Genomic DNA, 55,345 nt, shown 5'->3' on the forward strand with positions numbered 1-55,345 from the left:
GGCGATAAAATCAGATCACAAACGAAGCCTTTTTTATATCTATTTCAATTGGTTGCCGCTAAAGATCCTGTACATGATTACAGTCTACCGATTAAAAAGGCCTCCAACAAGGGAGGCCTTAATAAATATATCTGACCAACAACAGCCGATATTACTCTATTTTTGCGAGCGCTTTACTGCATCGACAAACACGGTTTTTGCCTTGGTTGAACCGGCACGCTCGGCCTCGTTCACCAGCTTCATCGCCTTGTCGATATCCCCCGCCTTGACCGCTTTTTCGATCTGGCTCTGATAGAAGGCTTCGGTTTCACTCAACATGGCTGGAGCAGGTTTGGCTGCGGCGGTAGCGGTTGCCCCAGCCACTGCAGTTGCGGTTGCAGCGGTAGCAACTGGCACAACCAGCTTGTTCGGGGTCGCATCCACGATCGGTGTATTGGCATCAATCGCTTCCTGGTAAACCGGCTTGTAGAAGTTATCGCCCAGCACACTGGCACTCATATCTTCCACATCAATTTTGACGACCCCCCATGCAGAGTGCGGGATCAGCGGATCCTTGGCACCATAATCCTGCACGCTCAAGGACTTAGCCATCATTTTAGAAGGACTCATGGCTTGGGTAGTCTGGCTCAGGGTGGCCTGAGTGGTGTAAATCACCATATAGGTTTCATTGTTCGGATTGCCGACATAGGAGCGGTCGATGGTAAAGACCCCCTCAACCCTGTCCCCATCCAGCATACGCGCAGGTTTGTAGGTGATGATATCGGCACCTATGGTGCGGGTCGGCTTGAACTGGGAGTCCAGCAGCAACACGGTGGGGTTAAACAACGTCTTGTCGATCAGACCCGCAACCGTGATCTTGAGATCGCCTGAATTGGTCGGCAACTTGAAGGCTGCGTAGTAGCTTTTTCCTTCCGGGAAGTTGAACGCCGGAGATGTGCCATCAATGGCAACCACTCTTTTCTGCTCAGCCGCCAACGGCTGATACTGCAACTCACTGATACTAGTGCAACATACGGTGGCTGCGCCGAGCTGCTGCAATGCACTGGAGCGGCTATCGAGAATACTCTTGTACTCCTGAGTGGGAGCCACAGTAGCCTCAAGAGACGCACATGCCGTCATCAGAGTGGAACACAAAATCGTCAACGCTACCTTGCTATATTTCATCTGCATACCCTACACGCCATCTTGAAAAAAAGAGCCCCCGACAAGCGGGGGCGACTTGAAATCAGGTGATGGAGAGATTACCACCAAGCTTCAGCTTGTACACCGAAGTTCCAAGCATCATCTTGATTAACACCGTTACTGTTTTCACGGAAGTTGCCATCTTGCTGCATGTAAGAGGCGAATACACGGATTTCCGGACGAGCCCAGAAGCTGGAGCCAGCAGACCAAGCTTGAGCCAAGGTGTACTTGGTACCATCAGTGCTAGTTTTCACACCACTAACTTCTTTGTTGTCCTTGTAGTAGCCAACTTCTGCGATGGTCTTCATCACATCGTTCCACTTGTACATCGGACGAACAACTGCGGAGAAGGTGTCTTTATCGGTAGTATCTTTTTCCAAGCCATTGGCCTGTGCATAAAGGATCTGGTGACCGAACTCAACCTTATCGCCTACTGGCAGTACACCCCAGTTAATCAGACGGAAACCATCACCGCTAGCAGCTCCAGAGCTGAGGCCTGAGCCTGAGCCTGAGCCATAGTCAACACCTTGGGCAGCTAAACCATCAATGAAATACTGGACAACAGTCTTGTTGAAACCACCCAACATGGACTGGGTCAGTTCAGCGGTCAACATGTGACCATCTTTGATATCCGGATTGGCTTTATCCTGCATATCAGTCGGATTGGCCATCGCAAAGTCGTAACCAACTTCCAGAGAAGCATCGGTCCACAACGGGATACCAGCATAACGAATATCAAAAGTATTGGTATCCAGGCGCTCTTTAACCGGTTTGCCATCGCTGTCTAGCTTGCCATTTGCGTACTCTTCCCATGGGTCATTACGTACAACAGCAACAGAGAGCTTACCCGGACCCACTTCGATGTTTTCTACACCAGCACCAGCACCGGACACATCCCAGTAGTAGGTATCGGAGATATGGATGTCATGACGCTGATAGTAGCGCTTGCCCGCCCACAGGGTTTCGTTGCCGCCAAACAGGTTTTTGGCCTGAACGTTGAACTGGCGAAGAGCAAAATCAGCGCTATCACCGCTGGTGCTTTCCCAGTCACGACCTTGCTTGGCAGCAACCATTGCAAACATGGAGTCTACATAGAAAGTCTGGTTGTTCTTGTTGTAAACCTCTTGGCCCAACTGAACTTCAGAATAGGTTTCAGCTTCGTTGCCAAGACGACCAACCCGGTTTTTGTTCATGGTTTGCATGTCGCCGTTATCGGAAACACCGACACCGGAACGGAAGTAACCGTGGAAATCTACGGCAAAGGCGGCTTGGGAAGCCAGGGCGGCAGTAACAGCTGCTGCAATCGGGAGCCACTTCATTTTCATTGTCATATTCCTTATTTCCCGCAGTGAGGAGTGTGATCCTGAATATTCAACTTCTTATCACCATGTAATCCTATTGGTGATAACCGAGGTTGATTATAGGGAGCGTATTTCACGACAAATATGAAGCGTCTCACAAAATGGCGACAAATCGCTCGGCAAACGATCGCCACAACACCAGCAAGTAAAAAATAGCAAACCATGGCAATAACTACCCAACAACCACGCAAATAATGCAATCACAACAAACTTGAAAGCGTTACCAACAATTAATTCGCGATAGAACCAAAGTCGTTATTTTACGATTGGATGGCAAAAACATGACTGAGATCGCTTTCAAGATTGAACTTTTATTTAGATGTCGGGTCTGCAGCAAGGTTGCAACCATTTCAGCCATGGGATAGTGCGCGAGGGGAATATCCCTCTTTCAGTGAGGGAAATATGCCGGTGACAGGCTATTGAATTTGTACAAATAACAATCCCCTGCCGATTAGGGATCAGGGGATTGATATGGCTCTATTTCAGAGAATATTCAGGGCTGAATATCCCACTTTTTCAGCCAGCTGAGTGCCACCTGTTCGGGTTCATCGTGCACGGTGGCATCCAGCTCCAGCGTGGGAATCACTCGCGTGGCCCCCAGCTCTTGCAGCAATCCGTCCAGCCGACGGCCTGCGCCACAGAAATGCTCATAGCTGCTGTCACCCATAGCAATCAGGGCATAACGCAGCCCCTTGAGCCAGGGGGCCTTGTCAGCCAGTTCGCTGGCAAAGGGCTGCAGATTGGGTGGAATATCCCCCTGCCCAGTGGTGGCACTGACCAGCAATAAAAAACGGCCGGGGTCGATGTCCGCCAGCCGTGCTTCTTCGTGCAGGGAACAGTGATGCCCCTTGCGTTCCAACTCATCTGCCAGGGTCTCGGCCACCAGCATGGCTGCGCCGTAGACAGTTCCTACCACGATATCGATCTGCGCCATTCTCCTCTCCCTGCTTGAGTCACTCTTTTAGCAACTCTATCAGCAAGCTGGCGTCAGATACCACCCGTTCAGGGCCGAGGATCAGGCGCTTAGTAGTCGCTCTCGCTGGCGGGCCAGCCCAGCTCGGCAAACAGCCGCAACACATCCTGACCGAGCGGAGCCTGGATCCGCATCGGTACCTTGAGCACCGGATGGGTAAAGCTCAGGGTGCGGGCCACCAGCAGCAGCCGCTCACAGCCAAAGTGCTCGCGAAAGAAGCGGTTGTGACGGCCATCCCCGTGGGTGGTGTCCCCGACGATGGGGTGGAACAGGTGATCCATATGGCGGCGCAGCTGATGCTTGCGGCCGGTCTTCGGAAACAATCTGACCAGGCTGTAACGACTGGTGGGGTGCTTCTTGGAGACCGCGTGGGGCAGCTCGACCTGATACAGGCGACGGAAGGTGGTGACGGCATCCTGCGCCGGGCGATCCGGGTTGCTCATGGCATCGGCAATCTTGTCCAGCTGCTCCTTGAGGGGATAGTCGATCACCCCCTGCTCGGGCGCCCAGCCGCGCACCAGTGCCAGATACTCCTTGTGTACCTGACGTTGGGTAAAGGCTTCGGTCAGTGCGCGGGCAATCACCGGGTCGAGCGCAAACAGCAGCACGCCGGAGGTGGGACGGTCGAGGCGATGCACCGGATAGACATGGCGGCCGCCGATCAGATCCCGGGTCATCTGCATGGCAAAGCGGGTCTCGGCCTTGTCGAGCCAGCTGCGGTGCACCAGCAGGCCGGACGGCTTGTTGACCGCCACCAGCCACTCATCCTGATAGAGCAGGGTCAGCTTCAGGTCACTCTCTTCTCGCGTTTGCTCTGGCATCATTGTTCGATCACTTTACCGGAGAGCAGCAGATCGAAGCGGGCGATCAGGCGCAGCAGCGCTGCCACCTCGGCCAGCTGCTCTTTGTACACTTCGCTGGCCATGGGATAGAGGGAGACGCTGGTGGGCAACGGCGCCTGCAACATCACCAGCTGCTCCATGCGCGGGATCAGCACGAACTGCAGCCACTGATCAAAGCTCAGGGTATCGACACAAAAAGGCAGGGTGCTTGCCAGAGCTTCGTCACCGGGATGGTCAGCTTGCCAGCGCTCGAGGCGCTGCAACTCGGCGGTGAGTTCCCCCAACAGGCCAGCTACCAGCAAATATTGATTCATCTCGCTCTCTTCCTCATAACCACAGATTGATCCGCTGACCCGACAGGATCAGCCAGGATGCCGATACATTCAGTCGCGCAGCACCGGCGATTCAGCCGGGTCAACGACATACACGGCAGCCAGCGCGGCCTGCCGCCGTTAAAAAAGGGCGATACTATACACCTCCCCCCGCATGGCTGCCATGTTGATATCTGCCGCAGCGCACGTCTGCTGCCACTGGCTATCCTCGGCAAGGGCCTTATAATCGGGCCGCATCACCATTAGCCGGATCTCACCATGTCTGCGACGCCTACTGCCATCAATACCTTGACCGAATTTCTGACTCAGGCTGGCACCCAGTTCCAGCTGTTTGACATGGGCCGCCAGGTGCGGCCACTGGCAAGCGACACCTTTGTCCGCATCGAACAGCAGCAGGAGCCCTACCCCTGGCCGCTGCAACAGCACGCCTGGCTCGGTGTGCACTTCTTCCAGCCGAGCGAGTCTCGCCACTACCTCTGGTTCCTCAAATTTGCCCTCGATGAACGCGGCCTGCTGATGTCAAACGGCCCCAAGTTGTTCATGGATCAGGTGGTGGAGACCCTGGGCTACAAGCTGACCGGCGATCTGGATGAAGAGAAGGCCCAGCGCCTAGCCGACAATCCCTACACCTTCCGCCCGGCGGAGGCCAAGATGGCCAGCCTGCACGCCAAGCTGGCGCGCCAGCTGGAGCAGGCCCCTTCGGCCTATTACGATGCCCTCTGCCACTATCTGGCCGCCCCCAACGACACAGGTTGGCAGACGCTGGGGCTGCAGGGCTTTGCCGATCTGGCCGAGCGGCTGCATGATGAGCGCAATCTGGCGCTGATCTGCAAGGCGCTGCCCAAGCTGCCGCAGGAACCGCTCTACGCCCTCTGCCAGAGTCTGGAGAGCGCCCCCTTGCCACCGGCCGTGCAAGGCGCCTTGCTCGAGCGGATCGGCAAGGAGCAGGAGTGCGCCACTCCCAATTCTGAGACCCTGGCCTACCTCTGCCGCGCCATGGCCTCCTGCCCCTGCAGCGCACTGCGCAGCAACAAGCTGCTGACCCTGCTGCAAACCCAGCCGAGCCCGGCGCTGCTGCTCGCTATCGCTGGTCGGCTCTGGCCCGATCTGAAAGATGCCAATCTGCTCAGCCACTATCTGGAACAGCTGGCACTGCAACCGACCCAGTTCTTCAATCAGGTTTTTGCCGAGTTGGTCACTTTACCGGCCCTGCGCAATGATATGCTGGCCAGACTGCGCGACCCCGACCGCAGCGAGGCGCTGGGCAAGGCCATCGGCCGTCTGTTTGCCTCGGCCTGATCCCTCGCATCCCCCTCACGCCACGAGGTAGCACAGCGGGAAATAGAAAAGGAGACTGGGAGTGCCGAGCAGGACTCCCGGTTATCGACATCACGATAAGGAAGCCCGCCTATGGGAGAGATGCTCGGAATTTTGTTGCTGATTGCCGTTGCCGGCCTGTTCTGGCTGCAACGCCAACAGGCAGAAGTGGCCTGGCAATATATGCGCCGCTACTGCCAGCACCATGATCTGCAACTGCTGTCGCTGGCCCGTAATCGGCGGGAGCTGGCCCGCAATCCCCTGCGGCTGCTGACCCACTATCAGTTTGAATTCTCCAGCGATGGCGAGAGCCACTATCAGGGCACCCTCAAGATGCAGGGGCTGCACGTCGTCGGCGTTGATCTGCCACCTCACCGCATCCCCTCTGCCTGATCCCCAATCTCGTCTCTGCGCCCGGAGGCTATGCCTGTCTATAATCTCAGGGATTAAACAAAGGGAGAGACGAGATGGAACCCCTTGTCCACGATCTGCCAGCCCTGTTTGCCCAACTCGGGATGGCCAACGACGAGCTGAGCCTGCACCGCTTTGTGCACGACCATCACCTCGACAATGAAACCCTATTGCCGGAGGCCAGTTTCTGGAATGCCGCCCAGGCCAGCTTTCTGCGCGATGCCCTTTGGCACGACTCCGACTGGTGCGAAGCGATCGACCAGCTCGATGTGATGTTGCGCCAGCCACGCTAAGCCGCCCGCCCCTTTCCTCCCCTGCTGGCTTTGGTTAAGATCCCGCCCCGAAATCGATCCCTCCTTCTCACCCAGAGCATGCTTATGTCCGCCCACGAGATCATCCGAATTGCCAACGAGCTGGCCGCCAAGGGCCTGACGCCCACCACCGCCATGATCAAGGCCCGCCTCACCCAGCCCGTGCCGATGGCCGAGCTGTTGAAAGTGCTGAGCCAGTGGAAGCAGCAGCCCGTCGCGACCGCCGAGAGCGAGAGCCTGCCCGAAGCGGCGCCCCAGCCAGCACCGGCGCTCACCCTGCAGCAACTCGCCGAGCAGCTCGCGCGCATCGAACAGAAGGTGGATCGCCTGACCAACCTGCTCATCCAGCAGGGGCAAGGCTGAACCATGTATATCGTCGAACTCTGCTTTGAGTGTTACCGCGACACCTCCCTTGGCGACGCCGAGCGGGCCATCGTCAACTACCTCGACATGCTGCGTTATCAGGGTCAGATCCTCGGGCGGGAGTTCCCCACCAGCATGCACGAAGGCTATTTCGTCAGCCGGGTGGTCTGCCCGGAGCAGGATAGCCTGCACCCCGACAACCAGAGCGATCAGGTCAGACTGGCTGAACAGCAACTCAATCAGGCCGGGCTGCTGGCGCCTAAACTGCAGCTGCAGGGGGCGGATTTACTCTCTGACAGCACGGACCCTTGCGGCGAGCAGGGCGAGCGGCCGAGCTGGATGCTGCTCTATACCAGCTTTTTGCACAGCTGCTCGCCGCTACGCTGTGGCGACCACTTCGCCCCCATCCCACTCTATCGGCTGCCCGCCGTCGCCAACGGCGATCAGAAACAGATCATCAAGTGGCAGGAGGATTGGGAGGCGTGTGATCAGTTGCAGATGAACGGCTCCATCGCCGAACATGCGGCGCTGCACGAGATCGGCGACGTGGGCAGCCGCCTCTACCGGCGCGGCAGCGATCTCGCCAAACGGCTGGAAGTGCTGAGCGGCATCCCCACCTACTACTACCTCTACCGGGTGGGCGGGCTGAGCGCCGCCGACGAGAAGGCGCGCCCCTGCCCAAGCTGTGGCGGTGAGTGGGCGCTGGCAGCGCCGCTGCACGAGATCTTCGATTTCAAATGCGACAACTGCCGCCTGGTCTCCAACCTCTCCTGGGATTTCAAGGATTAGGCGCGTTCCCTGCACGCGACGCTATAAAAAAGAGCCGTGCCGCATGGCAAGACTCTTTTCGTTTCAATATCTGTTCCACCAAGCGATGGTGGCTCGAACAGGCGCTATTGCGGTAAAGTCTCCAACCGTTCCAGAAACGCGGGCAGGGAGGGGGCCAGCGGCAGACGGCGGCCAGAATCGAGCCACTCCAGCCACACCTGACCACTCTCGTTATCCAGTGAGATGAGCGTCATCTCGTTGCGGGTGGTGGCAATAAAGATGGAGGGGGTTCGTTTTAGCTTGCGCAGCATCAGCAGGTGGCCGATGAGGTTCTCCCTGAGCAGGTCGAGATCCGCGTCGTTCCACGGCAGGATCAATTCAAGGCGCAACCCCTTGAAGAGGCAGGGGATGGGGCGGCTGAACCAGTGCCCGAACAGAGCGATGGCGCTGGGGTGAATCATCAGCTCAAGGGCATCGGCCATGGCCGTAAAATCGGCAGGCTCGGAACGCTGGTGAGGGCGCCAGGCCACCCGACCATCGGCGGGCTCGCCAAGCTGGCAGGGGGAACGCCAGTCCGCCTCCCACTCGCACAGGGGCAGGCCTCGTCTGGCCTCGCCATCCCGTTGCCAGCGGGCAAAAAAGTGCTCCAGGGCAGACAAAACTTGATCCGACATCGAAAATCCCCACAATTGCTGGCAAAGTCCGCTATTGCACCACCAAACCCGGTAACAGACAAGGTTGCCAGCCGACCTTACGACCCGGGATACAGAACCTGGAATACCGAGAGGCCAACGCCCAAGCCAAACGGCTGCAACCATCCGGCCCTGCAATGGCCCGTTTTATTCCACTCATCATGAGCACATTACGTGAGCAACCCTGTGAGCAAACAAGATAGATACGCCGGGGCCAGCGCCCTGACCGGCCTGAGCCTGGGCCAGCAATCCGATTACATCAGCCAGTACACCCCCTCCCTGCTGCAACCGGTTCCCCGCAGCCTGAACCGGGATGACCTCCAGCTGGGCGATGATCTGCCCTTTACCGGTTGCGATGTCTGGACCCTCTATGAGCTCTCCTGGCTCAACGCCAAGGGCAAGCCAATGGTGGCGGTGGGTGAAGTGACCATTCCGGCCACCAGCGCGAATCTGATCGAATCCAAATCCTTCAAGCTCTATCTCAACTCGTTCAACCAGACTCGTTGCGACTCCATCGAGGCGGTCGCCGGCATGCTGACCAAGGATCTGAGCGCCTGTGCCGGTGAAACCGTCAAGGTCACCCTGTTCCCCCTCGACCAGGCGCCGCACCAGATTGCCCTGCTGCCCGGCGAGTGCATCGACGAGCAGGATATCGAGGTAGACCATTACGAGTTTGATGCGACCCTGCTGCAAGGGGCGGCCGGCAGCGAGCAGGTAGAAGAGACCCTGCACAGCCACCTGCTCAAATCCAACTGTCTGGTGACCAGCCAGCCGGATTGGGGATCCGTGGTGATCCGCTACAAGGGGCCGAAACTCGATCGGGAGAAGCTGCTGCGCTACCTTATCTCGTTCCGCCAGCACAATGAGTTCCACGAGCAGTGCATCGAGCGCATCTTTATCGACCTCAAGCGCTATTGCCAGCCCGAGCAGCTGACCGTCTATGCCCGCTATACCCGCCGCGGCGGCCTCGATATCAACCCGTTCCGCTCCGATTTCGAAGCAGTGCCCGCCAACCTGCGTCTGATCCGCCAATAAACGCGAGCTGCAGCAAAGAGGGCAGGTCCACTGCCCTCTATATAGTGCGCCAGAAGGTTTCAATCGATGCTTTATATGGCAAGGATGAGGGCGCTGGATAATAAACTCCAGACGAACCCCACTTGCTGGCCACCTGCAAACCACAGTAAACGCTGGACTCGCAGGGGGGGGCTTGGATAACATGCCAACACCTCTGCGCCGTCCTTAATCCAATGAATCAACTGTTTTTTCTGGCCATGATGATGTCCTCCCTGTCAGCTCCGAATCTGGATCTGGACAAGGAGCAACTCTCTATCGATCTGCAACAAGCGCAATCGATGGTCCTGGCCGATCCTGCCAGATGTGTCCAGATCACCACCGCCTTCCTGGCGCGCGCAGCCAATAATCCCCAGCAAATCATCAGCAATCGCCAAGAGTTCGGTTATCGCGAACCTATCCTGAGCTACAGCACGGTAGCCCAGACCATAGGTGCCCATCTGCTCAAAGGGGAGTGTCTGCTGCAGCTTGGCCAATATCAGGCCACCCAGCAGGCGCTCGACAAGGCGATGGCGCTGGCCGACAAAGAGCGGCAACCGGAACTCAAGGCCCACGGCCTCTATCTCAAGATCCGCAGTCAGGCCCTCAAACCGGATAACCAGAGCACCAGCCGCGCCCTGATGGCTCAGCTGGACGAGCAGTTGGCCGTCCCCGCTCTCAAGCAGAGCCAGTTGCAGATCTATGGCCGCCTGCAACGCACCAGCTACGACATCGAAAACCAGCACTTCGATGATGCCAAGGCCCATCTGGCAGACGCGCGGATCTGGGCCGCCAAGACCCCCAATCCCCTCGCCAGTGCCTGGGTCAGCGCCATCAGCGGCGATCTTTATCGCGCGCTGCAGCAGCCACAGCTGGCGCTGGGGGAATATATCGATGCCCAGCAACAGGCCAAAAGTCTCAACGACCCGCTCTTTCTCGGCCTGCTGTCGAACCAGATAGTCAAACTCTACCAGCAGGAGCAGGAGCCCCAGAAAGCGCTGCAATATGCCAATGAGGCGGCCAACTATTTCCACTCCATCGGCAACCCCTCCCTGCTGTGCGACTCCCTGATGGTGCTGGCGCGGCTCAACCGCGAGCAGGGTGACCTCAACATGGCGCTGGTCTACTTCTTCAATGCGCTGGACCTGCTCGATGAGGGGAGCAACCGGCCGCAGGCCTCCCTGCTCAAATACGAAATTGGCAAGACCTACCTGCAAAGCGGCAACCTGTCGCTGGCCAGCAACTACCTCAATGCGGCCCGCCAGTCCCACGAGCTGAGCGATGCCAAAGAGCCGCTGATCGATACGCTGCTGCTGCTCGGCGAGCTCTATCTGAAGAAACAGGAGGCCGCCATCGCCATCCTGCAGCTGGAGAGCGCCCGCGCGCTGGCCAACCAGCTCGGCGATACCCGCCGTCAATACGAGGTCTTCCGCCTGCTCTCCCTCGCCTATGAGCAGAAGGGATATCTGCGCCAGGCCCTCGACAGCTACAAGCGCTTCCACCGTCTTGGCGAAGAGGTGCGCCAGCAGGAGCTGGCCATGGAGCAGGCGGCGATCCGCGACAACTATGTCCAGGTCGAACGGGTGCAGCATATCAAGGAGCTGGAACAGCGCCTGAGCAACAGCCAGCACCAGCAGGAGCGCTATCTCTGGTCGAGCATCACCACCAGCCTGCTGCTGGCGCTCTTTATCTACCTCTTCTTCACCCTCTGGCTCAAGTTGCGCACCGCTCGCCTGCAACTGAAACGAACCAATGAGGCCCTGCTGATCGAGCCACGCTCGGGGCTGGCCAACTGGCAGCGGCTGATGAACCGCTGGCCGCGGGAGATGGCAAAGCGCCAGCTGAAATCGGATCGCTGGTATCTCAGTGAACAACACGCCAGCGAGTTTGATGACAAGCTGCACTATCTGCTGTTCCGGGTGCCCTTCCTGGTCAACACGCTGGAACGCCACGGCTATCAGGCCAGCAGTGAGATCGAGCTGGCTTTCGGTGCCTATATGGATACCCTGACCCCGCAAGATGGCCGTATCTATGACTTGCGGGAAGGGCACATGCTCTATGTGGTGCCACAGCGCCACGTCACCAACCTGCATCAACTGGCGGGAGACCTGCTGACGGCCATCGCCGCCTTCCCTTGCCGCTATCCGCTGGATCGCCGGATCAGCCTCGGGATTGTCAGTCACCCCTTCCTGCCCAAAGCGGCGACGGCGCTCGATTACAATGGCCTGTTTGACCTCTGCTACCTCGCCCTGTCGGGAGCCATTCAGCTCAGTGAAAAATGCCAGCAAAACGTCTGGTTGGAGCTCGCTGCCATCGATTGCCAACAGGCCGCATTTTTTAATGGGGATGTGTGGCAATGCGGCTTGATGGCAATTGACAAGGGGCTGGTAAAAGTCAATTCTTCTCATGAAAAGCAATGGGTTAATTGGCCCAGCCTTGCAAGGAAGCCGGCTGCCGATGACCACCCGGAAATGTAGATAACAGGGCGAGGCTCGAAACCCGGTTCGACCACTGTTGCTATCCAACACCAAAAACAATAATGACAACAGGGCGACCTGATAATGAATGACATCGCTGCCGTAGCAGGACAATTGGCCAGGCTCAGGGAATCCCTTCAGCAAAAACAGCTGGAACTCGACGGCGTTCTCTCGTTCTCCGATGCAGAGCGTGCCCGCGGCATCCAGTTTATCAACAAGTTGATGCTCTCCTGCCGTGGCTTCGACCGCGAGCTGGACAATCGCTTCGCCAAACTCAAGCAGAAACTGGATAACAATCCCGCATTCACCTCGCTGGACGCCGATCTGCTGGCCATTGAAAAACTGCTGCAGCAGCACAGCAATGCGCTGGAAGAGTCGATCACCCTGACCCAGACAGCCATCGATCTTGGCTCCAGACAGTTGAAAACCATCAAGGGCTTCCCGGAAGAGACCCGCAAATCCCTCAAGGAGTTTCTGGCCAGTCCGATCGGTTACGGCATTGCCGATCAGCAAAAGAAGGTGATCAAACTGCTGGAGTTCTACCAGCAGGCGATCAAGATCCAGCTGCTGCCCAGCCAGCCCCTGCTGGCACCGGCAAATGCAACTCAGCAAGAAAACGGTCCCACCAGCCACGATGGCCAGCCCGATGTCGACCCGTTTGATCTCAAGGATCACGCCCGCATCGCCGACGAGCTGCAGCGGCTTATCACCGAACTCGACTTTGCCGGTGCCATCGGCGAGAGCCTGGGCGACATCCGCCGCCAGCTGTTGATCGGGATCAACCCTGCCCTGCTGGCGGAAACCTGCCTGCAGGTGATTGAGCTCATCATCGAAGGCACCCGTGAGGAGCGCAAAGCCTCCCGCGCCTTCCTCAGCTCCCTCAACGAGAGCCTGTCCGCGGTACATGTCGGGTTTACCGAATCCCTCGACGAGGGGCGCGCGCTGCAAAACGAAACCAGAGAGACCCGCGAGGCGCTGGTCAACGAGCTGCAGGCCATCGATCAATCCCTGGCCAGCCATAACTCCCTCGATGCGCTCAAGCGAACCATCTCAGGCCACATGGGTGCCATCAACCTGCTGCTGCAAGAGCGCGAGAGCACGGCGGCGCGAGAGCGTCACCTGCTCACCCGCCTCTCCACCATGGAGTCCAAGCTGCGGTTGATGAAGGAGGAGACCGCCGAGTACAAGAAGCGGCTGACCATTCAGAAGCACAAGCTGTTCCTCGACAGCCTGACCCAGGTACACAACCGGGCCGCCCTCGATGAACGGCTGGAGCAGGAGTACAAACGTTGGCTGCGCTACCGCACTCCGCTCTGCATGGCGATCATCGATATCGATCACTTCAAGAACATCAATGACAACTACGGCCATATGGCGGGTGACAAGGCGCTGAAAGTGGTCGCCAAGGCGCTGCAGAGCGCACTGCGTGACACTGACTTCATCGCCCGTTTCGGCGGGGAAGAGTTCGTGGTGTTGCTGCCCAACATCAACCCGGACAAGTTCCAGAAGCCGCTGGAGACCCTGCGCCAGACCATCAAGAGCATCCCGTTCCGTTTTCGCGATGCCAAGGTGGAGATCACTATCTCCATCGGCGCAACCCTGTTCAAGGATGGGGACAACCCGTCCGATGTGTTCGAGCGGGCAGACAAGGCGCTCTACCACGCCAAGAACACCGGTCGGGATCAAGTGACACTGGCCTGACAACCGGCTAAAAAAACAGCGAACAGTCGTCCCCCTATTTCCCTCCCCCCTCTGTTACCACTACTATCGATCTCAGGGGATGCTACATGGCGTCCCCTTTTCTCCCCAGGGAAAAACACAACGATAACAAGTGAGTAAAGGGGAACCTATGATTACGCACATCAATCCCGTCGGCAGCATGGATTTGCTGTCACAGCTTGAGGTGGATCGCCTCAAGCAGACTGCCTCCAGCGATATCTATCAACTGTTTCGCAACTGCTCGCTGGCAGTGCTCAATTCCGGTAGTCATACCGACAGCTCCAAGGAGATCCTGGAGCGCTTCAAATCGTTCGATATTCATGTGATCCGGCGCGAGCGCGGGGTCAAGCTGGAACTGTTCAATGCCCCCGAGCACGCCTTCGTCGATGGCGAAATTATTCGCGGCATTCAGGAGCACCTCTTCTCGGTGCTGCGCGACATTCTCTATGTCTCCAATCAGCTCGAGTCCAACCGCCAGGTCAATCTGACCAACTCCACCCATATCTCCAACGTGGTGTTCGCCATCCTGCGCAACGCCAAGGTGATCCTGCCTGGCGCCGATCCCAACCTGATCGTCTGCTGGGGTGGCCACTCCATCAACGAGATCGAATACCAGTACACCCGCGCGGTGGGTAGCGAACTGGGCTTGCGTGAGCTGAACATCTGTACCGGTTGCGGCCCGGGCGCCATGGAGGGCCCAATGAAGGGGGCCGCCGTCGGCCATGCCAAACAGCGGGTACGAAACGGCCGCTACATCGGCCTAACCGAACCCTCCATCATCGCGGCCGAACCGCCCAACCCCATCGTCAACGAGCTGGTGATCCTGCCGGATATCGAGAAGCGACTGGAAGCCTTCGTGCGTCTGGGCCACGGCATCATCATCTTCCCGGGCGGGGTCGGCACCGCCGAAGAGCTGCTCTATCTGCTTGGCATCATGATGAACCCGGCCAACGAACGCCAGCCGATGCCGATCATTCTGACCGGCCCGAAAGAGAGCGCCGACTACTTCCGTGCCATCGATGACTTCATCAAGGCGACCCTGGGCGAGCCTGCTACCCGGCTCTACCGGATCATCGTCGGCGATGCGCCGGAAGTAGCCCGGGTGATGAAAGAGGCGATGCCGAAAATTCGCGAATATCGCAAATCGGTCGGCGATGCCTATTCCTTCAACTGGTCCCTCAAGATTGAGCCTGAGTTCCAGCTCCCGTTCGAGCCGGATCACGCCAACATGGCCAGTCTGGATCTGCACCGCAATCAACCGCCGCAACTGCTGGCTGCCAACCTGCGCCGTGCCTTCTCCGGCATCGTCGCTGGCAACGTCAAGGAAGGGGGCATTCGCGCCATCGAGAAGAAAGGCCCCTTCAAGCTGCACGGCGACAAGGAGCTGATGCACCTGATGGACAAGCTGCTGGAGAGCTTCGTCAAGCAACAGCGAATGAAGCTGCCGGGCAGCCAGTATGTGCCCTGCTACGAAATCGTGCGCTAGGGTACAGACAGTCACATCATCGACAGAGGGGCGCATCGGCGCCCCTCTTTATTGACGCTATCCCTTCCCGAATACCATCAATCCCCCATCAGGCGAGTGGTTTGTTACAATGGGGCGTCCCGACCGCCAAGAGTGCCCCATGTCAACTATCCGGCCACACCTGCTCATCATCGATGCCCTCAACCTCATTCGCCGTCTGCACGCGGTACAGGCCCAGCAGGCACTGACTCCTGCCCAGGCGCTGGTCGCTACCCGCGCCAACCTTATCAATACCTGCCGCAAGCTGCTGGCCAATAGCGAACCGACCCATGTCATCGCCGTGTTTGATGGCGAGGTGCATAGCTGGCGCAAAGAGGCCTATCCGGCCTACAAGGAGGGGCGCACGCCCATGCCCCCCGAGCTGCGTGAAGGGCTGGCGACCCTGCAGGATGCTTTCTGGGAGTGCGGTGTCGATGCCCTGCTCTCCGAGACCGATGAGGCGGATGATCTCATCGCCACTCTAGCCTGCGGCATCGCCAGCCACGGCCATCAGGCAACCATCATCTCCACCGACAAAGGGTTCTGTCAGCTCATCTGCCCGCAGATCAGGGTGCGCGACTACTTCAACAAACGTTGGCTGGATGCCGCCTTCGTCCAGCAGCAATATGGGGTAGCGCCCGCTCAGCTGGTCGACTTCTGGGCCCTGACCGGTATCAGCGGCTCCAATATCAAGGGGGTTCCGGGGATCGGCCCCAAGACCGCTACCCAGCTGTTGCAGCAATATGGCAATCTGGCGGCCATGCTCGAGGCCTGCCTGCAAGAGGATGCCGCCAAGCCATTGCTCAAGCTGCGCCAGCATCAGGATGAAGCCCTGCTGGCCCAGCGGCTGGTGCGCTTGCAGCGGGATATTGTGCTGGGATTCAACCTGCGGGACATCCGCTACCCGCCCCAGCCGGACTAAATGGCCGAACAAAAATGCAGGCAAGGGTGCGAACCATGACGAGACTCACCCTCGCTGTTGATGAAAGTGAGTAGAATGTAAAGGAATGTGGTTGGTTTGCTGAGTAAATGCTATAAAGCAGCCCCATCCTCCCCTATACCCTGGAAGTGGAACCCTCTCATGTCCAAAAGAAAAATTACCGTGATCCCCGGCGACGGCATCGGCCCCAGCATTATTGAATCAGCCATCCAGATCCTGACCCATGCGGGTTGCGATTTCGAATACGAATATGCCGATGCAGGTCTGGTTGCGCTCGAGAAACATGGCGAGCTGCTGCCCCAGGCCACACTGGATCTGATAGAGAAGAACAAAGTTAGCCTGAAAGGGCCATTGACCACGCCGGTCGGCGGTGGTTTTACCTCCATCAACGTCTCCCTGCGCAAGAAATTCAACCTCTACGCCAACGTGCGTCCGGTCATCTCCTTCAAGGGCACCAAGAGCCGTTACGACAACATCGACATCATCACGGTACGTGAAAACACCGAAGGCATGTACTCGGGTGCCGGTCAAAAGCGCAGCGATGACAACAAGAGCGCCGAGGCGATGAGCATCATCACCCGCGAAGGGGCCGAGCGCATCGTCAAGTTCGCCTTCGAGCTGGCGCGTCAGGAGGGCCGCAAGAAGGTCACCGTCATCCACAAGGCGAACATCCTCAAGTCGACCTCCGGCCTGTTCCTCGAAGTGGCCCGTGAAATCGCCAGCCACTACCCGGATATCCAGAGCGAAGAGATGATCGTTGATGCCGCCTGCATGAATCTGGTGATGTATCCGGAGCGTTTCGATGTCATGGTCACCACCAACCTGTTCGGCGACATCCTCTCGGATCTCTGCGCCGGTCTAGTCGGTGGCCTGGGCATGGCACCCGGCGCCAACATCGGCGATGGCGCCGCCATTTTCGAGGCGGTCCATGGCTCTGCGCCCGACATCGCAGGCAAGAACATTGCCAACCCGACCTCGGTGATCCTCGCCTCCATCCAGATGCTGGAGTACCTCGGCATGCAGGATAAAGCAGAGCGGATCCGCGAGGCCGTACGAGCCACCATCGAATCCGGTGACCGGGTCACCCGCGATCTGGGCGGCAGCGCCTCTACCAGTGAATTCACCCAGGCCATCATCGATCGACTGTGAGTTAATTCATTGATTTAAAAAGGGAGCTTCGGCTCCCTTTTTTATATTTCCGAATCCTTTTCCACTCCCCGAACAGCAACTATGTTCAATAGAGAAGAAGAACAGGGAGTGTTTTTCATGAAGGGATACGGGTGCTATCTGGTTTCGGGTCTACTGCTGATGTGTGGCACTGCCAGTGCCTTCGAACAGGTGCAATCAACCCAAACCGCCAAACTGCCGCAGCAGGAAAAACGGACTGCGACCGAGGTATGGCGCTCGAGCCTGGATACCAACGACCTGCTCAAGACGCCCAAACCCCTGTCGTTTGGTATTGAAGTCTCCACCGACAACTTCGGTAATCAAAAGATCACCTCCTACCCGCAGCTCAATCTGACCCCGGAGAAGAGCGTCAGTCTGTCGGTCGAACGCTTCAGACCCAAGGTCAAGTTCAAGGCTGGCAGTATGAACACCGCCGTCAGGCTGAGAGGAGACGGGATAAAAATGCAGTTCAATCCGGTCGACAAAACCATCCCGCTGCAGATCGAGATCAAGGTGACCGACGACGAATCTTCCCTGCGCCTCGATTACCGTTTCTGATATTTTCCGGCAGCCAGATAGCAAAAGGCCGACAGGTTTCCCTGTCGGCCTTGGCATTTATCGTACGGGCTGAACGCTTACATCACGCCTTGGGCTCGAGCTTGGAGACCCAGTACTTGTTGTAAACATGCACGGTGATCTCTTCCCGATCGTGATAGAGCTGCTTGGCCTGGATCACGAACGCGTTGTCGATCTCCTTGAGCATCTCGCGCAATACCTCGATATTGTGCACCGATTCGGCATAGCGCTTCTTCATCGGCAGCTTGAGGTTGAACATCGCCTCCTGACAGTCGCCCTCACGGAACCAGTCCGCAATCATGTGAACGACCCGCGCCGGTTTATCGACCATGTCGCACACCAGCCAGTAGGTGTTCTTCTTGCTAGGACGCCAGACGAAACCGTCATCCCGGATATGCTTGACCTGACCGGTATCCATCAGGGATTGGGCCATCATGCCGTTGTCGACCGCCGTCACCATCATGCCACGACGCACCAGCTGATAGGTCCAACCGCCCGGGCAGGCGCCCAGATCCACCGCCTTCAGACCGGAGCAGAGACGCATATCCCACTCTTCCCGCGGCACGAACACGTAAAACGCCTCTTCCAGCTTGAGGCTGGAGCGGCTCGGCGCATCGGCCGGGAAGCGCAGACGCGGGATCCCCATGTGGAATCCGGAGTTGTTGAACGAGTAGGAGTAACCCAGCAACACGTGATCATTGGCCATGAAGAAGGCGTGGAACACCGGACGGTTCGGCGTCTCCTTCTTGGTCAGGATCTCGTTGCTGCGCAGCGCCTGACGAAGCGGCACGGTGAACTTGCGGCAGAAGGCCGACAGCTCTTTCGCTTCGTTGGTATCCGCGGTCTCGACCCGCAGATCGCCACAAATGGTGTATTCGCGAACCGCCTCGATGATGGGGGTGATCCTGTCCGCGACATCCAGCGCCTTCAGCTCATGGGTCACCACCAGCATCTGACGGATAAAAATAAGCTCCCGGAACGGCAGCTTGCGAGCCAGCAGGTCCGCCTGCTCCTCGTCATACAGTTCGAAGATCACATAACCGCTGTCGTCCTTGACCCGGGCGAAACCGTAGCACTGCATGTTACCGGCACGCTCGGTGATCTCTGCAGCCGCCTCTTTCTCAAAACCGGGGCGGCAATAAAGCAGCAGATTATTCATTTTTTCCTCCAAGACGACAGCCGGCCCAAATCAAAGCCGCCCATCCCAACATAAAACAGAGGCCACCGGCCGGGGTAATCAGCCCCAGCCCCTTGCTGCCAAGCAGCACCATGGCGTAAATACTGCCGGAGAATCCGATGATCCCCAGCACAAAGGCGGTGCCAGCCAGGTGGATTACCTTGCTGCGCACACCACACCAGCCCAGAACCAGCAGGGCCAATGCGTGAAAAAACTGATACTGCACAGCGGTATTGAACGCCGCCAGACGCTCGGGCGTAATGCCGGTCGCCGCCAATCCATGAGCGCCATACGCCCCCAACATGGTGGCCGTCAACCCGAAGAGACCGGCCAGTATCAGCCAATGTCGATGGATCTGCATCCTCACTCTCCCTCTCTCATCACGGCTGGCCATAAGGCCAACCCTCTCGTGCTATCCGTGCCGGGCGATAAAATGGCAGATGGCTGCCGCCGCATGCTGCATATTCTCCTGCTCACTCACGCCACTGGCTTTACGCGGTTTGAAACCATGATCACCATCGGTCAACCAATGGACCGATACGGCGGGTGAGAAGGGGAAATCGGCCAGTTCGGCGCGACTACCGAAGGTGTCGCGCTCCCCCTGCAACAGCAGGGTTGGCACTGCAATATGCTTGAGTACCTCGCCTCGCCAACTGTCGGGCTTGGCCGGAGGGTGGAAAGGATACCCGAGAATGAGCAATCCTGCAGCATTCATCTCACCCTCGCCTTCACTATACAGCTCCGCCGCCATCCGCCCGCCCATCGACTTGCCCGCCAGGAACAGTCTGGGATGAGCAAATGTCCGGATCATTTCACGCCAGTGTTCAAGCAATACAGGCTGCCGATCAGGCGGCCTGCGTATGCCATCCAAAGCCCGTTTGGCCATATAGGGGAAGTTGAAACGCACCACTTCGATGTCGGGGCCAGCCAGCAGACGTGACAGCTCGGCAAGAAAGGGGTGATCCATCCCGGCGCCCGCCCCGTGGGCCAGCAAAATGCGAACGGGGGCATCAACTGCCCCCTCGCGGATCACCTCAGGCATCGGCAAGCCTTGCCCTGCGACGCGCCTCTTCCTGCTCCACCAGCTCCAGCATCCAGTCGCGGAAGGCAACGATCTTGCCCTGATCCGACTGTTGCTCCTGGCACACCAGATAGAAGGCATTTTTGCTCACCAGCACCTGCTCGAACGGGCAGATAAGGCGGCCGGCCTCAATCTCGGGTTGCGCCAGCACGCTGTGACCCAGCGCCACACCCTGACCGTGGATCGCCGCCTGGATTACCATGGTGGAGTGGCTGAAGATAGGCCCCTGATTGACGTTGGGTGCATCGATATCGAGCTGGCGGAACCAGGCCTTCCAGTCGCGACGGGAGGTATCGTGCAACAGGGTATGCAGGGTCAAATCTTGCGGCGTACGCAGTGGCTTGGGCCCGGTCAGCAGCAAGGGGGAACAGACCGGGATCAGGTATTCGGTATGGAGCTTGTCGCAACGCAGACCCGGCCAGTTGCCGCGCCCGTAATAGATGGCCACATCCACATCGTCGGTGAGCGACCCTTCGTCGAGATCAACGGCCTTGATCCGCACGTCGATATCGGGGTGGCGCTCGCTGAACTTGACCAACCGCGGCACCAGCCACTGGATGGCGAAACTCGGCTGCAGACTGACGGTCAACGCCCCCTTGGCACTGCGGGCCAGCAGCTTGTCGGTCGCCTCAGAGATGGAGGCAAAGATATCCTTGATATCCAGGAAATAGCCCTGCCCCTCTTCGGTCAGCAACAAGGAGCGGTTTTTACGGCGGAACAGCTTGATGCCAAGATACTCCTCCAGCGCCTTGATCTGGTGACTGATGGCAGCCTGAGTCACAAACAACTCTTCTGCTGCGCGGGTAAAGCTTAAGTGACGAGCCGCTGCTTCAAACGCCTTGAGGGCATTGAGCGGAGGTAAACGACGAGACATGACACCAGCCGACGATGAGTTTTTCTAATGGGGCGCATTATAATTTGTCGGTTGCGGGTCGACCAGTGAATAAACATAATTCGCCCAGCAATCAGTCGTCATATGGCTCACATTTTCTACTACATGTTGGTTTACATGTGTTTTTCGTGAGTCTTTCGACTGTGATTGTGGTGTTGTGTTTCTTCCTCTGCGGGAAGAGGGGCTCAAATCTTCTCGATTTGACCCAGTCTGTCATCTGAATGTGTTTGGCGCCTCCAGCTGGATGGCGCCTTTTTTGATCTCGCTATACCTTGAACTGCCCCACCAGTTGCTGCTGTTTGTCAGCGAGAGCGGAGAGCTCGCGACCATTTTCGGCGGAGGTCGCCGCTTCGGCCCGAATGGTGTGGCTCACATCGCGAATGTTGCTGACGTTACGGTTGATCTCGTCCGCCACCCGGCTCTGCTCCTGCGCCGCCCGGGCAATCTGCTCGTTCATCTGATGGATGGTGGAGACCGACTGGATGATCTGCTCCAGCACCTGCACCGAGAGATCCACCTTGGCGAGCGTCTCGTCAGCCTGGCCATGACCATCGCGGATCGCCTTGACCACGGCACCAGTACCGGACTGCAGCTGACTGATGAGAGTCTGGATCTCGACGATGGCATTCTGGGTACGACCAGCCAGATTGCGCACCTCGTCGGCCACCACGGCAAAGCCACGACCCTGCTCACCGGCCCGCGCCGCTTCAATGGCCGCGTTCAGCGCCAGCAAGTTGGTCTGCTCGGCAATCCCCTGAATAACGGTGAGAATGTCATTGATGTTGCCACTGTTGGCCGAGAGCCGCTCCACCACCGGCTGGGCATCGTTGATGATGGTCATCAGCTTGAGCATCGCCTCCTGAGTGTCAGCCACCACATATTTGCCCTCTTGCGCCGCGGCATCGGTGGTATTGGCGGCTGCTACGGCAGAACTGGCATTGCCGGAGACCTGCATCGCCGTGGCGCTCAGCTCTTCAAACGCCGTCGCCACCAGATCGATCTCCTGATACTGGGCCTGCATGCCGCTACTGGTGCGCTCGGCCACCTGCGCCGCCCGCTCGGCACTGTTGCGGGTGCCAGCAACGGTATCAATCACCTGACTGATGGTGGATTGCAACTTGTTGAGGAAGCTGTTGAACCACTTGGCCAGCTCACCAATCTCGTCTTGTCGCTGGATCTCGATGCGCTGGGTCAAATCCCCCTCGCCGCTGGCGATATCCTTGAGGCGAGCAACCACGGCGCGAATGGGCGCCACGATCTGGCGCGCCATCCACCAGATAAAGCTCAGGGCCACCAGCGAGATCAGCACTCCGATAGAGAGTTGCGAGACCACGCTGCGATTGGCCTCACTGGCCAGATCATCCTGCAGTTGCTGGGCCGAGGCCAGCACTACGGCCCGTGGTAATTCAATGTAGATGCCCCATTTACGATCAGTGCCACGCATGGAGACCGGCACAAAGCTCTGCAACAGGGCGCCATCGCGGCTCCAGCGCGTCTGTTCCTGACCCTGATTGGGCCAGCCTTTCAGCTCGCTGGCCAGCCCCTGATACTTCTGATCCAGCTCCCGCCCCAAGGTCACATCAAACTCATCGGCACCCGCCACGCGCCCCTCATGACTGACCAGCAATATTCTGCCTTTGCCGTCATAGAGCTCCTTGTCCATGGTAGAGACCAGATCCTGCAAGGTCGTCAGGGAGATATCGACGCCAGCCACCCCCAGTAATGTTCCCTGCTCCAGCAAAGGTACTGAGACTGAGGTAATCAAGACTTTCTTGTCGCCGACATCGTCCAGATAGGGTTCCAGCAGGCAGAGTGCCCGGGTGCGAATGCTGCAGCGATACCACTCGTTTTCAACACCACCAGCCTCGGTCGGGCTGTCGTCTGCAAGCACATCTTCGTTCTGCACCTCGGGCACCAGCTTGCCGTTGTCATACGCCCAATAACTGGAGAAGCGCCCCTTGTCGTTGGCGCCGAGCGCGGTCGACCCCTCATAGTTACTGTCTTCCCCATCCAGCTGGTCAGGCTCGAACACCGTATAGACACCGAGCAGATTGGTCGATGAGGCGGCGGCATCGTGCAGTTGCTGATTGATGGCGCTGCGCAGCGCCTCTGACTGGACAAAGTTCTCGGCCCCATTCTTGCGCTGGAACAGTACGCTCTCAGCCAGCAAGCTGGCACGAAAATAGGCTTCATCGAGATAGCTGGTCACCTTGGCCGCCTGCTCCGAGCCCATCGCCTTCATCCAGTTTTCGGCTGACTGCTGCGCCTCGTGCAGGGTGGCTTGTCGCACCTGAGCTTGCATCTTGTTCGCGTTGTAAATCGAGGAGGCAACCAGGGCGGCGGCTGTCACTAACAGACAGCAACCGGTGATCAGGGTAATCCGACCCTGGACAGAAAGAGCACTCATGCCAATATTCCTACGTCATACAGATATGGATAGATTATCGACTTTATAAACAAAAACTTAACTCTCTCACAGCAAATCCAGCGATAGCTGGTTAACTTCACCCTCTTTTGGCAAACCCACCACCAATCCCAGCAGGCGAACTGAACGCCCTTGCGCCCGCAGTAGCCCCTCTTTGAGCAGCGGGGCAAACAAGGCTGGCTGATAGCCACCCTGACTGCGATAGACGGTGGTCTGGTGGAAGTCGGCAAACTTGAGTTTAATCCCCTGGCCCATCACCTGCCCGGCAGGACACGCGAGCTGGAATCGCCGCTCCAGCTCCGGCAACAGTTGTTGCAGTACCGTCAGGCAGGCGGCTTCGTCACAGAGATCGCTCGCCAGCGTGGTCTCCACCCCGATGGTTTTACGGATCCGCTGCGCCTGCACCGGCTGTTCATCCAGCCCCCAGATCCGGGTCGTCAGCATCTCGCCCAGCTTGCCAAAACGACTGCACAGCTCTTGTGCCGACAAGGTTCGCGCATCCTCGCAGGTGTAGAGCCCCTGCGCCTCCAGCCGCTCGGCGGTCTTGCGGCCCACCCCGGGCAGTTTGCCGAGGGGTAACTGGCAGACAAATTCGGCCACCTCGTCGGGGCGAATGACAAACAGACCATCGGGTTTGCGCTGCTCCGAGGCGATCTTGGCGAGAAACTTGTTGGGCGCCACACCGGCCGAAGCGGTCAATCCCAGTTCGGTGACGATGGCTTGCCGGATCTCTTGTGCCATCAGGGTGGCGCTGCCACCACAGCAGCGACTGTGCGTCACGTCGAGATAGGCCTCATCCAGCGACAGCGGTTCAACCTGATCGGTATAGCGCAGGAAAATGGCCCTGAGCTGACGGGAGATATCCTTGTACACCGCCATCCGCCCCGGGATCAGTACCAACGGCGGGCAGAGCTTTTTCGCTAGGGCGCTCGGCATGGCGGAGCGCACCCCGAACCGGCGCGCCACGTAGTTGCAGGTCGAGATGACGCCGCGCCGCTCGGAGGCCCCACCGATGGCGAGCGGCACCTCCCGCAGCGCCGGGTTGTCCCGCATCTCAACCGCGGCAAAAAAGCAGTCCATGTCGATATGGATGATCTTGCGCATACCACTGTATAAATAAACAGACATGGTATCATCTTACCCCAAGGATAACCGCAGCTCTATCTCTCTCATTGGAGCTAGAATCATAGACTCCAAGGAGACCTTTACCACCACAATGACAAGGAGCGTTCGGGATGAAATATCTTTGGCTGGGACTCGGGTTGCTGCCGCTGACCGGCATCGGCAAGAACAACCCGACGGCAGAGTGCCGCTGGCTGTACGACCGGATTGAGATACTGGAACAGGCCATCAAGAAAGGGGACACGCTCGGCACGGAGCAGGAGTTGTCACGCTGGAAAACTGAGTACAACAAAAAACAGTGCTCACAGTACGACTACTGAGCCGGGCAATATGGCGTGACTGACAACGGCAGATAACAAACGGGCCCCGATCAAGATGATCGGGGCCCGTTTTTCAACCCATGGCTAGCTGGATTCAGCAGCAGCGTGCGTTCACGGCAGCACCATAGGGCCAGCGACGGCGGCAGCCACCTCATCCCCGCGCAGCACCCGAACCAGTTCGAGCGCAAACTCGATGGCACTGCCCGGCCCCTGACTGGTGATAAGGCGATGCGCCTCATCCCTTACTACCCGCTCATGTGACAGCTGCGATGTCGGTAGTTGGGACTGAAAACCGGGATGGCAGGTGACGATGGCACCCTCCAGCAGGCCATGATGTTGCAACACCACCACGGGGGCGGCGCAGATGGCAGCGCGCCAGCGACCAAGGAGGGCCTGCTCTTTGAGCAGATCGATGGCCAGCGGGGTATCGCGGATCACTTCACTGCCGGGCAGACCGCCGGGTACCACGATGGCTTCAAAGTCCCGACGGGTCAGCTCGTCGATATGACAATCGGCCACCAGCTGTACCCCCCGCGATGCCTTCACCTGCCGGGATCCGGCGGGGCAGCAAGAAGCCAGCACCACCTCGATGCCGGCACGCACCAGGGTATCGACAATGGCGACCGTCTCTATCTCTTCCGACCCGGGGGCCACCAGCACCAGTACACTCACTCCCGCCTCCTTGCTGCTTGCTCTGCCATGTAAAGGTCAGGCGGCCTGACTCTTCTCTTTGATCGCCTGATAGAGGCCCTGATTGACCGGTACGGCGATGCCATGCCGGGCAGCCTTGGCCAGCAGGAAGCCGGTGATGGCCTCAATCTCGGTCTCTCGTCCCAGCTCCATATCCTGATACATGGAGGAGTAATTGTCAGCGGTCAGTTCCACCACCGTCATCACCCGGCGCTGCAACTCTTCTGCCGTGGTAGTAATGCCTTCGGCGCACATCACATCCGCCACTTCCACGCAGATCTGCTGCAGGGCGTCGGCAAAACGGGGGCCTGCCAGCTCGCCATTTTTCAGCTTGTAGAGGGCCGTCAGGGGATTGATGGCACAGTTGATGGCAAGCTTCTGCCACTGACGTACCAATACCTGCTCATCCCAACCAGCCTGACCCAGCGCCAGCGCCAGCTCATCCGCGAGCGCGGCGTGGGCCTTGGCGGCTTCATTGATCGGACCAAGCCAGGTTTCGCCCTTGCCAGTATGACGGAAGACGAAATGGCCACCCTGCATGGCACCATGGCTGGTGACGCCGGCAATCACCGGGTTGTGCGAGAACATCTCGACCACCTGCTCGGCAATGCCCATCCCGTTGTGCAGCAGCACGATCGGCACACCAGCATCCAGTTTGCTTACCAGTGGTGCCAGTGCGGCAACCACCTGACTGGCCTTGGTCATCACCAGCAGGCGCTTGATCTTGCCAGGTTTGCTGACAAATCCACGCTCGATATTGAGCAGTTGTACCTGCCCCTCCAGCGAGGTGAAATCGAACCCCGGATGGAGCGTGGACTTATGGTGTTCGCGCAACAAGACTCGGGTGGATTGACCGCTCTGGGTCAGCAGGGAGGCAAAAACGCCGCCGAGGGCACCACAACCCAATAGTGACCACTGCGGGATCACAGGTGGCATAACGGGCTGTCGGGAATTTTTTAATCCGCTTGGCATGGTGTGACTCTGTCAGGGTAAGGGTTGCAATCCTCTCAACCTGTTACCGGAGATAAGTGAAGAACTCGCTGGTGGACGCTAACGGGTCCACCCATCCTGTGCGCAGGGGATTCTAGCAGAGCAGCCCCATCAAAATCAGCAAATTTGCCCGTTTTCTGGTAGATTTGCCCCCCGATAACGCAACATGAGGAGCTCCGGCTATGCCGTCATTCGATATTGTCTCTGAAGTCAAAATGAACGAGGTGTTGAACGCAGTCGACAACGCCAATCGTGAACTGGCCACCCGTTTCGATTTTCGTGGGGTAGAAGCCAGCTTCGAGTTGAACAAGGAAGAGGTAAAACTGGAAGCCGATGCCGATTTCCAGCTCAAGCAGATGGTCGAAATCCTGCGCGCTGCTCTGCTCAAGCGCAACATCGAAAACAGCTCCATGGAGGTGGGTGACTCCGTTCACTCCGGCAAGCGCTTCCACCTGACCGTCAAGTTCAAGCAGGGGATCGAGAAAGAGATCGCCAAGAAGCTGGTCAAGCTGATCAAGGACTCCAAGATCAAGGTACAGGTCGCCATCCAGGGTGATGAAGTGCGTGTCACCGGCAAGAAGCGTGACGATCTGCAAGAGACCATGGCACTGGTCCGTGGCGCCGAACTGGGTCAACCGATGCAGTTCCAGAACTTCCGCGACTGATTTATCCACTCAGCCGTGGCGCACTTGATGACTCGCGCCACGCTATCTAAATCGAGACCATAAAAAAACCGGAGCAGATGCTCCGGTTTTTTGTACCCCAAGTTTGATTAGAACTTGTAGGTAACAGCGAAATAGTGACCGAAACCGGTAGATTTCAGGCCATAGGCACCGTTATCGATACCGTAGATTTCGTTGAAATATTTCAGGCCATAACCCACCGCATAACGGTCGGAATGCCAGTAGATACCATGGAAAGTTGCCAGACCATCGGAGTGAGTAGACTCTTTCATGCCCCAGGTGTAATCCAGATAGCCTTGGTAAGCGACAAAGCTACCATTGGAGAAGGTATAGAAGGGTTTGAACCAGTTCATGGAGAACTGCTGACCATTCCAGCCTTCACCAGCGGCGTTAACTTTCACACCATTATCGTCGATAGAGCCAGACTCGTTAACGTGACGCTTGTACAGGTTCATGCCAACCTTGCCAAACCACGGCACCTGTACGTCAGTACCCAGACCGACCATGGATTCAAACAATCCATGCGGACCACCTACGCTGAACAGAGAAGCAACATAAACTTCCTGCACCGGACCAAAAGAGAGATCCTGACCAGTCAGAGCATCCAGAGATACGCGAGGAGCAAACTTCATGTAGAGGTTGTCACCATCGTGCTTGTCACTGTGTTTGGAGTCGAAAATATCGAAAACGTCGACATAACCATACAGATCAAAGATACCGGAACGACCACCAAACTCCATTTCGAAATAAGTATCGTTATAGCCACCTTCAGCATTGCTGTAAGGCAGTTGGTCAATGGTATGCATTACGTTGAACTGATACCACTTGTAGTCATTCTTGTGGATATCACCGCTGTAATCAGCAGCAAAGGCCGGAGTAGCGGCAGCAGCCAGCAGACCGGCAGCGATCAGAGTCTTGGTAAATTTGGCCATTTTATTGGTCTCTTGTGCGTTAGTTGAGGTTTTCCGTAGCCTGCCCACAAGGAGCGAGAGGAATTCTAATCAAATAAAATCGGGGGAGAAACAACTTCTCGGGAACTTTATCCGGAAGTGTGAATCTAATCACCCCCAATTCTACGCAAACGCTTGCTATTTGTCAGCCGCTGAGAGCAACTCACTCCCCTTTCTGGCTACCAGCACTATCAACAACAACACAGGCAAGCCCAATAAACTGGTTCCGACAAAGAAGGCACTGTAGCCAATCTGCTCCACGACCTGCCCGGAAAAACCGGCCAGCAACTTGGGCAGTAGCAACATTACCGAACTGAACAGCGCGTACTGGGTCGCCGAAAATGCCACATTGGTCAGGCTTGAGAGATAAGTCACGAAGGCGGCGGTGGCAATACCGGCACTGAGGTTATCCAGCGAGATGATCAGAGTCAGCAGCTCCAGGTTGTGACCAACCTGATGGAGCAGGGCAAACAGCAGGTTGGTGCTGGCGGTGAGCAGCGCCCCCAAAAATAGAATGCGCAGCGTGCCAAAGCGCATCACCAGCACGCCCCCCAGCGCAGCGCCGACCAGCGTCATAATGACGCCAAACACCTTGGTGATGGTGGCAACCTCGGTCTTGCTGAACTGCATATCCACATAGAAGCTGTTGGACATCACTCCCATCACCACATCGGCGACCCGATAGCAGGCAATCAACGCCAGGATCAGCAGCGCCGAGCCGCCATAACGGCGGAAGAAGTCGGCAAACGGACACCAGACCGCCTCATAGCCCCAGGCTCCGGCACTCGCCAGCAGCGCAGGCCACCCCTGTTCCACGAGCTGAGCCTTGCGCTCGGCCTGTTGCTTGCCCTGCCCGGCCAGATCGATATCCGGTTCGTGGCAAAACAGGGTGGTGATGACCCCGAGTAACATCAAGCCCGCCATCACCAGATAGGTGACCTGCCAGCCACGATAGTCATAGCCGCTGTTGCTGCCAAACCAGGCCGCCAGCGCCAGCGCACCGGCACCCGCCATGATCATCGCCAGCCGGTAGCCGGTCATGTAGGAGGCCGCCATCGCCGCTTGCAGCCGCTCGGGGGCGGATTCGATGCGATAGGCATCGATAACGATATCCTGCGTGGCCGAGGCAAAGGCCACCAGCAGGGCAAACAGCGCCAGCTGGGCCAGCTCGGTCTTGGGATCGCAGAACGCCATGCCGACCAGCGCAGCGGCGATCAGCAACTGGGAGAACAACATCCAGCTGCGGCGACGTCCCAGCAGTGTGGAGAGCAACGGCAGCGGCATGCGATCCACCAGCGGTGACCACAGCCATTTAAAGCCATAGGCGAGCGCCACCCAGCTCATGTAGCCGATATCGGTCAGGCTGACATCTGCCTCGCGCAACCAGAATGAGAGGGTACCGAACACCAGTAGCAGCGGCAGACCCGATGAAAAACCCATGGCAAAGAGAATAAACACCCGAAATTCGAGATAGACGGCGAGGGACTCTCTCCAGCTTGGTTTGCGGATCATGTTCAACTACCTGACGACGTTGGAAAAGTGCGTCATTTTGGCAGGTTGATGGCAGATAGCCAAGGCGAGCAAAGAGATAGGCCCAAAGAAGCCGTATAGAGAAAAGGCCCATCCCAAGCGGGATGAGCCTTGCATTGTGGCATGACGGGATCGTGGTGACGAACCACGTCCGGCGAGGGTTACTTGCCCGCTTTCTTGTCGACTTTCTTGTCCGCCGGGGTTTCCGCCAGCAACACCACCTTCTTCAGAATGATGGGGCTGGTCGGCACATCGTTGGCACGCAGAATGGAGCTGTAACCGGTCTGTACCTGCGCCAGCTTGTCCAGCACCTCCATCCCCTGCACCACCTGACCAAACACGGTATAACCCGCGGCGCCACCGGCGTTGAGGTTATTGTTGTCGACCAGATTGAAGTAGAACTGGCGGGTGGCGCTGTCGACCGCCTGGGTGCGAGCCATGGCGATGGTGCCACGCTTGTTGGGCAGACCGCCACGCGACTCGTTGACCACCGGCTCATAGGTAGGCAGTTGCTGGAACTGCTGGTTGTAGCCGCCCCCCTGCACCACGAAATCCTGGATCACCCGGTGAAAGATGCTGCCGTCGTAGCTGCCATCAGCCACGTAGCGCAGGAAGTTCTTCACCGTCTGGGGCGCCTGCTTGGAGGCCAGCTCCACCACGATATTGCCGTGGTTGGTCTCCATTCTGACCTTCGGACCCGCGAACGCCAGCGGGGCGATCAGCATGGCCAGCAACCAGAGTTTTTTCATCATCAGACCCCTGCACCGTTCGGTTGACCTTTCAGGTAACCGCGCAGCGCATCATCCGCCATGATCTGCTGCAGCACGCTACCCAGTTGCAGGTTCAGTGTAGACTCCAGATCGGCCATGCTTGGCTCGCTCGGGCTCTCCTTGCTGGAGGACATGTTGAACTGCTTGGTCAGACGGTTGCCCTGGAAATCGGCGATCACCTGCAGGCTGACGCGGGACTTGGTGACATAGGTAAAGGTCTTCTCTTCCACATTGACTGCCGCATTGGAGATCACCAGCGTCAGGTTGGTGGTGCCACTGTTGCCCACTTCCAGCCCCTGGCTACGCAGCCCTTCCGCCAGCCGTTCAGCCATCAGCAGGTTGAGCGGACGCTCACTGTTGACCAGCACCGGCGCCTTCTCTTTATGTTTAATGGAGAAGACGTAGGCAGCCTCACGCTTGTCTACCCCTTCCATGGTGATGCGATTGCCAGAGTAGTATTGCTGGTTGGCGGGGATCACCTGCGGATTGAGTAGCGCCGTCTCCGGCCAATGAGTGGCACACCCGCCCAGCATCAGGGCGGCCAGCAGCAAGAGTGACTTTTTCATCATGGTTTCCTTTGGCTTTAGCGTTTGATGGCTTTCAAAATAACGAATTTGCTGTTCGACGCAACGACTTGTGCGTTGGCAAACAAGCGCTTGAGTTTGTTGTGATAGTCCAGATGACGGTTGCCTACTATCCAGAGTTCACCCCCTTGAGGCAACACCCGGTGCGCATCGCTGAACATCTGCCAGGCGATATGATCGGTGATCGCCTGCAACTGATGGAAGGGGGGATTGCAGAGGATCCGATCCGCCGAGCCGACCGCCACCCCGTCGAGACAGTTATTGACCATAAAGCGGGCGCGCGGCAGTGCATCGGGCAGATTGTGCTCGACGTTGAGCTGTGCCGAGGCGATCGCCATATAGGATTCATCGATAAAGGTCACCTCCACCTCGCTGTCTTTGGCAAGCAGCGACAACCCCAGCACCCCGTTGCCACAGCCCAGATCGATCACCTTGCGGGCGCTATGTATCGGTAAATTGTCCAGCATAAAGCGGGCACCGATATCGAGACTGGTGCGCGAGAAGACGTTGGCGTGGTTGTGGATGAGCATGTCAGTTCCCTCCAGCGGCCACACGGTTGGGAAGGGATTGGCCAGCGCAGGACGTTCTGCCTGCGGCTCGCAGTGAATGAGACGCGCCTTTTTCCAGGCCAGCGAGGTACGGGTCGGCCCCAGATACTTCTCGAACAACTTGAGGGTGGAGGTATGAATATCCTTCGCCTTGCCAGCTGCGATGACGCGGGTTGCCGGTGTCACCACCGCACGCAATGCCAGCAGTTGCTGCTCCAGAAGAGCCTGATATTTGGAAACCTTGATCACCACCAGCGCAGGGGCGTCGGGCAGCGGTGCCAGCGCATCCTGCAAGGTAATCCCGCCTGCATCCAGCCCGTTTTCGGCCAGATTGGCCAGGGTCGCCCGCTCGCTGATGTAGGAGTCGGTGACGCAGCACGGGGAGTGAGGATACAGATAGGCGGCCAGCGCGCCAAAGCCGTCATTCATGATGATGACGGGGCCCGCCTGCTCGAGGGGGAACTCCGCCAGGGTGTTGATCAGATATTCGTCAGCCGCATCCCAGGCTTGCAGCGTCTCCTGACTCTGGCGCGGATAGCGGTAGAGCGTGAGCTGGCAATGGGGAGTGTCGAGAAGGGTTTGCATAGGAAGAGTCCAACCTCGGCTTGATTCGTGTATACAGGCGCCAGGGGCGACGCAAAGTGGCGCTATTCTAGCGAGGAGCAGGAATTTCACCAGTTCGATGCGCAGCAAGGGGGCAACTGACCGGTGATTTCCCCCTTACGGGGGCTTATTCCATCGCACGACTACCGATAGAATGGCCCGACATTCACTCTGGAAGCCGATCCGATGACCATCCAACAACTGATTGAAGCCAAGCTGACCGCCGCCCTCTCCCCCACCGTGCTGGAGGTGATCAACGAGAGCCACATGCACCGTGTGGAACCAGGTTCAGAGAGCCACTTCAAGGTGGTGATCGTCAGCGAGCAATTTACAGGGCAGCGGCTGCTGGCCCGTCATCGTCAGGTCAATGCCGTGCTGGCCGACGAGCTGGCCGGCGCAATTCATGCACTGGCGCTGCATACCTACACGACAAGCGAGTGGCAGGAAAAAGGCCATGCCCCGCGAACCCCGAGCTGCGTTGGCAAACCGTCACTCTCCTGAACCGGGCGGCACCACACCCTTCCCATCGCGCACCCGCTAACAAAAATGAAACAAATTTCCCCCATTGGCCCCGAAAAGACTACATCCAAGGGGGTATTTTTCAGCATCAAGGCTTGTTGTTGACAGTTAAAACAACAACAAATACCCCCATTGAGGTAGTGAAATAAAAAAACCTTTAAAACCACGACTTACAAGGTGTCGGGGGCTTATTCATTGCAGGTTAATTTTGTGATGGCACGGGGATTTTGCCCATTTGGCATGGCAGAAAATGCACCTTAAGTGGTAAACTCAAGCGCTTTTGAGTGAGCTTGCATGTTGAATAATTGTTGAGCCTGACCACCTGGCGCAGCCACAACATCGACTCATTCAACCACCCGTCGTGATGTATTTCTCGGCGCTAACCAACCTCTCCCGTAACGGTAGTGCAATTGAGTATGATTACAATCAAAAGAGGACTGGACATCCCCGTGCTGGGTGCGCCAGAGCAAGTAATCTACGATGGCCCCGCCATCACCCGTGTTGCGACACTGGGCGAGGAGTTTGTGGGGATGCGACCTACTATGTTCGTCAAAGTAGGTGATCGCGTCATCAAAGGTCAGGATCTTTTTGAAGACAAGAAGAATCCGGGCGTTAAATTCACAGCTCCTGCCACCGGTGTGGTTTCAGAAATCAACCGTGGTGCCAAACGTGTTCTCCAGTCCGTGGTCATCGACCTCGACGGTTCCGATGAACAGGTGACATTTGAGCATTTTGCCTCTGCCGAGCTGGCCAAGCTCGAGCGCAGCAAGGTGCAAGAGATCCTGGTCGCATCAGGTCAGTGGACTGCGTTTCGTACCCGTCCGTTCAGCAAAGTCCCCGCGGTAGGCACAGCCCCGCGCGCCATCTTTGTGACCGCAATGGACACCAACCCGCTGGCAGCCGATGCCGAGCTGATCATCAAGGAACAGCCACAGGCCTTCCTCGATGGCCTGGCCGTATTGACCCGCCTGACCGACGGCACCGTCTACGTCTGCAAAGGCGAAGGCAGCCTGCCCCACTCTCCGCTGACCCAGGTCAAGGAAGAGATCTTTGTCGGTCCGCACCCTGCCGGTCTGCCGGGTACCCATATCCACTTCCTGGATCCGGTCAGCAGCACCAAGGTGCAGTGGCACATCAACTATCAGGATGTGATCGCGCTGGGCAAGCTGTTCACCACCGGTGAGATCTGCACCGACAAGGTGATCGCATTGGCTGGCCCGAACGTGCTCAAGCCGCGTCTGTTGCGTACCCGCCTGGGCGCCTGCATCAGCCAGCTCACCAACAACGAGCTGCGTGCCGACGAAAACCGTATCATCTCCGGTTCTATCCTGAGTGGTGCCAAAGCCGAAGGGGGTCACGACTACCTGGGTCGCTACCACAATCAGGTTTGCGTGCTGGGTGAAGGTCGCGAGAAAGAGTTCCTGGGCTGGATCAACCCCAGCGCCAACAAGTTCTCTATCACCCGGACCACCCTCTCTCATCTGATGAAGGGCAAGCTGATCAACTTCACCACCACTACCAACGGTAGTGACCGTTCCATGGTGCCTATCGGCAACTATGAGCGGGTGATGCCACTCGACATCCTGCCTACCCTGCTGCTGCGGGACATGGTCTCCGGCGATAGCGACGGTGCGCAAGCACTGGGCTGCCTGGAGCTGGATGAGGAAGATTTGGCGCTCTGTACCTTTGTCTGCCCCGGCAAGACAGAGTACGGCCCGATCTTGCGTGAGTGCCTGACCAAGATTGAACTGGAAGGTTAAGCGATGAGTTTCAAGCAACTTCTTGAAAATATGGAACACCACTTCGAACCGGGTGGAAAGTACGCCAAGTACTACGCCCTGTTCGAAGCGGCGTACACCCTGTTCTACACCCCGGGTACCGTTACCCGCAACGCCTCCCACGTTCGTGATGCGCTCGATCTGAAGCGCATGATGATCATGGTGTGGCTGGCCGTGTTCCCGGCCATGTTCTGGGGCATGTTCAACGTGGGTAACCAGGCGATTGCCGCCATTGCCCACATGGGCTCGGCTGCTGGTGCCAGCAGCTGGCAATATGCGCTGGCCACCATGCTGGGCGCCTCCCTCGATCCGGCTGTCGCCGGTATCGGCAGCAAGATGCTGATTGGCGCCACCCACTTCTTCCCGATCTACCTGACCGCGTTCCTGGTCGGCGGCTTCTGGGAAGTGCTGTTCGCCATGGTGCGCAAACACGAGATCAACGAAGGCTTCTTCGTAACCTCCATCCTGTTTGCACTGATCGTGCCGCCCGAGCTGCCCCTGTGGCAAGCCGCGCTGGGTATCACCTTCGGTGTGGTGATGGCCAAAGAGGTGTTCGGTGGTACCGGCAAGAACTTCCTGAACCCGGCGCTTGCTGGTCGTGCGTTCCTGTTCTTCGCCTACCCGGGCCAGATCTCCGGTGACGCAGTCTGGGTAGCCGTTGATGGCTTCTCCGGCGCGACTGCCCTGAGCCAGTGGGCCCAAGGCGGCCAGATGTCGCTGATCAACGGTGCAACCGGCCAGGCTATCAGCTGGATGGACGCTTTCCTGGGTAACCTGCCGGGTTCCATCGGTGAAGTCTCTACCCTGATGATCCTGCTGGGTGCCGCCATGATCGTCTACATGCGCATCGCCTCCTGGCGCATCATCGCCGGCGTGATGATCGGTATGATCGCCACCTCCCTGCTGTTCAACGTCATCGGTTCCGATACCAACCCCATGTTCAACATGCCGTGGCACTGGCATCTGGTACTGGGTGGCTTCGCCTTCGGTATGGCCTTCATGGCAACCGACCCTGTCTCCGCCGCCTTTACCAACAAAGGCAAGTGGTGGTATGGCGCCCTGATCGGCGTGATGGTCGTGCTGGTTCGCGTGGTCAACCCTGCGTTCCCGGAAGGCATGATGCTGGCCATTCTGTTTGCGAACCTGTTTGCTCCCCTGTTTGACCACTTCGTCGCTCAGGCAAACATCAAGCGGAGGATTGCACGTGGCGTTTAATAAAGATTCAACCCTCGGCACCGTCAGCGTGGTTACCGGCCTCTGTCTGGCCTGTTCCATCGTGGTATCCGTTGCCGCTGTGGGCCTGCGTTCTACCCAGCAGGAAAACAAGGCGCTCGACAAGCAGAGCAACATTCTCGCCGTAGCCGGTGTGGATGTGAGCGATGTGGCCAAGCGCGACCTGGCCAAACTGTACGGCGAGAAGATCGAAGCCCGTCTGGTGGACCTGACCACAGGTGAATTTGTTGACGGCGATGCCGACAACTTCGACACCAAGCTGGCAGCCAAAGATCCGGCCCGCAGCATCCGTCTTGCCGCCGCTGACGACAAGGCCAGCCTGCGCCAGATCTCCAAACTGGTTCCCGTGTTCTTCGCCAAAGATGCCGAAGGCAAGGTAGACAACATCATTCTGCCCATTTATGGCCAGGGTCTGTGGTCAACCATGTATGCCTTCGTCGCCGTTGCCGCTGATGGCCAGACCATCAAGGGCATCACCTACTACGACCACGGTGAAACTCCGGGTCTGGGTGGCGAGATCGAAAACCCGGCCTGGCAGGCGCTGTTCAAGGACAAGAAACTGTTCGACCAGAATGGCATGCCGGCGCTGCGCGTCATCAAGGGCCATGCCCCGGAAGGTTCCGAGCATGATATCGACGGCCTGTCCGGCGCTACCCTGACCGGTAACGGCGTTCAGCATACCTTCGACTTCTGGATGGGTCCCAAGGGCTTCGGTCCTTTCCTGGCCAAGGTTCGTGCAGGAGAAATCAACAATGGCTGACAAGAGCGAAATGAAGAAGTTGCTGTTGACGCCTGTGCTGGGCAACAACCCCATCGCCTTGCAGGTGCTGGGTGTCTGTTCTGCACTGGCGGTTACCAGCCAGATGAAAACTGCGTTTGTAATGACCCTCGCGGTCATGGCGGTCACCGCCTTCTCAAACCTGTTCATCTCCCTGATCCGCAACCAGATCCCGAACAGCGTCCGGATCATCGTGCAGATGGCGATCATCGCCTCACTGGTTATCGTGGTTGACCAGGTGCTCAAGGCGTACGCCTATGACATCTCCAAGCAACTGTCGGTCTTCGTGGGTCTGATCATCACCAACTGTATCGTGATGGGCCGCGCCGAAGCGTACGCCATGAAGAGTGCCCCGCTGCCCTCCTTCCTGGATGGTATCGGCAACGGTCTGGGCTATGGTGCCATTCTGCTGAGCGTGGCAACCGTGCGTGAACTGCTGGGCTCCGGCACCTGGTTCGGCATCGAGCTGCTGCCGCTGGTGAACAACGGTGGCTGGTATGTCCCGAACGGCCTGCTGCTGCTGCCGCCGAGTGCATTCTTCATCATTGGTCTGATCATTTGGGGCGTGCGCACCAAGGATCCCAAGCAGGTGGAGGCGAAGGATTAAGGTATGGAACACTATCTGAGTCTGTTGATTAAATCGATCTTCATCGAAAACCTGGCACTCTCCTTCTTCCTGGGGATGTGTACCTTCCTGGCGGTGTCCAAGAAGGTAAAGACCTCCATGGGTCTGGGTATTGCCGTTATTGTGGTGCAGACCATTGCGGTTCCTGCCAACAACCTGATCTACAACTACGTGCTTAAAGATGGCGCTCTGGTATCCGGTCTGGATCTGAGCTTCCTGAGTTTCATCACCTTCATCGGTGTGATTGCAGCACTGGTACAGATCCTGGAGATGGCGCTGGACAAGTACTTCCCGGCACTCTACAACGCGCTGGGTATCTTCCTGCCGCTCATCACCGTGAACTGCGCCATCTTCGGTGGCGTCTCCTTCATGGTGCAGCGTGACTACAACTTCATGGAGTCTGTGGTCTACGGTGTGGGTTCAGGGGCAGGCTGGATGCTGGCGATCGTTGCGCTGGCAGGTATCCGCGAGAAGATGAAGTACTCCGATGTTCCGGAAGGCCTGCGCGGTCTCGGCATCACCTTCATCACCGCCGGCCTGATGGCGCTGGGCTTCATGTCCTTCTCTGGTATCTCCTTGTAATCGGCTTTCCTGCAATCAGAAAGGAACGATAGATGGAAATTATTTTGGGTGTGGTCATGTTTACCGTGATCCTGCTGGCACTGGTGGCAGTCATTCTGTTCGCCAAGTCCAAGCTGGTGACCGCGGGCGACGTGACAATCAGCATCAATGGTGACCCGGCCAAGGCTGTGACCAGCCCGGCCGGTGGCAAGCTGCTCGGCGTGCTGGCTGGCAGCGGTATCTTCGTCTCCTCCGCCTGTGGCGGCGGTGGCTCCTGCGGCCAGTGCAAGGTACGGGTGAAATCCGGTGGCGGCGACATTCTGCCGACCGAACTGGATCACATCAGCAAGGGCGAAGCCCGTCATGGCGAGCGTCTGGCCTGTCAGGTTACCGTTCGCTCCGACATGGATATCGAACTGCCGGAAGAGATCTTCGGGGTGAAGAAGTGGGAATGTACTGTTATCTCCAACGATAACAAGGCCACCTTCATCAAGGAGCTCAAGCTGCAGATCCCCGATGGCGAGAGCGTCCCGTTCCGCGCCGGTGGTTATATCCAGATTGAAGCTCCGGCTCACCACGTGCACTACAAGAACTTCGATATTCCCGAGGAGTATCGCGGTGACTGGGATCGCTTCAAGATTTTTGAGCTGGAGTCCAAGGTCGATGAGCCGATCATCCGTGCCTACTCCATGGCCAACTATCCAGAAGAGTTCGGCATCATCATGCTGAACGTGCGTATCGCGACCCCGCCCCCGAGCAACTGGACTGCCCCTCCGGGACAGATGTCCTCCTACATCTTCAGCCTGAAGGCTGGCGACAAGGTGACCATCTCCGGTCCGTTCGGTGAGTTCTTCGCCAAGGACACCGATGCCGAAATGGTATTCATCGGTGGTGGTGCAGGTATGGCGCCGATGCGTTCCCATATCTTCGACCAGCTACGTCGCCTGAAGTCCAAGCGCAAGATGAGCTTCTGGTACGGTGCCCGTTCCAAGCGCGAAATGTTCTATGTCGAAGACTTTGACATGCTCGCTGCCGAGAACGAGAACTTCACCTGGAACGTCGCCCTGTCCGATCCGCAACCGGAAGACAACTGGGACGGCTACACCGGCTTCATCCACAACGTGCTCTACGAGAACTATCTCAAGAACCACGAAGCACCGGAAGATTGCGAGTTCTACATGTGTGGACCTCCGGTGATGAACGCTGCCGTCATCAACATGCTCAAAGATCTGGGCGTTGAAGACGAAAACATCCTGTTGGATGACTTTGGTGGTTAATCCATGCACAGTGTTGTAAAGACCTGGCTAGCCTTCGGGCTAGCCTTTTTCTTGACTGGGTGCGGTCAGGAAACGGTCCAATCCAAACCGGAGATCCACATCACCGGTAGCACCATGGGCACTTACTACTCGATCAAGGTGGCGGACAGCGCCATCAGCGATCCGGCCAAATTACAGGCCGAGGTCGATGTCTTGCTGGAGCGGGTCAACGATCAGATGTCGACCTATCGCCCCGATTCCGAACTGTCGCGCTTTAACCAGCATCGCAGTGCCACGCCGATCGTGGTGTCCCGTGACACCGCGCGGGTCGTCACAGAGGCCATTCACATTGGCCGTGAGAGCCAGGGGGCGCTAGACGTCACCGTCGGCCCCTTGGTCAATCTGTGGGGCTTTGGCCCGGACAAGAAGCCTACCAAGATCCCCTCTGACGAGCTGATCACCCAGACTCGCCAGAAGACCGGCCTGGGCAACCTGCACGTAGTGACCTCGGTGGATGCCGACACCCTGCAAAAGGATATTCCCGACCTCTACGTCGATCTCTCCGCCATCGCCAAGGGCTTTGGTGTGGACAAGGTGGCCGAGTATCTGGAGTCCCTGGGTGCGCGCAACTATCTGGTCGAGATTGGCGGCGAACTGCGGATCAATGGCGTCAACGGCAAGGGTCACCCCTGGCGCGTCGCCATCGAGAAGCCCACCGCAGGCACCGGCACGGTGCAAGAGGTGATCGTTCCCAGTGACAACGGGGTGGCCACCTCCGGCGATTACCGCAACTACTATGAACTGGATGGTCAGCGCTTCTCCCACACCATAGATCCGCGCAGCGGCAAGCCGATCCAGCACCGTCTGGTGTCGGTCACCGTGATCCACCCCTCCTGCATGACCGCAGACGGGTTGGCCACCGTGTTTATGGTGATGGGGACCGAGAAGAGCCTGGCCTATGCCAACGAGCGAGGCCTGGCGATCTTCGTGATCACCAAGACGGACAACGGCTTTGAAGAGGCCTACTCCGATGCCTTCAAGCCCTATCTGGTCAAGAAGTAAGAGGTACAGATGCAGATTTTTCTGATCACCTTCGGGGTATTCATGCTGGTGATAGCCGCCATGGCTATCGGTTACATCTTCCAGAAGAAGACCATCTCCGGCTCCTGTGGCGGTCTGGGTAGCGTTGGCATCGAGAAAGAGTGCGATTGCCCGGAACCCTGCGACAACCGCAAGAAGAAGATGGCCAAGGAAGAGGCCCGTCGCAAGATGCTGGAAGAGAACCGCATCATCTGATGACTCTGATTTTTCGGTAAACAAAAGCGCGCCATCGGCGCGCTTTTTACTGGGCGTTATCTTGCTACTGCGGTCAGGGCTGACGTTCGATATAGAGGATCACCTCCCCCAGATGGATGCCGAACTTGCTGATAGCAGCGCGGTTGATCAGGCGATCCTCATCCAGCAGATACATCCAGTCATCGAAGCTCACCCGCACCACTTCGCCATCCGGCAGCGCCAGATCGAGCTGGTAACGCCAGTTGAGGGCAAACCCTTGGGTTTTACCCACCGCCTCCCCCACCACATCGGAAGCAGTACCGCGCCAGTGACCATCAGCGCCCTTGCTCAGATACCAGGTACGGGTCTGCTGGCGACCATCGTCAAAGTAGAACTGCTCGAACAGCTCCCCCTTACCACTCTGCCAGCGCCCCACCATCTCGACCCGAAAGCGACTGGTCACTTCGCCGCTGCGGTCAGTCACCAGGCCGTGAGCCACCAGCTTGCCGTTGAAGAAACGGGCGAGATCCCAGTTAGGCCCCTGCCCCCGATAGTCATCTAGACTGGCACCACAGCCGCTCAGCAGAAAAACGGGGAGCAGCAGCAACCAGCGGTATGCTCGATAGAAAGACATCAGAAACTCCATGTTCAGGGTTGGCCACGCAGGCGACGGGTCAGGGCGGGATCGCGGCTGTTGTCAGCCAGCCAGATGGCGAGGAAGGCAGCCGAGAATTGCGGATCGGCCAGGGTGCCAAGCGGCTTCTCCTGCCACCAGAAGTGGCCTGCCCCGCCCTTGTCGACATAGAAGGTGAGCTGGTCGCCTGCCTGCACATCGGGCCAGAGTGCAGCGAGCTGGCCGAGCCAGCGCTGACGCTCTGCATCAGAGCCAAGACCGAGCCGCTGCCATTCGGCGGCGGTGGCGCTCAGCAGATCTTCCCGCTCGATGGATCGGGCATAGGTGAGGGTCAGGGCCTGTGGATAGTGACCGGGCTGATAGTGCCCGCTCGCACTGTAGAGGGTGGCATCGTAGAGCTTGAACCAGAGCCAGTTCATCTCCCCCTGCCCGACCGGACGCAGCTGCTGCCAGGGGGCGGCAGAGGCCTGCACCGCGGTGGCAGCAAAGAGCGTAAACGTCAGCAGCAGCGGGTTAATTCCACCCCATATGCCAGTGGTTGGGGTCTTCCAGTTCATGCCAGTCCATCTCCTGTTCCTGCAGGGTGTTGATATCCTGCATCACCACCTGCATCAGCTCCCCTTTCGCGTTCCGCTGGCAGGCAACCACCAGATAGAAGCGATCAGCGAACTCGTGCTGGCTCTCTTTGGTCCATTTGGAAAAAAGCAACGAGTCGGTCGAAAAGGCGTTCATCATGACTCACCCTCCAGCTTGACCATTACCCACAGGAGTACGGGCAACCACCACATCCAGATCACTGCCAGCAGCGCCGTGCTGATCCAGATGTCCCAAGGTAAGTGTACTGCCCCCATGGCGGCCCCCGCCACATAGGAGGAGGCACCGCCAAACACGCCAAACAGCGCCTGCTGCCAGCGGGGCAAGCGCAGCAGCCAGCGCATGCCGTGACCCAGCGTCAGGGCAAAACCGAGCCAGAGCAGTACCAGCCAAAAGGGAAAACCGGACGGGAACTGGAACAAACCGAGCTGCCAGAGCAGCGCATCCAGCAGACAGCCAGCCACCGCGATGGGAAGCAGCCGCCAGTCACGCTGGCGGCTGGGTGAGAAGAGAAAGTGCAACAGCAACATTGCCAGCAGCGGGCCCGGCTGCTGCCACTTCACCGCCAGCAACCAGTAGAGGTTGAATCCCAGCAGGTGAGCCCACTGCCACATGGTCAGTGACCGCTTACTGGCACATCACCCGACCAGCCAGCAGGCCCCGGCTTGGCAGCCTCCAGCTGTACCAGACTGATGCTGCGCTCCCAGAATCCCCCCTCGCAATAAGCGAAGTAGAAGTGCCACAACCGGATGAAATCCTGGCTATAACCGAGCTTGGGCAGCTCGGGCGCCAGTCCCAGAAAACGCTCGCACCAGTGAGCCAGGGTGCGGGCATAGTGATGGCCGTGATCGTGCAATCGCACCAGCTGCATGTCGGTTTCCCGCGCCAGCAACCCCGCCATTTGGGAGACGCTGGGCAGGCAGCCACCGGGGAATATGTAGCGCTGGATGAAATCGACCCCGCGCAGATACTGGGCGTGGCGCTGATCGGCGATGGTGATGGCCTGAATGAGCAGGCGACCACCGGGCTTGAGCAGCCGCGACAGCTGGCGGAAATAGTCGGGCAGGAAGGCGTGCCCTACCGCCTCGATCATCTCGATGGAGACCAGCTTGTCGTAACTGCCCTCCAGCTTGCGGTAGTCCTCCAGCAGCAAGGTGATGCGATCCCCCAGCCCCTCCTGCGCAATCCACTCCTTGGCATAGTCATGCTGGGCTCGGGAGATGGTGGTGGTGGTCACCCGGCAGCCGTAGTGACGGGCCGCATAGACAGCGAGGCCACCCCAGCCGGTGCCAATTTCCAGCAGATGATCGTCAGGCCCCAGTTCCAGCCGCTCGCAGATGGTGCGCAGCTTGGCCTGCTGCCCCTCTTCCAGAGTGGCCTCGGCGCTCGGATAGATGGCGCTCGAGTACTGCATATGGCTGTCGAGAAAACCCTGATAGAGGGTATTGCCGAGATCGTAGTGGGCGGCGATGTTGGAGCGCGAACCGGTCAGGGTGTTGCGATTGAGCCAGTGGCGCACCTTGTTGAAGGGAAAACTGAGCCAGCCCAAGCGCCGCTCGAGGGAGTCGAGCAGGGTCAGGTTGCGAGCCAGCAGCCGCACCAGCGCCACCGGATCCGGGCTGGTCCAGAGCCCCTCCACCCAGGTTTCTCCGGCGGCAATGCTGCCCCCCAGCAACAGGCGGCGATAGAAGGCCGGATCCTGCACCACCAGTTCGGCATGCAGATCGGTGCCCGCGACGCCAAAGCTGTGGCGCTCACCACCATCCCACAGCAGCAGCTGGCCATGTTCGAGGCGACCCAGCAGTTTGAGCAGCAATTGCCTTGCACTTTTATCGATGAATGAGGCTGAGAGGGTAGATTGAGCAAGTTCCATTAGCGGCTCTCCGGATGGGTAAATATCGGTGTTCGTTTGATAAAAAGACGCAGGGCCTGCCAGTAGATCCCGAGCAGCACCTTCATGGTCATCCAGGGCCAGCGGGCCAGCAGAGCCACCAGTCCCTTGCGTGACAAGGGTTCACGCGTGAGCGCCAGGGTTGCGTCAAACAGCTTGGCCTCACCGGATACGGGATGACTCTCGATATGGATCAGTGTCTCCTGCGCGGGCGGCCTGATGCGCCAGTGATAACGCATCGCCAGCCCCATAAACGGGGAGACGTGAAAATCCTTGTCATGGGGCGCCAGCGCCGCCAGATCCAGCAGGTAGTAGTGACGCTCGTTCCAGGGGGTGTTGGAGACCTCTGCCAGCAGATAGCGCGCCTCGCCCTGCCGGTAGCAGAAGTAGAAGTTGACCGGGCTGAAGTAGAACCCCAGACAACGCACATTGCCGAGCAGCAGCACCCGCCCCTCGGGGTCGGCATCACTGCCCAGCTCGCTCACCTTCTGCCACACCGCCTGCTTGAGGCTCCCCTCGCTGCCCTTGAGATAGTCATGGCGGTGAAACGAGAGCAGCCCCGCCCGCTCCACCCCGAACCAGCGCCCCTGATCGAGCTGCGGCAGTTCATCGAGATCCAGCCCCAGCATAAAGAGGCTGTATGAGAAGGCGTGAGCCCGCGGCGCAAAACGGCGGTGGCGCACTGAACCCTGCCAGATCGCGCTGGTGACGCCAGCCAGTTCGTCGGCACGCTCATGTTGAGTGGCCACGATGGCGTCGCTCATAGCTCGGCTCCGAAGCGCCTGGCGACGTCCAGCGCGCTGCGCACCCCATCCTCATGGAAGCCGTTGTACCAGTAGGCACCGCAGAAGTGGGTGTGCTGCTGACCGCAAATCTCCGTGCGACGCTGCTGGGCGGCAATGGAGGCCTGATTGAATACCGGATGGTGGTAGACGAAGCGGCGCAGCACCTTGCTCTCATCCACCTTGCCCTTGGGGTTGAGGCTGACGCAGAAGGGCTCCGGCGAGTTCACCCCCTGCAGGATGTTCATGTTGTAGCTAACCAGCGGCCGCGCCTCGTCGTTGCCATCGAGCTGATAGTTCCAGCTGGCCCATGCCTTGCGGCGGGTGGGCAGGCAGCGGGCATCGGTATGGAGCCAGACATCGTTGGCCTGATAGGGCATGTCGCCGAGGATGGCCTGCTCCCGCTCGCCGGGATCCGCCAGCAGCGCCAGCGCCTGATCGCTGTGGCAGGCGAAGATCACCTCGTCAAACCGCTCCTCACCGTAACTGCTCTGGATCACCACCCCATCCGCGTCCCGCCGTACGCTCTGCACCGGACAGGCGAGGCGGATCTGCGACTGCCAACCCGCGGTAAGGGGGCCGATATATTCCCGCGAGCCACCCGGAATCACGTACCACTGTGGGCGATTGGCCACATCAAGCAGACCGTGGTTGGCAAAAAAGCGCAGAAAGAAGCCAAGGGGGAAGGCGCGCATATCGGCCAGGGTCGATGACCAGATCGCCGCTCCCATCGGCAAGATGTAATGGCGGGCGAAGTAGTCGCTAAACTCCCCCGCCAGCAGAAAGTCCCCCAGGGTCAGCTCGGGGCCCGCGCCCTGATGTTGACCATCGGCCAGCCAGGCCCGCGCCTCCCGGTTGAACCGCAAGATCTCGGCGACGAAGCCATAGAAACGGGGGCTCAGCAGATTGCTGCGCTGGGCAAACAGGGTATCGAGATTGTGGCCGTTATATTCCAGCCCCTCCGGGCTTTTCACCGAGAAGCTCATCTCGGCCGGTTGCCGTTCCATGCCGATCCGCGCCAGCAACTTCAAGAAGTTGGGGTAAGTGCGATCGTTGAAGACGATAAAACCGGTGTCGATGGCATAGCTGCGACCAGCCAGATCCACATCGACGGTGGCGGTGTGACCGCCCAGGGTCGGCGCCGCCTCGAACAGGGTGATGTCATGGAGTTTGTGGAGCAGAAAACCGGCGGTGAGTCCCGAGATCCCTGAACCGACGATGGCGATCTTTTTCTTCATGAATGGCTTCCTTTCGATACGAGTGCGCGGCCAAGGCGCAGCCAGAGCCCCACCGGCAGCGCACCAAGCAGGCGCAGCAACCAGATGAAACGGCGGGGAAAGTGGATCTGGTGACGACTAGCGGTCAGCCCGTCCATAATGGCGCGGGAGGCCTCTTCCACCGTCACCAGACAGGGCATGGGAAAATCATTTTTGGCGGTCAGCGGCGTCTGGACAAAGCCGGGGCGGATCAGGGTCACCCCGATCCCTTTGCCGGCCAAATCCAGGCGCAAGGTATCCGCCAGATAGTCGAGGGCCGCCTTGGAGGCGCCATACGCCTCGGCTCGCGGCAGCGGCAGCCAGCTCACCGACGAGCTGACGATGGCCAGCCGTGATCCCGCCCCTAGCAGTGGCAAGAAGGCAGCCAACGCATGACCGGTGGCGGTCAGATTGGTCTCAATCACCCGGGCAAACAGCTCGCTGTCAAACCCCTCGGCCACGTCCATGTACTCGCAGTTGCCTGCGTTGAGGATCAGCAGATCCAGCGGCGGCAGCGTAGCGGCTATCCCGTTCATTGCGGCCACATCCCGGGCATCGAACTGCAGCGGCGTGACGCCATGAAGCCCCAACTCCTGCAGCCGTTCGCCATCGCGGCCGCAGCCCCACACCTGCCAGCCAGCACGCCGGTAATCTAGCGCCAGTTGACGACCTATACCGGAGGTCGCCCCGGTAATAAGCACCCGGCCGCTCATGCGCCGAGCCTCCCCTTGATAGTGCGCACCACGGGCCCGAGCAGCGGCAACTGCTCGTAGAGCATGGCGCCCAGGTCAAAATAGTCCCGGTGCTGGCACACCTTGCCTGCCTCGTCGAACTCGAGGCGGGTGGCCCCCTCCACCGTCACCGGCTCACCACCGCGCAATCTGGGGTGGGAGAAGGTCATGGTCCAGCCGAGCCAAGCCTGCGGCCCTTGCTGCTGCTGACTGGTGATGACGAAACGGCAGTAGGCGAGGCGCTGATAGAGGGCAGCAAAATAGTCGCCAAGGGCCGCCAACCCCTCGATGCGGTGAGCCGGATCGGTGAAGACCACCTGTTCGGCATAGACCTCGGGCAAGCGGTGCAACTGCTGTTTGTCCAGTTGCTGATAGAGGCCAATAAAGCGGGCCAGCGGCTCGTTCATCCTATTTCTCCAGAGAGCGAAACATCTCGATGGCTCTCACCCGGGCAACGGCGTGATCCACCATGGGTGCCGGATAATCCTGTCGCCCCTTGAGTCGCAGCCAATCGTGGGGCTGATGCACATAAGCGGGGGGAATATCGGCCAGTTCAGTTACCCAGGTACGGATAAACTCCCCTTGTGGATCAAATCGTTGCCCCTGAGTGGTGGGGTTGAAGACTCGAAAATAGGGCGCCGCATCGGCGCCGGTGCCCGCCGCCCACTGCCAGCCGCCATTGTTGGCCGCCAGATCGCCATCAATCAGCTGACTCATGAAGTAGTCCTCCCCGAGCCGCCAGTGGATGTGGAGATCCTTGGTGAGAAAGCTCGCCACGATCATTCGCAGCCGGTTGTGCATCCAGCCGGTGGCGTTGAGACAACGCATCGCCGCATCGACGATGGGGTAGCCGGTACGGCCCTCGCACCAGGCAGCGAAGGCATCCGGGTCCCAGCTCCACGGCAAGGCCGCCGTCTCGGGCTTGAAAGGGCGATTCATGGAGAGGGTCGGGATCAGCACCAGCAGGTGGCGATAAAACTCGCGCCAGACCAGCTCATTGAGCCAGACAAAGCCGGGCTGAGCCTTCGACTGGGGCCGATAGCCGAGCTGTTGCTGGAGCGCCGCCACACACTGACGTGGGCTGATGATGCCCGCCGCCAGATAGGGGGAGAGCACGGACGTGCCCGCGATGGCAGGAAAATCCCGGGTCTCGCCATAGTCGAGCACCGCCTGATCCAGAAAGTCATTCAAACGGCGGCTTGCCTCCGCCTCCCCCACTGGCCAGCGGGGATCAGCCGTCAGCTCGCCGAGCGCCTCATCAACCCACGCCCGTTCGGCCAGCGGCTGCCACGGCAAGGGCTCGCCACGGGGCGCAGGGGCGCGGTGAATGACAAAGCCATCCTCATCGAGGGCCTTGAGCCAGGCACGGCTGAAAGGGGTGAAAACCTTGAACATCTCCCCCGACCCGGTCAGCACCCGCCCCGGCGGCAACACGCAACAGCCGTTAAGCCAGTGACAACTCACCGCCTGCTCTGCCAGCGCGGCGCTGACGGCGTGATCGCGGCGCTGCTCGTCGATCTCGATAGCCTGATTGGCGTAGAGCTGGGTCACCCCCAGCTCTCGGCTTAAATCAGCCAACGCAGCGGGCACCTCGGCAAAGGTCTCCACGCGCAGCAGATGGAGCGGGATGCCGAGCGCCGCCAGCTCACGGCCCAATTCATCCACCTGCGCCAACATAAAGCGCTGACGGATGGGAGCCATTTTGTGCTGCCGCCACTGGGCAGGAGAGATGATAAAGAGCGCGGCGACCGGTTCATCACCGGCGCAGGCATGGCGCAAGGCCGGGTTGTCGGCCAGGCGCAGATCGTTGCGAAACCAGACCAGTTTCATGACTTTTTCCTCCCGCGTCCGCTGGCGCCAGCCGCAGCAGGTGCGTCAGCCATCAGCTCGGCAAGGCTCGCCTGCCAGCCGTGGGCGTTAAGCCACTCATCATCGTAGAGGCGCCCCAGTTCGCCAAACAGGCGCGTACCAGCGGGCCAGTCGGCTGCCAGCTCCTGTTTGCCAAGACCGGCCCCCAGCAGCACCAGCCAGGGAGTGGCCGCACGTCCTTCCAGCAGGCTGGCATGGCGCGGCTCCACCGCCCCCAGCAGTTGCACCTCATAGCCCTGACCGATCAGCTCGTAGGCGGCCCACACCAGATCGAGGGGGCCGACCTGTCCCCAGCTCGCCAGGGTGACCTGCACGCCCTTCTCCTGCTCGATCAGGTGGCGGGCGAAGCGGGTATGGAGCCAGCCCAGCCACACCTGTTGCAGCAGCTCGCCATCGGGCCGCTCGCGCCACAACCCGAGCAGCCGCTCCACCAGCGGTTGCAGTACCCGGCTGCGCACCAGCTCGAACGGGTAGCTTGCCAGCAGGTCATTCAGCTCGGCCTCCGCCTTGCGCTGATTGAAGGCGAGTAACGCCTGACTGAACTGCTCCAGGGTCTGCTGCCAGTGATCACTCACCGGCTCGGAATGGGGTTCGCTCAAGAGCCCCTTCACCTGCCCGATGCTCACCCCCCGCTCCAGCCAGCTCAGGATCTCGCCGATCTGGCGAATATCATGCTCGCTGTAGAGGCGGTGGCCCTTTTCGGTGCGGGCTGGCTGCACCAGCCCGTAGCGGCGCTGCCAGGCGCGCAGGGTCACGGCGTTGACGCCGGTGAGGCGGGAGACCTCGCGAATGGGGTAGATCCCCTCATCAGCCAAAGGAGCAACTTCTTGCGATAAATCAGACATGACAACGTCCATCAAACAGAAGGGTGAAGTGCCCCGGCGCAAGGCCTGCGCCGGGGCAACAGAACAGATTCAGAGCCCGTAGCGCAATTTGAGCGTATCGGGATGAAGGTCGAGATAGACCTGCTCGACCGCACAAAACAGCATTCTCAGAGCCCGTAGCGCAGTTTCAGCGTATCGGGATGGGGATTGAGGTACACCTGCTCGGCGAGATAGGGATTGGGGTACTCGCGCAGGTAGTGGCGGATCAGGGTGAGCGGCACCAGCAAGGGGAAGATGCCGGTGCGGTACTTGTCGATGGTATCGGCAAGCTCCTGCTTCTGGGCCGGGGTCAGCACCCGCTTGAAGTAGCCTTGCAGGTGCATCAGCACATTGGTATGGCTGCGGCGGTTGGCCCGCAGGGTCAACGCCGTCATCAATCCCTTGATGTAGTTGTCGGCCACCTCCTGCAGGTTGGCGGACTTGCCCACGTTGCCGAGCAGCTTGCCGAGCGCCCGGTAGTGGGTGGTGGCGTGGGAGAGCACCAGATACTTGTAGCGGGAGTGGAAGCGGATCAGCGCAGAAGCGGTGATGCCACGAGCACAGAGCTGCTGCCAGTCGTGGTAGGCGAATACACGCAACACGAAGTTCTCGCGCAATATGGGATCGCACAGGCGGCCATCTTCCTCTACCGGCAGCAAGGGATTGGCTTCCATCAGCGCCTTGGCAAACAGGCCGATCCCCTCCTTGGCGCTCCCCTCATTGTTGGCGCCATAGACCTTGACCCGCTCCATGCCGCAGCTGGGGGATTTGGCGCAGAGGATATAACCGGAGATAAAGTCGAGCTGGCGGGCTTTCTGTTCGCTGAAGGCAATCAGCTGTTCGGTGACATCGAAGCTGCCATTGCTCGCCTCGGCGCGGATTTCGCCGTTGCGCTTGACCAGCCGGATGGCGGCGCGGGGCGCCCCGAGGCCAATAGCCATCTCGGGACAGACGGGGTGATAGTCAAAGTGAGCGCCAAGATCCCGTTCGCAGAAGCTGGAGCGCTTATGGCCCCCATCGAAACGCACCTCTTGGCCCAGCAGGCAGGCACTGATACCGACTTTAATCTTGTACATGACATCACCCCTTGTATAAGTCTTGATTCAGTTATAGCAGTTATACAAAGAAATGGAAGTTGTATAACTATTGCGGACTGATACGACACAAGGAGAAGAAAGGGATCACCGCAAAACGAAAAAACCCATGGCGAACGCCATGGGCAAAAATCAAGACACTACGGACTACAGGAAGGGGGATTAGAAGCTGTACTTCACACCCAGGCTGGAGATGGAGCCTTTTTGCAGATCCCAGTTACGATAGGTGTAATCGGCAGTCAGCGCCCAGTTCTGGTTGAGCTTGTAGGCACCGCCCACCTTGAAGTCGTGCATATCGTCGGTCATGTTGGCGTAGCGATAGGCGGTGGAGAGCTCGATATCGCCGATGTCGTAGCGCAGACCCACTTCACCGTACATGCTGCCGTCGCTCTTGCGGGTGACAATATCCCACCCCTTGAGGTCATAGGCCTGCTCGCGCTCCATGGTGTAACCCATCAGACCGGTTTCACCGTAGAGGTTCAGGCCGGTGCTGAGCGGGGTAAACACACCGATACCCAGGCTGCCGATCCCCATGCTGTCATTGCCGTGCTGGGCAGAGGTGCCCTCGGAGAGCAGACGGCCGTAGAAGTTGTTGGCGAACGATTTGGAGAGATCCAGCGTCACACCGCCAAAATCGCGAGTCCCCTCACTGCTGGCATCACGGGGGAACAGAATCTTGTTGTTGCTCAGATAGTCGGATTTGGTGTGTGCCCAGGTCAGGCCGCCCTTGGCGTAGCTGAAGGCATCCTGCGCCATGACGGAAGTAGAGGCAAACCCGGCCAGAACCAGAAGAGAGACAGTTGCTTTTTTCATGATGATAACTCCATGTGATTGGGCCCGTTGCTAGCGAGCTGGTATGGAGTCATTGTGCGGCGAGGTTCCCTGCTTGCCGAGCGGCAAGCTGTTGCAAAACCATGTCAGATGTAAGCAGATATTGCTGGGGGTGTCAGCGGCAACAAGTTGCCGGCCCACACGGTTTGCATGGGCCGGATCCGCGAAAAAATCAGCGGAAGACCACCTCGTCAATTTCGACCCGCACCAGCGGCTGACCGGTCAATCCGGCAGGACGGGGGATCTCGAGGGCCAGCGATGGACGGGCTTGCCCCTTGCGCAGATAGGTCTCCGGCAGGCGGTTCTCGGCGACCCAGAAACGAGCCTCCTGACGGCTCAGCTGCACACCGTCAGCACTGAACAGGGTCACCATGCCACGCACCCCGACCACATTGCGGCTACCGGTATTGCTCACCATAAAGGTCAGCGCCAGCGGGTCAGATCCCTCGATCTTGTCCAGCTTGACCAGCACACCGTCGCGCGCCATCTGGGCGAGCAGTTCCGGATTGGCCTTGGCCTGATCGGTCAGTACCGGGGCAGCGACCGCCACCACGGCCCCCGCGTTCCCCTCGGCAGCCACGCTCTGCACGGGTTCTGCCGGTTTGACCACCAGATACTCCCAGGTGAAGTCATCGTTGAGTTGAACCTGCCGGCCATCGGGCAGCGTCACCTGAGAGAGAGGAGCCGCCTGTGCCAGCACGGGAGTGAGACACAGGGCAAGCAACAGACGGGACAAGGGTTTCATAGGGCGAAGCTCGGTAACGGATGAAAGGGCGACAGTATAAACAGTCCCGTTACCCCTTGCCTATGACAGCACTCACGTTCTTGACCCCCGCTTCTCCCGCAAGCTAGATGGCGAGATCGTGCCGCTCTTTCTGCGCCATATCCAGAGTCACCAGATCGAACTCGGTCCCCTTGAGAGCAGACAAAATATCCGATTGCATATCAAAGGCCTGGGCACGCTGATGCTCGGGCAGACGCACCCGAGCCAGGGTAGTGGAGCAGTCACACAGGGTATGGAAAAAGACCTGCGCCTCGTCCAGCCCCATGTCGGCCAGTATCTGCTCAGCCTGATCCACCATTCGCAGATAGCGCTGCTTGAGCAGCCGTGGATTGGTGAAGCGATTGCTCAGGCAACCGTTGCTCCCCTTGCCCCAGCGGCCGAGCTGACGCTTGTTGAAGCCATAGCGAAAATCGCGGCTCATCACCCCGTTGTCGGCAAAAAACCAGATGGTATTGGCAGGCAGAGAACCAAACTGAGCCAGATAGTCATCCCGCTCCTCCACCGCTGCCGGGATCAGCAAGGGCAGGTGGGCCCACTCGGGACGGCTCTGCACATGCTCACCAATGCGGCGAACCGGGTCGATCAGCCCCTCCATATTTGGCAGGCGATCACAGAAGACGATCTCGTCGCTCTTGACGATCCAGTGCTCGATGCCATAACGCTGGCAATAACGCCGGGCACGAGCCACTTCGCTGCGGCTGCGGGTCGGGTTATCGAGGGTGATGGCGCGGATCTTGACGCCGCTGGCACGGCACAGATCGATGCTGTAGCAGGATTCCAACCGTCCCGAAAAAGAGACAATCAGCTCGTCAAAACTGGCCAGTCGCTCAATCAGCAGCTGTTCCCTGGCTTGAAAAGAGTGATCATATCCCTGATTCAGTACAACAACATTGGCACCCATTAAACAGCTCCGAATGATGAACAGGTGCCATATTGTGCGGGAAACAAGCTGAATAGACCCTTACAGAGTCCGGTTAAAATTAAAACTTGATGATTATTTCCTGTGACTCGGCCGCTAAATCTTCATTTTGGGCGTCATAAATTCGCAATCTGGCCTGACAAACCTGATGGGCCCGCAAGAAACCCTGCGCCTGATCCAGCGAGGTAAAGGTCAGGCGCCCTCCCTCGCTGTCGGTCAGGCAGAGGCACTCCCCTTCCGCCTCGATGCAGAGCTGATAACCGCTGCCATCCTTGCAGGCGATGATCAGGGTCGCCTCGGGATAGTGACTCAACCAGTTGCGAAACCGGCCATGCTCCATAATGCTCCCACAGGGGCATCACCCCTTGCCGGTGGTGGTCAAACAGCCCAGCTCACCCAACTGCTGGCGGCAACTTGCCGCATCGGTAAAGACAATCCCCCTGATACCGAGGGCCTCGGCGGCCGCAATGTTGGCGGGACTGTCATCGATGAAGAGGCACTCTGCCGGTTTCAGATCAAACGACACCAGCAGATAGCGATAGATATCCGGCTCCGGCTTCATCATCCGCACCCGCGCCGAGACCACCTTGCCACTGAAAAAGCGCCAGAAATCCTGATGCTGCTCCAGCCAGTCGATGCTGGCATGGCCCATGTTGGAGAGGGCATACAGGGTGTGCCCCGCCCCGTGCAGCTCGGCTATCAGGGTTAGCATAGCGGGATCTGGCTGCAGGGAGGCGGGCACCGCCTGCAAAATGGCCAGATTCTCTGCCGCAGAGAGGCCGGTGCGCGCTTGTGCTTCGCGGGCCATGGTGTGCAGCGACATGGTGCCTCTGTCCACCTCCAGCCAGTCCGGGTGGTTAAAGAGCTGTTCCGCCAACTGTTCGGCCCCTTGCGGGCCACGCACCGAACGCACTATGCCCACCGGATCCCAGCTCACCACCACCCGTCCCAGATCGAAAATAATCGCCATCGTCTTTATCTCCTCCACTGCGTTGCTACCGTCAAAACAGCGTCAACAGAACATCCTTCATACGCCATTTTCTTAACCGGATACCCTGCCCCCATCCCCGCCCGTGGGCAAGTTTTACTTGCATCAGACCGGCAAATCCCTTAATGGTTAGGGCGTTACCATCAGGATTTTGACCATGCAGCCAACATTCTTCTTTGCTTTCTCGTTTATCCGGCCCGCTTGAGGGAAGGCCTGTCGTCGTGTGAGCAGAAAGCAAAGACGAATCGAGCCTCCCCTAGCGGAGGCTTTTTTTTGCATTAATATCAATCGATTACTTGGATAGGGAACAATCATGGCAACGCTCGACGAGATCAGACAAGACATCACCCGGTTGGATCAGGAGCTGCTTGCCCTGCTGGCGAAACGCAAGACCCTCAGTATCGAGGTGGCCCGTGCCAAACAGGCCAACCCGCGCCCCATCCGTGACCACCAGCGAGAACAGGAGCTGCTGGTCGCACTGATCCAGAAAGGCCGCGTGCTGGGGCTGGATGCCCAGTACATCACCCGCATCTACCACACCATCATCGAAGACTCTGTACTATCCCAGCAGGCCTATCTGCAGAGCCTGCTCAACCCGGAGCAGCAGGAGCCGATGACCAGCGTCGCCTATCTGGGGCCGCGCGGTTCCTACTCCAGCCTTGCCGCCCGCAAATATCTGGCGCGCTACAAGGATCAGGTGATCGAGGTGAACTGCCAGAACTTCCGTGAAGTGCTGGATGCGGTGGAGTCGGGCCGCGCCGCCTTTGGTGTGTTGCCCATCGAAAACACCAGCTCGGGCTCCATCAACGAAGTCTATGATGTGATGCAGCACACCAGCCTCTCCATCGTCGGCGAGCTTACCTACCCCATCGAGCACTGCATCCTCACCGCCGTGCCGACCGAGCTGAGCCGCATCAAGACCTTCTATGCCCACCCGCAGGTGTTCCAGCAGTGCTCCCACTATCTGAGCAAGCTGGAAGGGGCGCGTCACGAGATCTGTGACTCCTCCTCCAGCGCCATGATGAAGGTGAAGGAGCTGGCCAGCCCGGAGGCCGCCGCCATCGGCAGCGCCGCCGGTGGCGAGCTCTATGGCCTGGACGTGCTGGCCGAGCAGCTCGCCAACCAGAAAGAGAACTACAGCCGCTTTATCGTGGTGGCGCGCAAACCCATCGACGTGGCGCCGCAGATCCCGGCCAAGACCACTCTCATCATGTCCACCTCCCAGAAGCCGGGTTCGCTGGTCGAGGCGCTGCTGGTACTGCGCAGCCACGAGATCAACATGACCAAGCTGGAGTCCCGTCCGGTGCAGGGCAACCCGTGGGAAGAGATGTTCTATCTCGATGTCTCCGCCAACCTGCAGACCCCGGCGATGCAGGCCGCATTGGTGGAGCTGACCAAGATCACCCGCTATATCAAGGTGCTTGGCTGCTACCCGAGTGAGGATGTGAAACCCACCGCAGTGCCGCCGGTACTGATGGGGAGCTAACCAGCCCAGAACGACAAAAGGCGAGCACCCTGCTCGCCTTTTGTTTTGATGCCTGTTTTCAGGTCAGGCAATCAACTCAGAACTGACCCGCCATCAACTGATTGATGTTGTAGAGGGCACGGGTATCGAGCTCCATCTCGGTGGCATAGGTGTTGCCGCGCGGATAGGAGGCCACCACCCGGGCACCGCGCACCACGCCCGCCACCGACACATCCAGCGAGTTGGAGGTCTGGGTCAGATCGCGGTAG

General features: G+C 58.7%; 61 protein-coding genes and 1 other annotated feature (1 of these 62 cut by a window edge). Of the genes, 24 read left to right on the forward strand and 37 right to left on the reverse strand.

Annotation, left to right across the window (positions count from 1 at the left end; genetic code table 11):
* Positions 1–156: 156 nt before the first annotated feature.
* The 5 genes from OKC40_RS07400 to OKC40_RS07420 all read right to left on the reverse strand — a co-directional run bounded on the left by OKC40_RS07400 (position 157) and on the right by OKC40_RS07420 (position 4,672).
* On the reverse strand, positions 157–1,089 hold the full coding sequence (locus OKC40_RS07400; protein ID WP_270794661.1) for a MalM family protein: 933 nt from the start codon (positions 1,087–1,089) through the stop codon (positions 157–159).
* A 152-nt stretch (positions 1,090–1,241) separates the two neighbouring features.
* Entirely contained in the window at positions 1,242–2,507 is a 1,266-nt protein-coding gene (locus tag OKC40_RS07405) for a maltoporin (RefSeq protein WP_213392305.1), read from the reverse strand.
* 529 nt (positions 2,508–3,036) lie between these two features.
* On the reverse strand, positions 3,037–3,477 hold the full coding sequence (locus OKC40_RS07410) for a flavodoxin (protein ID WP_213392304.1): 441 nt from the start codon (positions 3,475–3,477) through the stop codon (positions 3,037–3,039).
* An 89-nt stretch (positions 3,478–3,566) separates the two neighbouring features.
* Positions 3,567–4,340: a tRNA pseudouridine(65) synthase TruC gene (gene truC / locus OKC40_RS07415; protein WP_213392303.1), complete on the reverse strand. Its 774-nt coding sequence runs from the start codon at positions 4,338–4,340 to the stop codon at positions 3,567–3,569.
* Positions 4,337–4,672 carry a YqcC family protein gene (locus tag OKC40_RS07420; RefSeq protein ID WP_058052221.1) on the reverse strand — a complete coding sequence of 112 codons (336 nt, stop codon included), beginning with the start codon at positions 4,670–4,672 and terminating at the stop codon, positions 4,337–4,339. Before OKC40_RS07420 ends, truC begins: the two co-directional genes overlap by 4 nt.
* Before the next feature lie 276 nt (positions 4,673–4,948).
* Here OKC40_RS07420 and OKC40_RS07425 point away from each other — a divergent pair, with 276 nt between their 5' ends.
* The 5 genes from OKC40_RS07425 (at position 4,949) to OKC40_RS07445 (ending at position 7,881) form a co-directional block, all read left to right on the forward strand.
* Entirely contained in the window at positions 4,949–5,989 is a 1,041-nt protein-coding gene (locus tag OKC40_RS07425; RefSeq protein ID WP_270794668.1) for a DUF3549 family protein, read from the forward strand.
* 111 nt (positions 5,990–6,100) lie between these two features.
* Positions 6,101–6,400, forward strand: a complete 300-nt coding sequence (locus OKC40_RS07430; protein WP_019445210.1) for a DUF3301 domain-containing protein — start codon at positions 6,101–6,103, stop codon at positions 6,398–6,400.
* Positions 6,401–6,474: 74 nt separating this feature from the next.
* Positions 6,475–6,711: a DUF2789 family protein gene (locus tag OKC40_RS07435; RefSeq protein ID WP_270794673.1), complete on the forward strand. Its 237-nt coding sequence runs from the start codon at positions 6,475–6,477 to the stop codon at positions 6,709–6,711.
* Between the two features lie 84 nt (positions 6,712–6,795).
* Positions 6,796–7,092, forward strand: a complete 297-nt coding sequence (locus OKC40_RS07440) for a DNA-binding protein (protein ID WP_270794674.1) — start codon at positions 6,796–6,798, stop codon at positions 7,090–7,092.
* 3 nt (positions 7,093–7,095) lie between these two features.
* The gene (locus tag OKC40_RS07445) at positions 7,096–7,881 is read left to right on the forward strand and encodes a Zn-ribbon-containing protein (protein ID WP_270794676.1); all 786 of its coding nucleotides are present in this window, start codon (positions 7,096–7,098) and stop codon (positions 7,879–7,881) included.
* A 104-nt stretch (positions 7,882–7,985) separates the two neighbouring features.
* On the opposite strand, the gene syd is transcribed toward OKC40_RS07445, so the two are convergent.
* The gene (gene syd, locus OKC40_RS07450; protein ID WP_270794677.1) at positions 7,986–8,534 is read right to left on the reverse strand and encodes a SecY-interacting protein; all 549 of its coding nucleotides are present in this window, start codon (positions 8,532–8,534) and stop codon (positions 7,986–7,988) included.
* Positions 8,535–8,738: 204 nt separating this feature from the next.
* On the opposite strand from syd, the gene queF reads away from it, so the two are divergent.
* The 7 genes from queF to OKC40_RS07485 all read left to right on the forward strand — a co-directional run bounded on the left by queF (position 8,739) and on the right by OKC40_RS07485 (position 17,967).
* The gene (queF, locus tag OKC40_RS07455; RefSeq protein WP_270794679.1) at positions 8,739–9,587 is read left to right on the forward strand and encodes an NADPH-dependent 7-cyano-7-deazaguanine reductase QueF; all 849 of its coding nucleotides are present in this window, start codon (positions 8,739–8,741) and stop codon (positions 9,585–9,587) included.
* Between the two features lie 212 nt (positions 9,588–9,799).
* Positions 9,800–12,079, forward strand: a complete 2,280-nt coding sequence (locus OKC40_RS07460) for a tetratricopeptide repeat protein (protein ID WP_270794681.1) — start codon at positions 9,800–9,802, stop codon at positions 12,077–12,079.
* A gap of 84 nt (positions 12,080–12,163) precedes the next feature.
* Entirely contained in the window at positions 12,164–13,780 is a 1,617-nt protein-coding gene (locus OKC40_RS07465; RefSeq protein WP_270794683.1) for a GGDEF domain-containing protein, read from the forward strand.
* A 148-nt stretch (positions 13,781–13,928) separates the two neighbouring features.
* Positions 13,929–15,284, forward strand: coding sequence for a nucleotide 5'-monophosphate nucleosidase PpnN (gene ppnN / locus OKC40_RS07470; protein ID WP_270794684.1), 1,356 nt, complete (start codon positions 13,929–13,931; stop codon positions 15,282–15,284).
* A 139-nt stretch (positions 15,285–15,423) separates the two neighbouring features.
* Positions 15,424–16,224, forward strand: coding sequence for a flap endonuclease Xni (xni, locus tag OKC40_RS07475; RefSeq protein ID WP_270794685.1), 801 nt, complete (start codon positions 15,424–15,426; stop codon positions 16,222–16,224).
* Positions 16,225–16,383: 159 nt separating this feature from the next.
* Positions 16,384–17,391, forward strand: a complete 1,008-nt coding sequence (locus tag OKC40_RS07480) for an isocitrate dehydrogenase (protein WP_270794686.1) — start codon at positions 16,384–16,386, stop codon at positions 17,389–17,391.
* A gap of 117 nt (positions 17,392–17,508) precedes the next feature.
* Positions 17,509–17,967, forward strand: coding sequence for a hypothetical protein (locus OKC40_RS07485; protein WP_270794687.1), 459 nt, complete (start codon positions 17,509–17,511; stop codon positions 17,965–17,967).
* 82 nt (positions 17,968–18,049) lie between these two features.
* On the opposite strand, the gene rlmM is transcribed toward OKC40_RS07485, so the two are convergent.
* From rlmM to dinB, 6 genes are all read right to left on the reverse strand, one after another.
* Positions 18,050–19,144 (reverse strand): 23S rRNA (cytidine(2498)-2'-O)-methyltransferase RlmM, encoded by a 1,095-nt coding sequence (gene rlmM, locus OKC40_RS07490; protein WP_042058383.1) that lies wholly within the window; start codon positions 19,142–19,144, stop codon positions 18,050–18,052.
* Entirely contained in the window at positions 19,137–19,523 is a 387-nt protein-coding gene (locus OKC40_RS07495) for a DUF423 domain-containing protein (protein ID WP_058052208.1), read from the reverse strand. Before OKC40_RS07495 ends, rlmM begins: the two co-directional genes overlap by 8 nt.
* A 51-nt stretch (positions 19,524–19,574) precedes the next feature.
* The gene (locus OKC40_RS07500) at positions 19,575–20,204 is read right to left on the reverse strand and encodes an alpha/beta family hydrolase (protein ID WP_270794688.1); all 630 of its coding nucleotides are present in this window, start codon (positions 20,202–20,204) and stop codon (positions 19,575–19,577) included.
* Positions 20,197–21,117 carry a transcriptional regulator GcvA gene (locus OKC40_RS07505; RefSeq protein ID WP_042058376.1) on the reverse strand — a complete coding sequence of 307 codons (921 nt, stop codon included), beginning with the start codon at positions 21,115–21,117 and terminating at the stop codon, positions 20,197–20,199. Before OKC40_RS07505 ends, OKC40_RS07500 begins: the two co-directional genes overlap by 8 nt.
* A 283-nt stretch (positions 21,118–21,400) precedes the next feature.
* On the reverse strand, positions 21,401–23,542 hold the full coding sequence (locus OKC40_RS07510; protein WP_270794689.1) for a methyl-accepting chemotaxis protein: 2,142 nt from the start codon (positions 23,540–23,542) through the stop codon (positions 21,401–21,403).
* A 66-nt stretch (positions 23,543–23,608) separates the two neighbouring features.
* Positions 23,609–24,664 carry a DNA polymerase IV gene (dinB, locus tag OKC40_RS07515; protein ID WP_270794713.1) on the reverse strand — a complete coding sequence of 352 codons (1,056 nt, stop codon included), beginning with the start codon at positions 24,662–24,664 and terminating at the stop codon, positions 23,609–23,611.
* Between the two features lie 131 nt (positions 24,665–24,795).
* Between dinB and OKC40_RS07520 the strand changes: the two genes are divergently transcribed.
* The gene (locus OKC40_RS07520; protein WP_197927540.1) at positions 24,796–25,002 is read left to right on the forward strand and encodes a hypothetical protein; all 207 of its coding nucleotides are present in this window, start codon (positions 24,796–24,798) and stop codon (positions 25,000–25,002) included.
* A gap of 111 nt (positions 25,003–25,113) precedes the next feature.
* Here the strand turns inward: OKC40_RS07520 and OKC40_RS07525 are convergent, their stop codons facing one another.
* Together OKC40_RS07525 and OKC40_RS07530 are read right to left on the reverse strand one after the other, a co-directional pair.
* The gene (locus tag OKC40_RS07525; RefSeq protein ID WP_270794690.1) at positions 25,114–25,674 is read right to left on the reverse strand and encodes a DJ-1 family glyoxalase III; all 561 of its coding nucleotides are present in this window, start codon (positions 25,672–25,674) and stop codon (positions 25,114–25,116) included.
* A gap of 36 nt (positions 25,675–25,710) precedes the next feature.
* Positions 25,711–26,664: a ketopantoate reductase family protein gene (locus OKC40_RS07530; RefSeq protein WP_270794691.1), complete on the reverse strand. Its 954-nt coding sequence runs from the start codon at positions 26,662–26,664 to the stop codon at positions 25,711–25,713.
* 200 nt (positions 26,665–26,864) lie between these two features.
* On the opposite strand from OKC40_RS07530, the gene OKC40_RS07535 reads away from it, so the two are divergent.
* A complete protein-coding gene (locus OKC40_RS07535) occupies positions 26,865–27,347 on the forward strand; it encodes a YajQ family cyclic di-GMP-binding protein (protein WP_042058365.1) in 483 nt (160 codons plus the stop codon).
* Positions 27,348–27,454: 107 nt separating this feature from the next.
* Here the strand turns inward: OKC40_RS07535 and OKC40_RS07540 are convergent, their stop codons facing one another.
* The 5 genes from OKC40_RS07540 to OKC40_RS07560 form a co-directional block, all read right to left on the reverse strand.
* Entirely contained in the window at positions 27,455–28,297 is an 843-nt protein-coding gene (locus OKC40_RS07540; protein ID WP_058052201.1) for a nucleoside-specific channel-forming Tsx family protein, read from the reverse strand.
* 156 nt (positions 28,298–28,453) lie between these two features.
* Positions 28,454–29,833, reverse strand: coding sequence for an AmpG family muropeptide MFS transporter (locus OKC40_RS07545; protein WP_270794692.1), 1,380 nt, complete (start codon positions 29,831–29,833; stop codon positions 28,454–28,456).
* Between the two features lie 173 nt (positions 29,834–30,006).
* On the reverse strand, positions 30,007–30,594 hold the full coding sequence (locus tag OKC40_RS07550; RefSeq protein WP_042657198.1) for a peptidylprolyl isomerase: 588 nt from the start codon (positions 30,592–30,594) through the stop codon (positions 30,007–30,009).
* Between the two features lie 2 nt (positions 30,595–30,596).
* Positions 30,597–31,181, reverse strand: coding sequence for a YajG family lipoprotein (locus tag OKC40_RS07555; RefSeq protein ID WP_005349692.1), 585 nt, complete (start codon positions 31,179–31,181; stop codon positions 30,597–30,599).
* 17 nt (positions 31,182–31,198) lie between these two features.
* On the reverse strand, positions 31,199–32,332 hold the full coding sequence (locus tag OKC40_RS07560; RefSeq protein WP_270794693.1) for a methyltransferase: 1,134 nt from the start codon (positions 32,330–32,332) through the stop codon (positions 31,199–31,201).
* A gap of 204 nt (positions 32,333–32,536) precedes the next feature.
* Here OKC40_RS07560 and OKC40_RS07565 point away from each other — a divergent pair, with 204 nt between their 5' ends.
* From OKC40_RS07565 to nqrM, 9 genes are all read left to right on the forward strand, one after another.
* Positions 32,537–32,851, forward strand: coding sequence for a BolA family protein (locus OKC40_RS07565; protein ID WP_075114006.1), 315 nt, complete (start codon positions 32,537–32,539; stop codon positions 32,849–32,851).
* Positions 32,852–33,285: 434 nt separating this feature from the next.
* Positions 33,286–34,629, forward strand: coding sequence for a Na(+)-translocating NADH-quinone reductase subunit A (locus OKC40_RS07570; protein WP_270794696.1), 1,344 nt, complete (start codon positions 33,286–33,288; stop codon positions 34,627–34,629).
* Between the two features lie 3 nt (positions 34,630–34,632).
* The gene (locus OKC40_RS07575) at positions 34,633–35,862 is read left to right on the forward strand and encodes an NADH:ubiquinone reductase (Na(+)-transporting) subunit B (RefSeq protein ID WP_042058348.1); all 1,230 of its coding nucleotides are present in this window, start codon (positions 34,633–34,635) and stop codon (positions 35,860–35,862) included.
* Positions 35,852–36,640: a Na(+)-translocating NADH-quinone reductase subunit C gene (locus tag OKC40_RS07580; protein ID WP_058052197.1), complete on the forward strand. Its 789-nt coding sequence runs from the start codon at positions 35,852–35,854 to the stop codon at positions 36,638–36,640. The genes OKC40_RS07575 and OKC40_RS07580 overlap by 11 nt, the downstream gene beginning before the upstream one ends.
* Positions 36,633–37,265, forward strand: coding sequence for an NADH:ubiquinone reductase (Na(+)-transporting) subunit D (locus OKC40_RS07585; RefSeq protein ID WP_005338644.1), 633 nt, complete (start codon positions 36,633–36,635; stop codon positions 37,263–37,265). The genes OKC40_RS07580 and OKC40_RS07585 overlap by 8 nt, the downstream gene beginning before the upstream one ends.
* A gap of 3 nt (positions 37,266–37,268) precedes the next feature.
* Positions 37,269–37,865 carry an NADH:ubiquinone reductase (Na(+)-transporting) subunit E gene (gene nqrE, locus OKC40_RS07590; RefSeq protein WP_005338645.1) on the forward strand — a complete coding sequence of 199 codons (597 nt, stop codon included), beginning with the start codon at positions 37,269–37,271 and terminating at the stop codon, positions 37,863–37,865.
* Positions 37,866–37,897: 32 nt separating this feature from the next.
* On the forward strand, positions 37,898–39,121 hold the full coding sequence (gene nqrF / locus OKC40_RS07595) for an NADH:ubiquinone reductase (Na(+)-transporting) subunit F (protein WP_005338656.1): 1,224 nt from the start codon (positions 37,898–37,900) through the stop codon (positions 39,119–39,121).
* Between the two features lie 3 nt (positions 39,122–39,124).
* Positions 39,125–40,162 (forward strand): FAD:protein FMN transferase, encoded by a 1,038-nt coding sequence (locus tag OKC40_RS07600; RefSeq protein ID WP_234601406.1) that lies wholly within the window; start codon positions 39,125–39,127, stop codon positions 40,160–40,162.
* Positions 40,163–40,171: 9 nt separating this feature from the next.
* Positions 40,172–40,396 carry a (Na+)-NQR maturation NqrM gene (gene nqrM / locus OKC40_RS07605; protein ID WP_005338668.1) on the forward strand — a complete coding sequence of 75 codons (225 nt, stop codon included), beginning with the start codon at positions 40,172–40,174 and terminating at the stop codon, positions 40,394–40,396.
* 73 nt (positions 40,397–40,469) lie between these two features.
* Here the strand turns inward: nqrM and OKC40_RS07610 are convergent, their stop codons facing one another.
* The 17 genes from OKC40_RS07610 to OKC40_RS07690 form a co-directional block, all read right to left on the reverse strand.
* The gene (locus OKC40_RS07610) at positions 40,470–41,009 is read right to left on the reverse strand and encodes a DUF3833 domain-containing protein (RefSeq protein WP_234601405.1); all 540 of its coding nucleotides are present in this window, start codon (positions 41,007–41,009) and stop codon (positions 40,470–40,472) included.
* A gap of 14 nt (positions 41,010–41,023) precedes the next feature.
* A complete protein-coding gene (locus OKC40_RS07615; protein ID WP_234601404.1) occupies positions 41,024–41,566 on the reverse strand; it encodes a chalcone isomerase family protein in 543 nt (180 codons plus the stop codon).
* Positions 41,523–41,741, reverse strand: coding sequence for a TIGR02450 family Trp-rich protein (locus tag OKC40_RS07620; RefSeq protein WP_139707962.1), 219 nt, complete (start codon positions 41,739–41,741; stop codon positions 41,523–41,525). Before OKC40_RS07620 ends, OKC40_RS07615 begins: the two co-directional genes overlap by 44 nt.
* Positions 41,741–42,217, reverse strand: a complete 477-nt coding sequence (locus OKC40_RS07625) for a DUF2878 domain-containing protein (protein WP_182939031.1) — start codon at positions 42,215–42,217, stop codon at positions 41,741–41,743. The genes OKC40_RS07620 and OKC40_RS07625 overlap by 1 nt, the downstream gene beginning before the upstream one ends.
* 2 nt (positions 42,218–42,219) lie before the next feature.
* Complete coding sequence (locus OKC40_RS07630) at positions 42,220–43,476, reverse strand: SAM-dependent methyltransferase (protein ID WP_234601403.1); 1,257 nt, start codon at positions 43,474–43,476, stop codon at positions 42,220–42,222.
* Entirely contained in the window at positions 43,476–44,258 is a 783-nt protein-coding gene (locus OKC40_RS07635) for a DUF1365 domain-containing protein (protein WP_270794701.1), read from the reverse strand. The genes OKC40_RS07630 and OKC40_RS07635 overlap by 1 nt, the downstream gene beginning before the upstream one ends.
* Positions 44,255–45,514, reverse strand: a complete 1,260-nt coding sequence (locus OKC40_RS07640; RefSeq protein WP_234601401.1) for an NAD(P)/FAD-dependent oxidoreductase — start codon at positions 45,512–45,514, stop codon at positions 44,255–44,257. The genes OKC40_RS07635 and OKC40_RS07640 overlap by 4 nt, the downstream gene beginning before the upstream one ends.
* On the reverse strand, positions 45,511–46,245 hold the full coding sequence (locus OKC40_RS07645; RefSeq protein WP_270794703.1) for an SDR family NAD(P)-dependent oxidoreductase: 735 nt from the start codon (positions 46,243–46,245) through the stop codon (positions 45,511–45,513). The genes OKC40_RS07640 and OKC40_RS07645 overlap by 4 nt, the downstream gene beginning before the upstream one ends.
* Entirely contained in the window at positions 46,242–46,670 is a 429-nt protein-coding gene (locus OKC40_RS07650) for a nuclear transport factor 2 family protein (RefSeq protein ID WP_182932828.1), read from the reverse strand. Before OKC40_RS07650 ends, OKC40_RS07645 begins: the two co-directional genes overlap by 4 nt.
* 1 nt (position 46,671) lies before the next feature.
* On the reverse strand, positions 46,672–48,093 hold the full coding sequence (gene phrB, locus OKC40_RS07655) for a deoxyribodipyrimidine photo-lyase (protein WP_234601399.1): 1,422 nt from the start codon (positions 48,091–48,093) through the stop codon (positions 46,672–46,674).
* Entirely contained in the window at positions 48,090–48,977 is an 888-nt protein-coding gene (locus OKC40_RS07660; RefSeq protein WP_234601398.1) for a MerR family transcriptional regulator, read from the reverse strand. The genes phrB and OKC40_RS07660 overlap by 4 nt, the downstream gene beginning before the upstream one ends.
* Positions 48,978–49,123: 146 nt before the next feature.
* The gene (locus OKC40_RS07665; RefSeq protein WP_234601397.1) at positions 49,124–50,071 is read right to left on the reverse strand and encodes a YbgA family protein; all 948 of its coding nucleotides are present in this window, start codon (positions 50,069–50,071) and stop codon (positions 49,124–49,126) included.
* Positions 50,072–50,251: 180 nt separating this feature from the next.
* Positions 50,252–50,902, reverse strand: coding sequence for an autotransporter outer membrane beta-barrel domain-containing protein (locus OKC40_RS07670; protein WP_182932832.1), 651 nt, complete (start codon positions 50,900–50,902; stop codon positions 50,252–50,254).
* Between the two features lie 190 nt (positions 50,903–51,092).
* Positions 51,093–51,665, reverse strand: coding sequence for a DUF3157 family protein (locus tag OKC40_RS07675; RefSeq protein WP_042058312.1), 573 nt, complete (start codon positions 51,663–51,665; stop codon positions 51,093–51,095).
* 103 nt (positions 51,666–51,768) lie between these two features.
* Complete coding sequence (locus OKC40_RS07680; RefSeq protein ID WP_042058310.1) at positions 51,769–52,605, reverse strand: hypothetical protein; 837 nt, start codon at positions 52,603–52,605, stop codon at positions 51,769–51,771.
* Positions 52,606–52,684: 79 nt separating this feature from the next.
* Entirely contained in the window at positions 52,685–52,963 is a 279-nt protein-coding gene (locus OKC40_RS07685) for a DUF6482 family protein (RefSeq protein WP_075113990.1), read from the reverse strand.
* 18 nt (positions 52,964–52,981) lie between these two features.
* A complete protein-coding gene (locus OKC40_RS07690) occupies positions 52,982–53,593 on the reverse strand; it encodes an HAD family hydrolase (protein WP_234601396.1) in 612 nt (203 codons plus the stop codon).
* Positions 53,594–53,764: 171 nt separating this feature from the next.
* Positions 53,765–53,886 (forward strand) — a sequence feature (Phe leader region).
* Positions 53,887–53,924: 38 nt separating this feature from the next.
* On the opposite strand from OKC40_RS07690, the gene pheA reads away from it, so the two are divergent.
* Positions 53,925–55,097 (forward strand): prephenate dehydratase, encoded by a 1,173-nt coding sequence (pheA, locus tag OKC40_RS07695; protein WP_005343631.1) that lies wholly within the window; start codon positions 53,925–53,927, stop codon positions 55,095–55,097.
* 76 nt (positions 55,098–55,173) lie between these two features.
* Here the strand turns inward: pheA and OKC40_RS07700 are convergent, their stop codons facing one another.
* Positions 55,174–55,345, reverse strand: partial view of an LPP20 family lipoprotein gene (locus tag OKC40_RS07700; RefSeq protein WP_042058298.1) — the final stretch only. 254 nt of this gene lie beyond the right edge of the window; 172 of the gene's 426 nt are visible here — the last part of the coding sequence; its start codon lies off the right edge, out of view — the gene reads right to left on this strand; its stop codon occupies positions 55,174–55,176.

It is taken from the genome of Aeromonas sp. QDB11 (assembly GCF_027705265.1).
GTDB lineage: Bacteria > Pseudomonadota > Gammaproteobacteria > Enterobacterales > Aeromonadaceae > Aeromonas > Aeromonas allosaccharophila.

Bases quoted from the DNA above. Each gene is read 5' to 3' on its own strand.
- OKC40_RS07555 (WP_005349692.1), bottom strand. From the start codon at position 31,181: ATGAAAAAGTCACTCTTGCTGCTGGCCGCCCTGATGCTGGGCGGGTGT.
- OKC40_RS07445 (WP_270794676.1), top strand. From the start codon at position 7,096: ATGTATATCGTCGAACTCTGCTTTGAGTGTTACCGCGACACCTCCCTT.
- nqrE (WP_005338645.1), top strand. From the start codon at position 37,269: ATGGAACACTATCTGAGTCTGTTGATTAAATCGATCTTCATCGAAAAC.
- nqrF (WP_005338656.1), top strand. From the start codon at position 37,898: ATGGAAATTATTTTGGGTGTGGTCATGTTTACCGTGATCCTGCTGGCA.
- OKC40_RS07645 (WP_270794703.1), bottom strand. From the start codon at position 46,245: ATGAGCGGCCGGGTGCTTATTACCGGGGCGACCTCCGGTATAGGTCGT.
- OKC40_RS07685 (WP_075113990.1), bottom strand. From the start codon at position 52,963: ATGGAGCATGGCCGGTTTCGCAACTGGTTGAGTCACTATCCCGAGGCG.
- OKC40_RS07535 (WP_042058365.1), top strand. From the start codon at position 26,865: ATGCCGTCATTCGATATTGTCTCTGAAGTCAAAATGAACGAGGTGTTG.
- OKC40_RS07600 (WP_234601406.1), top strand. From the start codon at position 39,125: ATGCACAGTGTTGTAAAGACCTGGCTAGCCTTCGGGCTAGCCTTTTTC.
- phrB (WP_234601399.1), bottom strand. From the start codon at position 48,093: ATGAAACTGGTCTGGTTTCGCAACGATCTGCGCCTGGCCGACAACCCG.
- xni (WP_270794685.1), top strand. From the start codon at position 15,424: ATGTCAACTATCCGGCCACACCTGCTCATCATCGATGCCCTCAACCTC.
- OKC40_RS07615 (WP_234601404.1), bottom strand. From the start codon at position 41,566: ATGAACTGGAAGACCCCAACCACTGGCATATGGGGTGGAATTAACCCG.
- OKC40_RS07510 (WP_270794689.1), bottom strand. From the start codon at position 23,542: ATGAGTGCTCTTTCTGTCCAGGGTCGGATTACCCTGATCACCGGTTGC.
- OKC40_RS07610 (WP_234601405.1), bottom strand. From the start codon at position 41,009: ATGTCTTTCTATCGAGCATACCGCTGGTTGCTGCTGCTCCCCGTTTTT.
- OKC40_RS07440 (WP_270794674.1), top strand. From the start codon at position 6,796: ATGTCCGCCCACGAGATCATCCGAATTGCCAACGAGCTGGCCGCCAAG.
- OKC40_RS07500 (WP_270794688.1), bottom strand. From the start codon at position 20,204: ATGCCTGAGGTGATCCGCGAGGGGGCAGTTGATGCCCCCGTTCGCATT.
- OKC40_RS07480 (WP_270794686.1), top strand. From the start codon at position 16,384: ATGTCCAAAAGAAAAATTACCGTGATCCCCGGCGACGGCATCGGCCCC.
- OKC40_RS07675 (WP_042058312.1), bottom strand. From the start codon at position 51,665: ATGAAACCCTTGTCCCGTCTGTTGCTTGCCCTGTGTCTCACTCCCGTG.
- nqrM (WP_005338668.1), top strand. From the start codon at position 40,172: ATGCAGATTTTTCTGATCACCTTCGGGGTATTCATGCTGGTGATAGCC.
- OKC40_RS07670 (WP_182932832.1), bottom strand. From the start codon at position 50,902: ATGAAAAAAGCAACTGTCTCTCTTCTGGTTCTGGCCGGGTTTGCCTCT.
- OKC40_RS07680 (WP_042058310.1), bottom strand. From the start codon at position 52,605: ATGGGTGCCAATGTTGTTGTACTGAATCAGGGATATGATCACTCTTTT.
- dinB (WP_270794713.1), bottom strand. From the start codon at position 24,664: ATGCGCAAGATCATCCATATCGACATGGACTGCTTTTTTGCCGCGGTT.
- OKC40_RS07405 (WP_213392305.1), bottom strand. From the start codon at position 2,507: ATGAAAATGAAGTGGCTCCCGATTGCAGCAGCTGTTACTGCCGCCCTG.
- OKC40_RS07520 (WP_197927540.1), top strand. From the start codon at position 24,796: ATGAAATATCTTTGGCTGGGACTCGGGTTGCTGCCGCTGACCGGCATC.
- OKC40_RS07550 (WP_042657198.1), bottom strand. From the start codon at position 30,594: ATGAAAAAACTCTGGTTGCTGGCCATGCTGATCGCCCCGCTGGCGTTC.
- OKC40_RS07690 (WP_234601396.1), bottom strand. From the start codon at position 53,593: ATGGCGATTATTTTCGATCTGGGACGGGTGGTGGTGAGCTGGGATCCG.
- truC (WP_213392303.1), bottom strand. From the start codon at position 4,340: ATGATGCCAGAGCAAACGCGAGAAGAGAGTGACCTGAAGCTGACCCTG.
- OKC40_RS07665 (WP_234601397.1), bottom strand. From the start codon at position 50,071: ATGTACAAGATTAAAGTCGGTATCAGTGCCTGCCTGCTGGGCCAAGAG.
- OKC40_RS07420 (WP_058052221.1), bottom strand. From the start codon at position 4,672: ATGAATCAATATTTGCTGGTAGCTGGCCTGTTGGGGGAACTCACCGCC.
- OKC40_RS07565 (WP_075114006.1), top strand. From the start codon at position 32,537: ATGACCATCCAACAACTGATTGAAGCCAAGCTGACCGCCGCCCTCTCC.
- OKC40_RS07640 (WP_234601401.1), bottom strand. From the start codon at position 45,514: ATGAAGAAAAAGATCGCCATCGTCGGTTCAGGGATCTCGGGACTCACC.
- ppnN (WP_270794684.1), top strand. From the start codon at position 13,929: ATGATTACGCACATCAATCCCGTCGGCAGCATGGATTTGCTGTCACAG.
- OKC40_RS07540 (WP_058052201.1), bottom strand. From the start codon at position 28,297: ATGGCCAAATTTACCAAGACTCTGATCGCTGCCGGTCTGCTGGCTGCT.
- OKC40_RS07570 (WP_270794696.1), top strand. From the start codon at position 33,286: ATGATTACAATCAAAAGAGGACTGGACATCCCCGTGCTGGGTGCGCCA.
- syd (WP_270794677.1), bottom strand. From the start codon at position 8,534: ATGTCGGATCAAGTTTTGTCTGCCCTGGAGCACTTTTTTGCCCGCTGG.
- OKC40_RS07495 (WP_058052208.1), bottom strand. From the start codon at position 19,523: ATGCAGATCCATCGACATTGGCTGATACTGGCCGGTCTCTTCGGGTTG.
- pheA (WP_005343631.1), top strand. From the start codon at position 53,925: ATGGCAACGCTCGACGAGATCAGACAAGACATCACCCGGTTGGATCAG.
- OKC40_RS07425 (WP_270794668.1), top strand. From the start codon at position 4,949: ATGTCTGCGACGCCTACTGCCATCAATACCTTGACCGAATTTCTGACT.
- OKC40_RS07625 (WP_182939031.1), bottom strand. From the start codon at position 42,217: ATGTGGCAGTGGGCTCACCTGCTGGGATTCAACCTCTACTGGTTGCTG.
- OKC40_RS07575 (WP_042058348.1), top strand. From the start codon at position 34,633: ATGAGTTTCAAGCAACTTCTTGAAAATATGGAACACCACTTCGAACCG.
- OKC40_RS07530 (WP_270794691.1), bottom strand. From the start codon at position 26,664: ATGCCAAGCGGATTAAAAAATTCCCGACAGCCCGTTATGCCACCTGTG.
- OKC40_RS07435 (WP_270794673.1), top strand. From the start codon at position 6,475: ATGGAACCCCTTGTCCACGATCTGCCAGCCCTGTTTGCCCAACTCGGG.
- OKC40_RS07650 (WP_182932828.1), bottom strand. From the start codon at position 46,670: ATGAACGAGCCGCTGGCCCGCTTTATTGGCCTCTATCAGCAACTGGAC.
- OKC40_RS07430 (WP_019445210.1), top strand. From the start codon at position 6,101: ATGGGAGAGATGCTCGGAATTTTGTTGCTGATTGCCGTTGCCGGCCTG.
- OKC40_RS07660 (WP_234601398.1), bottom strand. From the start codon at position 48,977: ATGTCTGATTTATCGCAAGAAGTTGCTCCTTTGGCTGATGAGGGGATC.
- OKC40_RS07485 (WP_270794687.1), top strand. From the start codon at position 17,509: ATGAAGGGATACGGGTGCTATCTGGTTTCGGGTCTACTGCTGATGTGT.
- OKC40_RS07585 (WP_005338644.1), top strand. From the start codon at position 36,633: ATGGCTGACAAGAGCGAAATGAAGAAGTTGCTGTTGACGCCTGTGCTG.
- OKC40_RS07465 (WP_270794683.1), top strand. From the start codon at position 12,164: ATGAATGACATCGCTGCCGTAGCAGGACAATTGGCCAGGCTCAGGGAA.
- OKC40_RS07560 (WP_270794693.1), bottom strand. From the start codon at position 32,332: ATGCAAACCCTTCTCGACACTCCCCATTGCCAGCTCACGCTCTACCGC.
- OKC40_RS07635 (WP_270794701.1), bottom strand. From the start codon at position 44,258: ATGAGCGACGCCATCGTGGCCACTCAACATGAGCGTGCCGACGAACTG.
- OKC40_RS07410 (WP_213392304.1), bottom strand. From the start codon at position 3,477: ATGGCGCAGATCGATATCGTGGTAGGAACTGTCTACGGCGCAGCCATG.
- OKC40_RS07505 (WP_042058376.1), bottom strand. From the start codon at position 21,117: ATGTCTCGTCGTTTACCTCCGCTCAATGCCCTCAAGGCGTTTGAAGCA.
- rlmM (WP_042058383.1), bottom strand. From the start codon at position 19,144: ATGAATAATCTGCTGCTTTATTGCCGCCCCGGTTTTGAGAAAGAGGCG.
- OKC40_RS07620 (WP_139707962.1), bottom strand. From the start codon at position 41,741: ATGAACGCCTTTTCGACCGACTCGTTGCTTTTTTCCAAATGGACCAAA.
- OKC40_RS07460 (WP_270794681.1), top strand. From the start codon at position 9,800: ATGAATCAACTGTTTTTTCTGGCCATGATGATGTCCTCCCTGTCAGCT.
- OKC40_RS07630 (WP_234601403.1), bottom strand. From the start codon at position 43,476: ATGGAACTTGCTCAATCTACCCTCTCAGCCTCATTCATCGATAAAAGT.